This is a genomic window from Dactylosporangium sp. NPDC049140 (assembly GCF_040648435.1).
Genome location: NZ_JBEZDS010000002.1, coordinates 126,869 through 181,363 on the forward strand (window position 1 = coordinate 126,869; position 54,495 = coordinate 181,363).

General features: G+C 73.1%; 39 protein-coding genes and 1 pseudogene (1 of these 40 running past the window's edge). 24 read left to right on the forward strand and 16 right to left on the reverse strand.

Annotated elements, in window-relative coordinates:
* Positions 1 to 133 carry the start of an aldehyde dehydrogenase family protein gene (locus AB0B76_RS04300; RefSeq protein ID WP_360369110.1) on the reverse strand. Its footprint begins 1,373 nt before the window's first position, so only the first 133 of its 1,506 coding nucleotides appear in the window; it begins with the start codon at positions 131 to 133; its stop codon lies off the left edge, out of view.
* A gap of 118 nt (positions 134 to 251) precedes the next feature.
* Here AB0B76_RS04300 and AB0B76_RS04305 point away from each other — a divergent pair, with 118 nt between their 5' ends.
* Entirely contained in the window at positions 252 to 1,082 is an 831-nt protein-coding gene (locus AB0B76_RS04305; protein WP_360369113.1) for an alpha/beta hydrolase, read from the forward strand.
* Here AB0B76_RS04305 and AB0B76_RS04310 read toward each other — a convergent pair.
* Genes AB0B76_RS04310 through AB0B76_RS04320 form a run of 3 tightly spaced genes read right to left on the reverse strand, consistent with a single transcriptional unit; the run spans position 1,079 to position 2,727 of the window.
* On the reverse strand, positions 1,079 to 1,780 hold the full coding sequence (locus AB0B76_RS04310; protein WP_360369116.1) for an SDR family NAD(P)-dependent oxidoreductase: 702 nt from the start codon (positions 1,778 to 1,780) through the stop codon (positions 1,079 to 1,081). The genes AB0B76_RS04305 and AB0B76_RS04310 overlap by 4 nt on opposite strands.
* Before the next feature lie 30 nt (positions 1,781 to 1,810).
* Entirely contained in the window at positions 1,811 to 2,314 is a 504-nt protein-coding gene (locus AB0B76_RS04315) for a MarR family winged helix-turn-helix transcriptional regulator (RefSeq protein WP_360369119.1), read from the reverse strand.
* A 56-nt stretch (positions 2,315 to 2,370) separates the two neighbouring features.
* A complete protein-coding gene (locus tag AB0B76_RS04320; protein ID WP_360369122.1) occupies positions 2,371 to 2,727 on the reverse strand; it encodes a DoxX family protein in 357 nt (118 codons plus the stop codon).
* Between the two features lie 88 nt (positions 2,728 to 2,815).
* On the opposite strand from AB0B76_RS04320, the gene AB0B76_RS04325 reads away from it, so the two are divergent.
* The 6 genes from AB0B76_RS04325 to AB0B76_RS04350 all read left to right on the forward strand — a co-directional run bounded on the left by AB0B76_RS04325 (position 2,816) and on the right by AB0B76_RS04350 (position 7,890).
* Positions 2,816 to 3,223 carry a hypothetical protein gene (locus AB0B76_RS04325; RefSeq protein WP_360369125.1) on the forward strand — a complete coding sequence of 136 codons (408 nt, stop codon included), beginning with the start codon at positions 2,816 to 2,818 and terminating at the stop codon, positions 3,221 to 3,223.
* Between the two features lie 55 nt (positions 3,224 to 3,278).
* Positions 3,279 to 4,274 carry an alpha/beta hydrolase gene (locus tag AB0B76_RS04330; RefSeq protein ID WP_360369128.1) on the forward strand — a complete coding sequence of 332 codons (996 nt, stop codon included), beginning with the start codon at positions 3,279 to 3,281 and terminating at the stop codon, positions 4,272 to 4,274.
* A gap of 42 nt (positions 4,275 to 4,316) precedes the next feature.
* Entirely contained in the window at positions 4,317 to 4,817 is a 501-nt protein-coding gene (locus AB0B76_RS04335; protein WP_360369131.1) for a DUF456 domain-containing protein, read from the forward strand.
* A gap of 69 nt (positions 4,818 to 4,886) precedes the next feature.
* Positions 4,887 to 5,657 carry a maleylpyruvate isomerase family mycothiol-dependent enzyme gene (locus AB0B76_RS04340; protein ID WP_360369134.1) on the forward strand — a complete coding sequence of 257 codons (771 nt, stop codon included), beginning with the start codon at positions 4,887 to 4,889 and terminating at the stop codon, positions 5,655 to 5,657.
* Positions 5,658 to 5,749: 92 nt separating this feature from the next.
* The gene (locus AB0B76_RS04345; protein WP_360369137.1) at positions 5,750 to 7,537 is read left to right on the forward strand and encodes a 3-hydroxybutyryl-CoA dehydrogenase; all 1,788 of its coding nucleotides are present in this window, start codon (positions 5,750 to 5,752) and stop codon (positions 7,535 to 7,537) included.
* A 23-nt stretch (positions 7,538 to 7,560) separates the two neighbouring features.
* Positions 7,561 to 7,890, forward strand: a complete 330-nt coding sequence (locus tag AB0B76_RS04350; protein ID WP_360369140.1) for a hypothetical protein — start codon at positions 7,561 to 7,563, stop codon at positions 7,888 to 7,890.
* Positions 7,891 to 7,894: 4 nt separating this feature from the next.
* Here AB0B76_RS04350 and AB0B76_RS04355 read toward each other — a convergent pair whose 3' ends face one another.
* Positions 7,895 to 9,013 carry a glycosyltransferase gene (locus AB0B76_RS04355; protein WP_360369143.1) on the reverse strand — a complete coding sequence of 373 codons (1,119 nt, stop codon included), beginning with the start codon at positions 9,011 to 9,013 and terminating at the stop codon, positions 7,895 to 7,897.
* 781 nt (positions 9,014 to 9,794) lie between these two features.
* Here AB0B76_RS04355 and AB0B76_RS04360 point away from each other — a divergent pair.
* Positions 9,795 to 11,285: a sugar transferase gene (locus tag AB0B76_RS04360; RefSeq protein ID WP_360369146.1), complete on the forward strand. Its 1,491-nt coding sequence runs from the start codon at positions 9,795 to 9,797 to the stop codon at positions 11,283 to 11,285.
* Positions 11,286 to 11,334: 49 nt separating this feature from the next.
* Here AB0B76_RS04360 and AB0B76_RS04365 read toward each other — a convergent pair whose 3' ends face one another.
* From AB0B76_RS04365 to mce, 6 genes are all read right to left on the reverse strand, one after another.
* The gene (locus AB0B76_RS04365; RefSeq protein ID WP_360369149.1) at positions 11,335 to 12,183 is read right to left on the reverse strand and encodes a glycosyltransferase; all 849 of its coding nucleotides are present in this window, start codon (positions 12,181 to 12,183) and stop codon (positions 11,335 to 11,337) included.
* A gap of 42 nt (positions 12,184 to 12,225) precedes the next feature.
* Positions 12,226 to 13,419, reverse strand: a complete 1,194-nt coding sequence (locus AB0B76_RS04370) for a class I SAM-dependent methyltransferase (RefSeq protein WP_360369152.1) — start codon at positions 13,417 to 13,419, stop codon at positions 12,226 to 12,228.
* Positions 13,420 to 13,588: 169 nt separating this feature from the next.
* Complete coding sequence (locus AB0B76_RS04375; protein WP_360369155.1) at positions 13,589 to 15,619, reverse strand: hypothetical protein; 2,031 nt, start codon at positions 15,617 to 15,619, stop codon at positions 13,589 to 13,591.
* 125 nt (positions 15,620 to 15,744) lie between these two features.
* On the reverse strand, positions 15,745 to 16,986 hold the full coding sequence (locus AB0B76_RS04380; protein WP_360369158.1) for a cell division protein DivIVA: 1,242 nt from the start codon (positions 16,984 to 16,986) through the stop codon (positions 15,745 to 15,747).
* Positions 16,987 to 17,186: 200 nt separating this feature from the next.
* On the reverse strand, positions 17,187 to 18,536 hold the full coding sequence (ccrA, locus tag AB0B76_RS04385) for a crotonyl-CoA carboxylase/reductase (protein ID WP_360369161.1): 1,350 nt from the start codon (positions 18,534 to 18,536) through the stop codon (positions 17,187 to 17,189).
* Positions 18,537 to 18,624: 88 nt separating this feature from the next.
* The gene (mce, locus tag AB0B76_RS04390; protein WP_360369164.1) at positions 18,625 to 19,092 is read right to left on the reverse strand and encodes a methylmalonyl-CoA epimerase; all 468 of its coding nucleotides are present in this window, start codon (positions 19,090 to 19,092) and stop codon (positions 18,625 to 18,627) included.
* 74 nt (positions 19,093 to 19,166) lie between these two features.
* On the opposite strand from mce, the gene AB0B76_RS04395 reads away from it, so the two are divergent.
* The 5 genes from AB0B76_RS04395 to AB0B76_RS04415 all read left to right on the forward strand — a co-directional run bounded on the left by AB0B76_RS04395 (position 19,167) and on the right by AB0B76_RS04415 (position 25,925).
* Positions 19,167 to 20,354, forward strand: coding sequence for an acetyl-CoA C-acetyltransferase (locus AB0B76_RS04395; RefSeq protein ID WP_360369167.1), 1,188 nt, complete (start codon positions 19,167 to 19,169; stop codon positions 20,352 to 20,354).
* Positions 20,351 to 21,313 (forward strand): methylmalonyl Co-A mutase-associated GTPase MeaB, encoded by a 963-nt coding sequence (gene meaB / locus AB0B76_RS04400; protein WP_360369170.1) that lies wholly within the window; start codon positions 20,351 to 20,353, stop codon positions 21,311 to 21,313. The genes AB0B76_RS04395 and meaB overlap by 4 nt, the downstream gene beginning before the upstream one ends.
* A gap of 63 nt (positions 21,314 to 21,376) precedes the next feature.
* Positions 21,377 to 24,424 carry an FtsX-like permease family protein gene (locus AB0B76_RS04405; protein ID WP_360369172.1) on the forward strand — a complete coding sequence of 1,016 codons (3,048 nt, stop codon included), beginning with the start codon at positions 21,377 to 21,379 and terminating at the stop codon, positions 24,422 to 24,424.
* Entirely contained in the window at positions 24,421 to 25,275 is an 855-nt protein-coding gene (locus AB0B76_RS04410; protein WP_360369175.1) for an ATP-binding cassette domain-containing protein, read from the forward strand. The genes AB0B76_RS04405 and AB0B76_RS04410 overlap by 4 nt, the downstream gene beginning before the upstream one ends.
* Positions 25,272 to 25,925, forward strand: a complete 654-nt coding sequence (locus tag AB0B76_RS04415) for an ATP-binding cassette domain-containing protein (RefSeq protein ID WP_360369178.1) — start codon at positions 25,272 to 25,274, stop codon at positions 25,923 to 25,925. Before AB0B76_RS04410 ends, AB0B76_RS04415 begins: the two co-directional genes overlap by 4 nt.
* A 43-nt stretch (positions 25,926 to 25,968) precedes the next feature.
* Here AB0B76_RS04415 and AB0B76_RS04420 read toward each other — a convergent pair whose 3' ends face one another.
* The gene (locus AB0B76_RS04420) at positions 25,969 to 27,519 is read right to left on the reverse strand and encodes a hypothetical protein (protein ID WP_360369181.1); all 1,551 of its coding nucleotides are present in this window, start codon (positions 27,517 to 27,519) and stop codon (positions 25,969 to 25,971) included.
* Between the two features lie 142 nt (positions 27,520 to 27,661).
* Between AB0B76_RS04420 and AB0B76_RS04425 the strand changes: the two genes are divergently transcribed.
* The 8 genes and pseudogenes from AB0B76_RS04425 to AB0B76_RS04460 form a co-directional block, all read left to right on the forward strand.
* Complete coding sequence (locus AB0B76_RS04425) at positions 27,662 to 28,852, forward strand: hypothetical protein (RefSeq protein WP_360369184.1); 1,191 nt, start codon at positions 27,662 to 27,664, stop codon at positions 28,850 to 28,852.
* Between the two features lie 53 nt (positions 28,853 to 28,905).
* Positions 28,906 to 29,544, forward strand: a complete 639-nt coding sequence (locus AB0B76_RS04430; protein WP_360369187.1) for an Asp23/Gls24 family envelope stress response protein — start codon at positions 28,906 to 28,908, stop codon at positions 29,542 to 29,544.
* Positions 29,545 to 29,620: 76 nt separating this feature from the next.
* The gene (locus AB0B76_RS04435) at positions 29,621 to 31,345 is read left to right on the forward strand and encodes a methylmalonyl-CoA mutase family protein (RefSeq protein WP_360369190.1); all 1,725 of its coding nucleotides are present in this window, start codon (positions 29,621 to 29,623) and stop codon (positions 31,343 to 31,345) included.
* A 93-nt stretch (positions 31,346 to 31,438) separates the two neighbouring features.
* A complete protein-coding gene (locus tag AB0B76_RS04440; RefSeq protein ID WP_360369193.1) occupies positions 31,439 to 34,411 on the forward strand; it encodes an FtsX-like permease family protein in 2,973 nt (990 codons plus the stop codon).
* A 263-nt stretch (positions 34,412 to 34,674) separates the two neighbouring features.
* A complete protein-coding gene (locus AB0B76_RS04445; RefSeq protein ID WP_360369196.1) occupies positions 34,675 to 37,701 on the forward strand; it encodes an FtsX-like permease family protein in 3,027 nt (1,008 codons plus the stop codon).
* A 28-nt stretch (positions 37,702 to 37,729) separates the two neighbouring features.
* On the forward strand, positions 37,730 to 38,584 hold the full coding sequence (locus AB0B76_RS04450; protein WP_360369199.1) for an ATP-binding cassette domain-containing protein: 855 nt from the start codon (positions 37,730 to 37,732) through the stop codon (positions 38,582 to 38,584).
* A 22-nt stretch (positions 38,585 to 38,606) separates the two neighbouring features.
* On the forward strand, positions 38,607 to 39,506 hold the full coding sequence (locus AB0B76_RS04455) for a tetratricopeptide repeat protein (RefSeq protein WP_360369202.1): 900 nt from the start codon (positions 38,607 to 38,609) through the stop codon (positions 39,504 to 39,506).
* A gap of 11 nt (positions 39,507 to 39,517) precedes the next feature.
* A pseudogene (locus AB0B76_RS04460) lies at positions 39,518 to 40,420 on the forward strand (arginase family protein); the annotation flags it as partial.
* 1,351 nt (positions 40,421 to 41,771) lie between these two features.
* Here AB0B76_RS04460 and AB0B76_RS04465 read toward each other — a convergent pair.
* Positions 41,772 to 43,661: a penicillin-binding transpeptidase domain-containing protein gene (locus AB0B76_RS04465; protein ID WP_360369205.1), complete on the reverse strand. Its 1,890-nt coding sequence runs from the start codon at positions 43,659 to 43,661 to the stop codon at positions 41,772 to 41,774.
* A 214-nt stretch (positions 43,662 to 43,875) separates the two neighbouring features.
* On the opposite strand from AB0B76_RS04465, the gene AB0B76_RS04470 reads away from it, so the two are divergent.
* Complete coding sequence (locus AB0B76_RS04470; RefSeq protein WP_360369208.1) at positions 43,876 to 48,735, forward strand: NAD-glutamate dehydrogenase; 4,860 nt, start codon at positions 43,876 to 43,878, stop codon at positions 48,733 to 48,735.
* Positions 48,736 to 48,837: 102 nt separating this feature from the next.
* Here the strand turns inward: AB0B76_RS04470 and AB0B76_RS04475 are convergent, their stop codons facing one another.
* Positions 48,838 to 50,289 carry a glycoside hydrolase family 3 N-terminal domain-containing protein gene (locus AB0B76_RS04475; protein WP_360369211.1) on the reverse strand — a complete coding sequence of 484 codons (1,452 nt, stop codon included), beginning with the start codon at positions 50,287 to 50,289 and terminating at the stop codon, positions 48,838 to 48,840.
* Between the two features lie 195 nt (positions 50,290 to 50,484).
* Between AB0B76_RS04475 and AB0B76_RS04480 the strand changes: the two genes are divergently transcribed.
* Complete coding sequence (locus tag AB0B76_RS04480; protein WP_360369214.1) at positions 50,485 to 51,657, forward strand: ROK family transcriptional regulator; 1,173 nt, start codon at positions 50,485 to 50,487, stop codon at positions 51,655 to 51,657.
* A 19-nt stretch (positions 51,658 to 51,676) separates the two neighbouring features.
* Here the strand turns inward: AB0B76_RS04480 and AB0B76_RS04485 are convergent, their stop codons facing one another.
* Positions 51,677 to 52,660: an ABC transporter permease subunit gene (locus tag AB0B76_RS04485; RefSeq protein WP_360369217.1), complete on the reverse strand. Its 984-nt coding sequence runs from the start codon at positions 52,658 to 52,660 to the stop codon at positions 51,677 to 51,679.
* Positions 52,657 to 53,625: an ATP-binding cassette domain-containing protein gene (locus AB0B76_RS04490; protein WP_360369220.1), complete on the reverse strand. Its 969-nt coding sequence runs from the start codon at positions 53,623 to 53,625 to the stop codon at positions 52,657 to 52,659. Before AB0B76_RS04490 ends, AB0B76_RS04485 begins: the two co-directional genes overlap by 4 nt.
* Before the next feature lie 79 nt (positions 53,626 to 53,704).
* Between AB0B76_RS04490 and AB0B76_RS04495 the strand changes: the two genes are divergently transcribed.
* On the forward strand, positions 53,705 to 54,487 hold the full coding sequence (locus AB0B76_RS04495) for an ABC transporter ATP-binding protein (protein WP_360369223.1): 783 nt from the start codon (positions 53,705 to 53,707) through the stop codon (positions 54,485 to 54,487).
* The last annotated feature ends 8 nt before the right edge of the window (positions 54,488 to 54,495 follow it).

A 54,495-nucleotide genomic window follows, 5' to 3' on the forward strand; every position in this document is an offset into this window, starting at 1 on the left:
GCGCCACCGCGTCGGTGAGAGAATCGGCGGAGGCGACCGGAAAGCGGCCGACCTCCTCGCCCGTGGCGGGGTTGGTCGAGATCAGCGAGCCCTCGTCGATGGCGGGGACGCCGGGCGTTCGCGTGGCGGTCATGGCGCGAGTGTAAACCCGGAAATTACTCACGAGTAGGCCCTGAGTGGTCGGCCGTCCGACGTCGAGAACCGGTGCCCGGCCCCGACCGCTGGGTACAACGACCCCAGGAGGAGCCCACATGGAACCCGTGAAGAGCGATCGGCTGGACGTCCCCGGCGCAACCCTCTACTACGAGGTCCGCGGCAGCGGCCCGGTACTGCTGCTGATCTGCGGCGGCATCTACGACGCCGACGGCTTCGCGGCCCTCGCCGACGAGCTGGCGGCCGAGCGCACCGTCGTCACCTACGACCGGCGCGGCAACTCGCGCAGCTTGCTCGACGGGCCACCGGCCCTGATCATCATGGAGGAGCAGGCGGACGACGCGTACCGCGTGCTCGGCGCCGTCGGGGTGACCGAGGACGAGCCGGCCGACGTGTTCGGCAACAGCTCGGGCGCGGTGATCGCGCTGGAGCTCGCGACCCGGTACCCCGGGATGGTCCACACGGTGATCGCGCACGAGCCGCCGGTGTTCGAGCTGCTGCCCGACTTCGACCACTGGCGCACCGTCATGGCCCAGGTCGGGGAGGCGTACCACGACGGCGGCACCGGCCCCGCGATGGAGGTCTTCCGCGCGGCCATGAACATGCACGGCGACGACAACACGCCGAGCACCCCGCCCTCGCCCGAATTCGGCGCCCGGATGATGGCGAACATGGACTTCTTCGTGGCGTACGAGGTGCCGCCGGTCTCCGAGTACGTGCCCGACCTCGACGGCCTGCGCTCCCTTCCGGTGCGGATCGTGCCGGCCGTCGGCGCGACGAGCGCGGGGGAGCCGCCCAACCGGGCCGCCCGCGAGCTCGGCGCGCGCCTGGAGACCGCCGTCGTGGAGTTCCCCGGGGGGCACGGTGGTTTCGGCGACGCCGAGCCGTTCGCGACGCGGCTGCGTGAGGTCCTGGACGAGACCGACTAGGCGGCGTGTTCCTTGAGGATCCGCTCGGCCACGGCGAGGGGGTCGGCGAGCCGGCCCTCCGCCGGGGCGTCGACCCAGCGCTGCCGCCCGGGGAAGTAGGCCCCCGTCCCGGCCACGCGCCGGATGTTCTCCTGCATCCCGGTGTCCATCTGGCCGGGGTCGACGTTCACGATGCTGATCCGCTCCTCGTCGCGCACCTGTGAGGCGACGACGTCGAAGAAGGTCTCGCCGGCCGCCTTCGTGGTGCAGTACAGCGCCCAGCCGTCGATGATCCGGTGCGCCGCGCCCGAGGAGATGAACAGCACCCGCACGCGTGCGTCGGACGGGGCCGCGCGCAGGAACGTGTTGGTGAGCACGACCGGGGCGGTGAGGTTGACCGCGATGGCGTTGGTGATCGCCTCGGTGGTGAGCCGGCCGACGGCGCCGATGGGCTCCACGACGGCGGCGTTGTGGATGAGTACCACCTCGTCGGCATCGCGCAGGAAACCGCGCAGGGTGTCGTAGTCCGGAAGCCAGTGCGCGTCGGCGATGTCGGTCGAGAACAGCGTGACATCCCCGGGCCGCTCGTCGCGCAGCAGCTGTTGCTGCTGGCTGAAGTGCCGCCCGACGGCGAGGACCCGGTCACCGCGCGCGCTTGACGCATCGAAGAGGGCGGCCCCCAGGCCGCGGGATACCCCGGTGATCACGACGGCACGCATGCGGTCACTCTATTCCTGTCGCTGGCGCATTTACATGGCCCGTGCGCCGGGGACCGGTGGTCCCTTCGGCGCACCCGGGCACGAGTCGCCGAGCTTCGCCGCGACCGCGCCGAGCGCCTCGGCCAGAGCCCGGGTCTGGGCCTCGTCGAGGTGGTCGAAGATGAGCCGGCGTACGTCGGCCACGTGGGCCGGGGCGACCTGCTCGGCGAAGTCGCGGCCGGCGTCGGTGACCCGCGCGATGCTGACCCGCCCGTCGCAGGCGTCGCCGGAGATCTCGACGTAGCCGAGGTCGACGAGCTTGCGCATGCGGTGGCTCAGCCGGCTGGCCGACATGTTCATCTGCCCCGCTAGGTCGGACAGGCGCAGCCCCTCGCCGGCGTCGCTGAGCGCGGCCAGCAGACCGTACTCGACGTGGACCAGGCCGTGCGGGCGGAAGGTGCGCTCGAGCTCCGGGAACCCCACGAGCACGACGGCCAGCAGCGACATCCAAGCGCGCCGCTCGGTGTCGTCCAGCCATCGTGGCTCGTCCGTCATGGGTTCCATGGTGCCCGGATCTTGCACGGATGGGCCAGCGACGCGTCCGGCAATCGTCAGAACCGGCCGACCGCGATGATCACGGCGAGTGCGCCCAGCACCACGTTGAAGGCGATCATGGGGTACTCCTTGGCGCGCGCGTGATCGACGATCGCCAGGAGCATGATGAGCGCGAGCCCGACGGCGGCGAGCGGGGTCAGGATCGTCGCGATGCCGGTGGCCCAGGGCAGGATGAGCCCGAGCCCGCCGAGGATCTCCATCACGCCGATGAGCCGGACCGTGTTCGTGCTGTACCGCTTGACCCAGGTCATGTTCTCGGCCAGCTTCTCGACGGGCTGCGACGCCTTCATCGCGCCCGCGCCGAGGAACGCCGCGCCGAGCAGCCCTTGCAGCACCCACAGGAAGATGTTCACGGCCGCAGCATACTTGAAGCATCAAGTTTCTCGCTATCCCCGCCGCCGGGTGATGGGGGTTCATCCCTCCGGCGCCCACCGTGTGCGCATGGAGACGTTGCAGCAGAGGGACTCCCGCTGGGTCACCGGGTTCGCCGCGTTCGGCGGGAGCATGATGCTCGTCATCGGCATCTTCCAGATCGTCGTGGGGCTCACGGCGATCTTCGAGCGGACGTTCTACATCCTGGCCGACAGCTACCTCTTCGGCTTCAGCGTTGTGGGCTGGGGCTGGGTCCATCTCGCCCTCGGCGTGCTCGTCGCGGCCGGCGGCCTGGCGGTGCTCGCCGGGCAGATGTGGGGGCGGGTGCTCGGCATCGTGCTGGCTTCGCTGAGCGCGATCGCCAACTTCCTGTTCCTGCCGTACTACCCGCTGTGGTCGATGCTCATCATCGCCGCCGACGTCGCGGTCATCTGGGCGCTGACGCGGTATGGCCGTGAGGAGGCCGTTCTGCGGTAGCAGTGTGTGGGCCGGCCACATGTGACCGGCCCCGGCCCGGTGCGACCATGCGGTGATGCACGTCACGACCCAGGGCCCGGAGACCGGCCCGCCCGTCCTGCTCATCCACGGCAACTGCTCCTCGTCGGGGTACTGGGAGCCTCTCGTGCGCCACTTGCCGCCGCACTGGCGGCTGGCGCGGCCGGACCTGCGCGGCTACGGCAAGAGCCCCGCGCCCGGCATCGACGCGACCCGGGGGCTGCGCGACTTCGCCGACGACGTGGCGCCGCTGCTGGCCGAGCTCGCCGGCGGGTCGGGCCGGGTCACCGTGGTCGGGCACTCGATGGGTGGCGGGGTGGCGATGCAGCTGCTGCTGGACCACCCGGAGCACATCGGCGCCCTCGTGCTGGAGGCGCCGGTCTCGCCCTTCGGCTTCGGGGGCACCCGCGACCTGGAGGGCACGCCGACCACACCGGACTTCGCGGGGTCGGGGGGCGCCTCGGCGAACCCCGACTTCGTCCGGCTGCTGGCCGCCCAGGACCGCGGCACGGACGAGCAGGCCAGCCCCCGCAACGTGCTGCGTGCGTTCTACGCCGCGCCCGGGTTCGACTTCGGGGCCGACGAGGAGCTGCTGCTCGACACCATGCTGTCCACGGCCGTCGGCGAAGGGCAATACCCCGGCGACGGTACCGCGAGCGACAGCTGGCCCGGCCTGGGCCCCGGTACCAAGGGCGTGCTCAACACCATGTCGCCGCGCTGGCTGAACCTGTCCGGGATCGCCGGCCTCGCCGTGAAGCCGCCGATCACCTGGGTCCGCGGCGACCAGGACGCGATCGTCTCCGACGCCTCGCTCTTCGACCTGGCCCAGCTGGGCAAGCTCGGCCTCGTGCCCGGCTGGCCGGGCGAGGACGAGTGCCCGCCCCAGCCGATGGTCGGGCAGACCCGCGCGGTGCTGGAGCGCTACGGGCCGTACCGGGAGATCGTCTGGGCCGGCGTCGGGCACAGCCCGCACGTCGAGCGCCCGGAGGACTTCGCCGCGGTCCTGCGGGAGCTCGTACCGCAGAGCGACTGACTCTGGATGCGCCCGGCCGCCGCGTGCTGCACAGTGTTCGGTGTGGATGCGACCGACACGGGCGGCCTGATCTCCGTCATCACCCCGATCTGCGTGGTCCTCGGCCTCCTCGGGGTGCTCGTGCCCATGCTGCCGGGCCTGCTGTTGTGCTGGGCGGGCGTGGCGGCGTGGGCCGTGTTCGGCGGGCACGGGGCGACCGGGTGGGCGGTGGGGATCGCCGCCACGGCGGTGCTCGCGCTGGGGCTCGTCGCCAAGTACCTCGTCCCCGGCCGCAACCTCAAGCGCGCCGGAGTGTCCAACCTGACCCTGTTCCTGGGCGGCGTCGGCGGCATCATCGGCTTCTTCGTGATCCCGGTCGTGGGCCTGGTGATCGGCTTCGTGCTGGCGATCTTCCTCGTCGAGCTGGCCCGCCACAGCGACTCGCGGCAGGCCTGGCAGTCCACGAAGCACGCGCTGAAGGCCGCGGGCCTGGCGATGCTCATCGAGCTGGCGACGGGCCTGATCATCGCGGCCATCTGGCTCGCCGGGGTCTTCATCGCCTGACCCCTGGTTGCCCCCTCGCCGATCCGCTACCCGACCGAAAATGTCGTACCCGTGTGGCACTGTGTCGGGATGGAGATCGGTCGGCACATCGACGCCTTGGAGCGCGCCGGGCTGGATCTCGTCGACGCCGCGGAGAAGGCGGGCTTCGACGCCCCGGTGCCCACCTGCCCCGAGTGGACGGTCCGTGAACTGCTCCAGCACGTCGGCTACGTCCACCGCTGGGCCGCCGCCTATGTCCGCGACGGGCGCACCCGCATCCTGACCGACGACGAGGAGGCGGACGCGGTCGGTCCCTTCCCGGAGGACCCGGCCCTGGTCGACTGGTTCCAGGCCGGCCACACCGCGCTCGTCGACCTCCTGCGCGCCGCCCCGGCCGACACCGCCTGCTGGCACTTCCTGCCCGCCGGCTCCCCGCTCGGCTTCTGGGCCCGCCGCCAGGCCCACGAGACGACGATCCACCGGGCCGATCTGCAGGGCGCCGTCGGCGACATCGCCGGCGTGGAGGCCGACCTGGGCCTCGACGGCATCGACGAGCTGCTGATGGGCTTCTACGGCTCCCGCGGCGGCCGCCTGCGCAGCGAGAAGCCGTGCACGCTGTCGGTCCATGCGCTGGACGGCGCCGCCGCGGACGGGCCCCACGAGTGGACGGTCACGATGACGCCCCAGGGCGCGACAATCGTGCGGGGCGCCACGGCGCCGGCGGACTGCTCGCTGCGCGGCCCGGCGAGCGCGCTGTACCTGGCCCTGTGGAACCGCCGCGCCACGCGCGACCTCGACGTGCAGGGCGACGAGTCGGTGCTCTCGGTCTGGCGCGACCGCGCGACGATCCGCTGGACCTGAGACAGCGGGATATGCCACAGGAGGTCGGATCGACGGTGCCCGGCATGGGAGACTCGCCCAGGAACTGAAGGGTCGTTAGGGAGGCGGGCTACATGGGGCGCGAGTTTGCATCCGTCGGGGTGGTCGGGCTCGGAACCATGGGGGCCGGCATCGTCGAGGTCTTCGCCCGCAACGGGATCGACGTCCTGGCCGTCGAGGTCGGCGACGAGGCGCTCCGGCGGGGGCGGGAGACGCTGCACGGCAGCGTCGACCGGGCCGTGCGCAAGGGCAAGCTCTCCGAGGACGAGCGTGCCGCGCTGCTGAGCCGGGTCACCTTCGCGGTCGGGCTGCCGGCGCTGGGCGACGTGGACCTGGTCATCGAGGCCGTGCCCGAGCAGCTCGAGCTCAAGCAGCGTATCTTCGCCGAGCTCGACAAGGTCTGCCGGCCGGGCGCCATCCTCGCCACCAACACCTCCAGCCTCTCCGTCACCGAGATCTCGGTCGCCACGAGCCGGCCCGACCGGGTCGTGGGCATGCACTTCTTCAACCCGGCGCCGATCATGAAGCTCGTCGAGGTCGTGCGCACCGTCGTCACCGCCGACGACGTGGTCGCCGACATCGAGGCGCTGTGCGCGCGGCTGGGCAAGGTGGACGTCACCATCGGCGACCGGGCCGGGTTCATCGCCAACGCGCTGCTGTTCGGCTACCTCAACCAGGCGGTCTCGCTGCTCGAGGCCAAGTACGCCACCCGCGAGGACCTCGACGCGGCCATGCGGCTCGGCTGCGGGCTGCCCATGGGTCCGCTCGCGCTCATGGATCTCATCGGGCTCGACACCGCCTACGAGATCCTCGACACCATGTACCGCCGCGGCGGCCGCGACCGCCGCCACGCCCCCGTGCCGCTCATCAAGCAGATGGTCACGGCCGGGCTGCTCGGGCGGAAGTCGGGCCGGGGCTTCTACACGTACGAGAAGCCGGGCTCGCCCGTCGTCGTGCCCGACGAGGCCACCCCCGCCGCCGGCGGCGAGAAGACCGCGGCGGTGCCGGCGGTCGCGAAGGTAGGCGTCGTCGGCTCCGGCACCATGGCCACCGGCATCATCGAGGTCTTCGCGCGCGCCGGGCTCGAGGTCGTCTCCGTGACCCGCGGCGCCGAGCAGTCGGGCCGCACCTTCGAGACGCTCAAGACGTCGCTGAACAAGGCGGTCGTGCGCGGCCGGCTCGACGAGGCCGGGCGGGACGCGGCGCTGGGCCGGGTCACCTGGTCGGCGACGATCGAGCACCTGGCCGACGTCGACCTCGTCGTCGAGGCGGTCGTGGAGGAGCTGTCGGTCAAGAAGGCGCTCTTCGCCTCGCTCGACGAGATCTGCAAGCCCGGCGTCGTGCTCGCGACCACCACGTCGAGCCTGCCGGTGATCGAGCTCGCGGTGGCCACCGAACGCCCCGCCGACGTGGTCGGGCTGCACTTCTTCAACCCGGCGCCGGTGATGGGCCTGGTCGAGGTGGTGCGCACGATCCGCACCTCCGACGCGACAGTCGCCGCCGCCACCGCGCTGTGCCGGGCCGTGGACAAGCACGCGGTCGTGTGCGCCGACCGCTCCGGGTTCGTCGTCAACGCGCTGCTGTTCCCGTACCTCAACGACGCCGTCAAGATGGTCGAGGCGTCGTACTCGACCGCCGACGACATCGACCACGCGATGAAGCTGGGCTGCGGCTACCCGATGGGCCCGTTCGAGCTGCTCGACGTCGTCGGGCTCGACGTGGCCCTGGCGATCCAGCGGGAGCTGTACCTCGAGCTGCGCGAGCCCGGCTTCGCCCCCGCCCCGCTCCTGGAGCATCTGGTCACGGCCGGCTACCTGGGCCGCAAGGTGGCCCGGGGATTCCGCGACTATTCGAAGCGGTAGTTCCCGCCGGATAGGCTGAATGCGTGTCCCCCCGGCGCAACCACCCCAAGCGCGACGACGCACCGCCGCCGATCGACCTCGACCGGATCAAGCGGGGCGTCGGCGCCGTGCAGCAGTGGAGCGACGGGGAGTGGCAGGTGCGCAACATCCCGGCGGGCGGGGCGACGAAGGCGTACCGCTGCCCGGGTTGTGACCAGGAGATCGGCCAGGGCGTGCCGCATCTGGTGGCCTGGCCCGCGGACGAGCGCGGCGACCTGACCGACCGCCGGCACTGGCACACCGGCTGCTGGCGCGCCCGCGACCGGCGCGGCCCGAACGTCCAGCGCAGCCGCAGCGCGCCGCGGTACGGCTGAGGGGCTAACGGTCGGGGCGGGACAGGTCGCGGCGCACCAGCGACGACGGCGGGCGGCCCTGGATCGGGACGAACGGCATCGGCTCCGCGGCCGACAGCCAGGAGTCGCGGCGGCGCCAGATCGACAGCCACGGCTCGCCGGTCGCCGAGCGCACGAGCGCCGCCGCGCTCAGGATCAGCCCCGCGGCCCGCGCCCGGGCGGGCGGGAGGTGCCGGTGCGCGAAGGCCATCCGCTCCGTCAGCAGCGCCGTGCTCACCAGGCGGGGCGGCGGGCGCTCGGGGTCCAGTGCCGAGTGCCGTCCGGCCGGGCGATCCGGGGCGATGGCGGCCATCTGCGCGTCGGGCACGAGGACCGGGCGGGCGCCGAGGGCTCGTGCGCGTACCGACAGATCCGCCGTGGGCATCCGCTCGTCGAACCCGCCCAGCCGCTGCCACAGCTCGCGCTCGATGAGCAGCATCCGGGGCGTCACGGCCGGCACCTCGCCGCCGATCGCGCGGTCCAGCCGCGGCAGCCGCTCGGGATCGTAGGGCAGCCCGGCGGCCAGGCAGGCGGTGCCGAGCAGCGACGGCGGCCCCTCCACGGTGCGCCCGTCGTCGATGCGGTCGCGGCCGGCGTACGGCGTGCGCCCGAGGGCGAGCAGGCCGGAGAGCGGCGAGCGCCCGGCCTCCACGCGGTCGCGGGCCGGCAACGGCAGGCGGGCGAGGACGGGCGCGAGGCGGGCGGTGAGCGGCGCGCGGCCGGGGGAGACCCGCTCGCGCAGGGTCCGGCCGGTGTACAGCCGGTCGTCGGGGTGTGAACCCGCGTACTCGACGAGCGTCCGCACCGTGTCGTCGATCGGCTGCAGGCCGGGGTCGAGGAAGAGCAGCCAGGGCGCGCGGGCGCGCGCGGCGCCGAGGTTGAGCGCGACGGGCGCCGGCAGCGGCTCGTCGCGGCGGATCAGCGCGACCGCGCGGAAGGCGTGGCGCACCGCGGCCGCGGTGTTGTCGGTGGAGCCGTTGTCCACCACGATCATTTCGGCCGGGACCTCGGTGCCCGTCCGCAGCGCGGCCAGCCCCTTGAGCAGAACCTCGCGGGCGTTGTGCGCGACGGTGATGATGCTGAGGACCGGTGCTGGCTGACTCACTAGCGGCTCCCACGGCGCGGTTGAAGCTTCCCGGATAGTACCGGCGGCGGGGGTGAATTAGCCGAAAGTACCGGGGGAAGTCCGCCGACAGGCCGGGTGAGAACCCGGCGGGCAGGCCGTGCGAGCTGCTAAAACGATCATTCTGGACACAAACCTGGCTCGGGTCCGCCTGCCGTCGTGCCGGTGGGCGCTGCTACTCTCGCCTCAGCGGTGCGGAAAATCTGCCCGGCTATTTGTGCTCATGCGTTGAAACATTCCTTGCGCCATTGCGTTCGGCGGCCGGATCGGGCGACAACCGGTATACAAGGATGCGAGCAAAGGGCGGAAGTGGTCCGAGGTGGCGGCTTGATGGTGACGCTCCGTTTGTTTACAACGAATGTAAGGACGGTCGAACGGACGGTGATCACGCGTTTCGCCTGGTCATGGGCTTGGCTGCATCGGCCATCGTCGCTGCATGGATCTTTAAGTCCGGCATAGCCGGTCATTAAGGCGACGCAGCGTGATTGCCCGGAGTTCGCCGGCCCTGGACGCGGAGCGGGCTTCCCGCACGCTCTCCGTCTTGTCCTTTTTTCCCTTATTCGTGGACGGTTCGGGCAAAGGTGCAGCACCCACGGTGTCAATAGCACCTTCAGCCACGTCGGGAATGCGGCACGACGGTACCGTCTATGGGACTTCCTCGGTACCTTACGCCAGGGTCGGTCGCGCATGGGTTGTCGCGGCGGGCGGACGCCACCACAACCTTCGATTAGTGGATCTGTGCTGGTACGCAAAGGGGGTTGGGATGGTCATGGCGGATTCGGCCACGGTCGAGACCGCGGTGATGGCGGCGTTCCCTGGGGTCCAGCGCCGGCGCCTCCGGTCGACCGGGCGTAATCTGCTGGTCGCCTTCCTCGGCGACGCGCTGGCGGTCACGATCACCATCACGATCGTCGTACTGTTCATGGCCGCCGATCTGATGGGCGGGGCGTTCGTGGCGCCCGGCGAGGGCGTGCCACCCGCCTCCTCCGTCACCGCGTTCGGTCTGTTCTGGCTGCTGCTGCTCGCCGGCAGCCGGATGTATGACCGCTGGTTCCTGGAGAACCACACGGGGATGATCTACCGGAGCCTGCGCGCCGCCGTCGTCGCGGTCGCGATCCTCGCCCCGGTCTGCGTGCTCTTCGACATGCTGTACCTGCTCAAGCCCATCATCGTCGCGGTACCCGTCGCCGTCGCCCTGACCATCGCCGGCCGCTACACCACGCTCGCGGTGCTGCGGACCGTGCAGCGGGAGTACGTCCGCCAGCGCACCCTGGTCATCGGGCCGGCCGACTCGGTCGTCACCCTGCTCACGGCGCTGCGCCGCGACCGTTCCTACGGTCTGCGGGTCGCCGGCGCCTGCATCACCGACCTCGACCACGCGCGCAAGATCACCGCTCACTCCATCCCGGTGTACGGCGACCTCAAGGACGTCGCCGGCACCGCCCTCGGCGCCGGGTGTACCGCGGTGCTGGTGGCGCTGCCGCTGGAGATGGACCCGTACAAGATGCGCCGCCTGGCCTGGGAGCTCTCGGACAACGACATCGAGCTGCTGGTCGCCCCGGCCCTGCCCGAGGTCGCCCCCGAGCGCGTGGCCGTGCTGCCCAGCGGCGGGGGCCCGCTGCTGCACGTGCGCGCGCCCGTCCTCACCGGCCCGCAGCGTGCGGCCAAGAACGTGCTCGACCGGCTGCTGGCCGCGATCCTGCTGATCCTGGCCGGACCGTTCATGATCGTGATGGCCATCATGATCCGCGCCACAAGCCCGGGGCCGGCCCTGTTCCGCCAGCCGCGTGCCGGGATCAACGGCAAGGAGTTCACCTGCTTCAAGTTCCGCACCATGGTCAAGGATGCGGACAAGCTGCGGCAGAACATCGAGCACCTCAACCAGCACACCGAGGGCCTGCTGTTCAAGATGAAGCGGGACCCGCGGGTGACCAAGGTCGGCTCGATCCTGCGCCGCACCTCGCTGGACGAGCTGCCGCAGCTGCTCAACGTCATCAACGGCACGATGTCGATGGTCGGCCCCCGCCCGCCGCTGATGTCGGAGGTCGCCGCCTACGACGAGGACGTACGCCGCCGGCTGCTGGTCAAGCCGGGCATGACCGGGCTGTGGCAGGTCAGCGGCCGCTCGGAGCTGTCCTGGCAGGAGTCGGTGCGGCTCGACCTCAACTACGTCGACAACTGGTCGCCGCTGCTCGACCTGCGCATCCTCGCCCGCACGGCGAACGCGGTGATCCGCGGGACCGGCGCCTACTGATCTCTTGCGTGCGACGAAGGCCCCCGGCGCGCCGGGGGCCTTCGTCGTGTCAGTCCGTGCTGAGTGCCGACCGGGTGCTGAGGTCGCTGCCCCAGCCGGCCCGGTCGCGGCGCACCCGGCTGAGCGTGCGGTCCAGGACCAGCACGCTCAGGTAGCAGGCGGCGTCGACCGGGCTCACCTCGCGGCGGCGGAGCAGGGCGGCGAGGGAGCCCAGGCCGGGCCCGCCCTCGGCGTGGGCCCGCTGGAGGCCGGCGAGCTGGCGGTTGCCGCGGCGCACGCGGACGCGGCGGTTCAGGTGGGCCTTGACGGTGCGGGCCGGGCGCACCAGCGACCGGGCCTCGGCCACCACCACCCGCTCGTCCGGGCCGAAGCTGGCGTGCACCCAGCCGTCGTCGGCGATCACGTCCGGCATCGGGAAGACCCGGGCGTGGCCCGCCTCGGTGAGCACGTAGACGCCGACCCCGGCGAGCGCGCGCATCGGCGCGATGAGCCGGTCGTGCACGCGGTGCACGCGCCGCACGAGCCGGCCGACCCGGGCCAGGTCGAGCTCGGGCACCGGGGCGCAGGCCAGCACGCCCGGCCGTTCGCAGGCGCGCACCAGGGCCCGGACGGAGTCGGCGGTCAGCTCGACGTCGGCATCGAGGTAGATCCGGGGGAAGGTCCGGCAGGCCTCGTCGCCGAGGCGCAGCGCCGGCACCTTACCGGGGATCGAGGTCTCCAGCACCCGCACCCCGGCCTCGGCCGCGACCTCGGCCGTGCGGTCGCCGCACGCGTTCGCCACGACGATGACGTCGAACTCGCCGGGCGCGGTGCCCTCCAGCAGCCGGCGCAGGTTGGCCCCGATGACCGCGGCCTCGTTGTGGGCGGGAACGACGATGCTGACCAGCGGACCCGTCACCGGACCACCTCTCGTACGGGAGTGCACCAGTGGCCGCCCGGGTCAGGCGACGAGGATCTCCGCGGCGACGCCGAGCTCTGTGAGGGCCTTGGCGATCTCCTCGTGGTACGCCGCATTGGTGATGACGACCGCCTTGGGCTGCAGGGCGGTCAGCGACGACGGCGGGTCGACGCGGTGCCCGGTGACCGGCAGGAACCGTCCCCACTTGCGCGGGTTGAGGTCGACCACGCCGGCCAGGGCGAGGTCGCGGTCGGCGAGGGTGAGCAGCTGCACGCCCCGCGATCCGGCCCCCCACAGCACCGGCCGGGCGCCCTCGGCGTCCAGCCGCGCGATGGTGGACCGCCAGCGCTCGCGCTCGGCGTGGTGCCGGTCGGCGAAGCCCGCCAGCGTGGCGAGCTGCTTGTCGCGCGCCCGCAGCGACGGGAGCTCGCCGGTGTGCGCGACGTGCCCGCCCGCGCGCGGGCGGTTCGCCGAGACCTCGATGTAGCGGTACATGCCGGAGAACAGCGTCCCGGTCGACTCGACGGTCCAGCCGGCGCGGCCGAAGAGGATCGCCAGGGAGTAGGCGCTGAAGTACGACACCTGCGGGTAGGCGACCTCCCAGCCGGCCGAGGCCAGCTCGTGGGCCGCGTCGGGCACCTCGACGTAGCCGAAGACCTCGCGCCCGCCGGCCTGCTCGCGCAGGTCGACCAGGAACTCGTGGGGGTCGTCGAGGTGCTGGAACCAGTGCCGCGAGGTGAAGAAGTCGTACGCCGGCAGGCCGCTCCCGCGCGGGGCGAGCACGCTGTGGAACGTGGTGGAGCCCTGCTCGCCCTCCTCGCCGGCGTACCGCGCGTCGTAGCCGACGCCCCGGGCGCCGCCGACGCGGGTCAGCTCCTGCAGGAACTCGCCCTGCCCGCACCCGAGGTCCAGCACGAGCTTGCCGTGCAGGTCGTAGCGCTCGTTGAGGTTCTCGACGAGCTCGGCGGAGAACCGCTGGAACGTGGGGGAGAAGTACCGGCTGGTGTCCATCGCGGTGTCGTAGACCAGCAGGTCCGGGTCGAACGCCACGTTGCGCACGTAGGCGCAGCGCGGGCAGGCGGCCGGCACCATCCGGGCGAGCGGCGCGGCGACCGCGTCGCCGTGCGCCTCCCAGTGCACGCCGCTCTGGACCGGGACGTCGCCGAGGTCGGCGAACGGTACGAGCTTGTCCTCGCCGCAGGCGTCGCAGATTCGGGCGGCCTGTTCCGTGGTCACGCCGTCACCCACCCGGCAGAGACAGTGACGAACACGCACATAGTAAAGCTCCCGAACGATCGTCGACGGGCGGAAGTTTATGGGTCGTCAAACGGCCACGGTGTCGTCTGTCGATTACCTGACTGTGGCGAGCAGCCTAGCGCCGGCGCGCGCGGGGCCGCGGTGAGGGTCAGCGGGTGCCGTTGGCCTCGACGGTGACCTTACCGTTGGTGGGCAGGGCGGCGGTGGCCGCGGTCAGCTCCTCGTCGATCTCGGCCTTGGCCTTGTCGGCCGTGGCCTTCGCCTGGGCCTTGGTCGCGCCGTTGGCGCCGCCACCGTCGGTCGCGTCCGTCGCCTTGGCGGCCTCCGCGGTCTCCGCGGCTTTGGCTACGGTCCGCAGGGCCTCGGCCGTCTCGGCCTTGGCGGCCTCCGTGGCCCTGGCCGCGTTCTTCAAGGCCTCGAGGGCCTCGGCCTTCGCTGTCCTGGTCGCCGTCTTCAGGGCCTCGGCGGCTTCGGCCTGAGCCGCCTGGGCGGCCTCCACCGCGGCCTGGCCGGCGGCGAGCTCGGCCTCCAGCGTGGCCACCTTCGCCTTGAGGGTCTCGGCCTCGGCGGCCGCGGTCCGCAGCGAGTCGGCCTCGGACGCCGTGGCGCGCAGGGTCTCGGCCTCCGCGGCCATGGCGCGCAGGGAGCCGGCCTCGGCCTCCAGGGCGGCGATGCGGGCCTGGAACTGCTCGGCCTCGGTGTCGGCGGCGGCGCGGACCTCGGCGGCCTCGGCCTCCGCGGCGGTGCGGGCGGCCTCGGCGGCCTGCAGGACCTCGCTGGCCCGGGTGGCGGCCTCCGCGCGCAGCGACTCGGCGTGCGTGGCGGCCTCGGCCTTGACGGTCTCGGCGTGGGTCGCGGCCTCGGCCTTGACCGTGTCGGCGTGGGTCGCGGCGTCCGCGCGCAGCGAGTCGGCCTCGGCCGCGGCGGCGGTGCGCAGCGACTCGATCTCGGCCGCGGCGGCCGTGCGCAGGGTCTCGGCCTCCGTGGACGCGGCGGTGCGCAGGGTCTCGGCCTCGGCGGTGGCCGCGGCGCGCTGCTCGGCGAGCTCGGCCTCGTGGGCCGCGCGCAGCCCGCTCAGCTGCTGCTGGAGGGTCTCGCGGTGGGCGGCGACCTCGGTGTCGGCGGCCTGCTTGGCCGTGACGGTGTCGGCCTCGAGCCGGCGGCGGGCCTGCTCGGCCGCCTCGGCGGCGGCGGCCTCGGCCTGGGCGGCGAGGGCGGCCGCGGCCTCCTGGGCCTGCTTGGCGACCGCGGCGGCGTGCTCCTGGGCCTGCCGGGCGACCGCCTCGGCGGCCTCCTGAGCCTTGGCGGCCACGGCCGCGGCGGTCTGCTGGGCCTGGGCGGCGAGCGTGTCGGCCTCGTGCTTGGCCTGGGCGGCGACGGTGGCGGCCTGCTCCTGCGCCTGGGCGACGAGGGCGGCGGCGTGGGACTTGGCCCCCGCGGTCTCCTGCTCGGCGGCGGCGCGCACGGTGTGGGCGTGCTGGTCGGCCTCGGCCTTGACGGCGGCGGAGTGCTGCTCGGCGGCGGTGCGCACCTGGTGGGCGTGGGCCTCGGCCTGGGCGCGGGCCTGTTCGAGCTGGGCGGTGGTGACCTGGGTGACGCGCTGGGCCTCGGCGTGGGCGGCGGCCATGATCTGCTCGGCCTCGCCGCGGGCGTGGGCCGAGCGCTCCTCGACGGCGCGGCTCTCGGCGTCCAGCGCCGAACGGCGGTGGAAGATCGAGCGCTCCTCCTCCGCGCGGCGGGCGGCGAGGGCGAGCTCGAAGTCCTCGTTGGCCTTGGCGGCGCGGTTGCGGGCCTCGGCGAGCAGGCGCTCGGCCTCGCCCCGCAGGCCGGCGATCTCCTGCACGGCGCTGGCGCGGATGTCGGCGGCCTGGTCCTCGGCGAGCCCGAGGATCTGCTCGACGCGCGGGCCGAGGTGGCGGAAGGAGAGCACCTCGCCGCGGCCGGGTGCGTGCCGCCGCAGCTCCGCCAGCTCCATCTGGAGATCCTGCACCTGGGAGGCGAGGGCCTGGACCTGCCCCCAGACCTCCTCGTTCTCCAGCTTCAGCGCGGCGATCTCGTTCTCGGACTGCGTCCAGTACTTTTCGACCTGTTCGCGCCGGTACCCGCGGATCGCCGTTTCGAAGTCTGGCTCCGAGGACACCCCTGTGCCCGAGTTGAAGAGGTCGCCGCCGTCTGACATAACACCCATCCTCACACGCAACGTCCCGCCACGCGCAATTACACACTGCGCGTGACGGGACGTGCGATCGAACTCCCCGTGAATTAACTTCGAGAACTGGCTGCGACCGCCCCGACCCGGTTCGGTCAGGCGGTGACCTTCTCGCCGTCGCCGGACTTGCCCTTCTTGGCGTCGGCTCCACCCTGGGCGGGGGCGACTGACGGCATGATTCCGGCCAGGCCGGACAGCATCTGCCCGAGCTGCGAGGTGACCGCGTCCTTCTGGCGGGTCAGGTCCTCGACCTCGCGACGGGCGCGCTGCGTGGTGTCCTCGGCCTCGCCGCGGGCCTCGCTGAGCACCCGGTGGGCCTCGGCGCGGGCCTCGTTGACGGTCTTGTCGGAGAGGTTCTTCGCCTTGTCGATGGTCTCGGCGGCGGCCCGCTCGGACTCGACGCGGCGGGTCTCCGCGCGCTGCTCGATCTCCTTGGCCCGGTCCTCGGCCGCCCGGGCGCGCCCCTCGGCCTCGGTGACCAGCTTCTGGGTGGCGGCGACGGCGGAGGCGTGGCGCGCGGACTCGTCGCGCTCGGCCTTCTCCTGACGCTCGGCGATCTCCAGCGCGAGGGACTGCAGGTCCTTGTCGCGCTTGTCGCGGGCGTCGGTGAGCAGCTTGGTCGCCTCGGCGCGCTTCTCCTCGGCCTCGCGCGCGGCCTTGGCCCGCAGCTGGGTGATCTCCCGCTCGGCGGTGGCCCGCAGCGTGGCGACCTCGCGCTCGACGGTCGCCTTGAGCTCGGCGACCTCGTGCGCGGTGGCGGTGCGCAGCTGCTTGGTCTCGCGCTCGGCGTCGGCCCGCAGCGTGTCGGCCTCGCGACGCGCCTGCACCCGCACCTCGGCGGCCTCGCGCTCGGCGGCCGTGCGCAGGTTGCCCGCCTCCCGCTCGGCGGTCGCCTTCATCGCGGCCGACTCGGCGCGCGCCTTGTCGGTGATCTCGCGGGCCTCCAGCCGGGCCGCGGAGATGATGCCCTCGGACTCGCGCTTGGCCTCGCCCCGGTGGTCGTTGGCCTGCTCCTCCGCCAGGCGCAGGATCTGCTCGACCCGCGTGCCCAGCCCGGAGAGCGTCGGCCGGTTGTTCTCTTCCAGCTGCTTGTTGGTGTCGCTGAGCTTCTGCTCCATGGTGCCGAGGCGCTGCTCGGCCTGGCGAACCCGGCGCTGGGCCTCGGCGAGGCGGCCCTCGGCCTCTTCGCGGGCCTGACTGGCCTGCTGCAGCTGCGCGTTGAGGCGCTGCAGCTTGCTGTCGACCTGCTGGCGGTCATAACCGCGCAGGACAACACTCAGCTCTTCGTGATCAGAGCCGTTCTGGAAGAAGTCAACCGAGGACTGCTGCTGGGGCATTGCCACATACTTGCAGACCACCCGGGGGAGTTCGCAAGGGTGGAACGGGTATCTTCCGCACGGCCCTCATGGTCATCTTTCCCGGGCCAGGACACGCCGCGTTTTTGTCACGCTTTATGGGCGTGTCGGGTGACCGGAAGGACCGGAACGCGGGGGGTATCAAATCCCACTCGACATCCCCCGCGCCGTTTGCCGGCCCTTCAGCGGTCGCGGAAGCGGTTGATCGCCGGCTCGTGCCGGGCCCGCAGTTCGGGGTCGCGCACCCCGAGGCCCTCGGCCGGGGCCAGGCCCAGGACGCCGACCTTGCCCTGGTGCAAATTGCGGTGCACGTCGTACGCCGCCTGCCCGGTCTGCTCCAGCGGGTACACCCGGGAAAGGGTGGGGTGGATGCGCCCCCGCGCGATCAGGCGGTTGGCCTCCCAGGCCTCGCGGTAGTTCGCGAAATGGGAGCCCACGATGCGCTTGAGGTTCATCCAGAGATACCGGTTGTCGTACTGGTGCATGAACCCCGACGTCGAGGCGCACGTGACGATCGTGCCGCCGCGCCGCGCGACGAACACGCTGACGCCGAACGTCTCGCGCCCGGGGTGCTCGAAGACGATGTCGGGGTCCTCGCCGCCGGTGAGCGCGCGGATCTCGGCGCCGAAGCGCTTCCACTCGTCCGTGTCCTGGTTGTGCTCGTCGCGCCAGAACCGGTACCCGGACCGGTCGATCACGAGCTCGGCGCCCATCGCCCGGCACAGCTCCGCCTTCTGCGGGCTGGAGACAACGCACACGGGCGTCGCGCCGCCGTTGAGCGCGAACTGCACCGCGTAGGAGCCCAGGCCGCCCGAGGCGCCCCAGATGAGCACCGTGTCGCCCTGCTTCATCTGCGCGCCGTGGTGGGAGACGAGCTGGCGGTACGCGGTCGAGTTGACCAGCCCCGGGCAGGCCGCCTCCTCCCAGGACAGGTGCGCGGGCTTCGGCATGAGCTGGTTGGCCTTGACCAGGGCGAGCTCGGCCAGGCCGCCGTAGTTGGTCTCGAAGCCCCAGATGCGCTGCTGCGGGTCGAGCATCGTGTCGTCGTGGCCGGCGGCGTCCTCGAGCTCGACGCTGAGGCAGTGCGCGACGACCTCGTCGCCGGGCTTCCACTTGCTCACCCCGGGCCCGACGCGCAGCACGACGCCGGCCGCGTCGGAGCCGACGACGTGGTACGGCAGGTCGTGACGCTTGGCGAGGGAGTTCAGCCGGCCGTACCGGCGCAGGAACCCGAACGTCGAGACCGGCTCGAAGATCGAGGTCCACACCGTGTTGTAGTTGACCGCGCTGCCCATCACGGCGATCAGCGCCTCGCCCGGCCCGACCTCGGGGGTGGGCACCTCCTGCACGTGCAGGGACTTGCGGGGGTCCTTGTCGCGCGTCTCCAGCCCGTCGAACAGGCCCGCCTCGCCGGCGCGCACCACGACGCCCCGATAGCTGTCCGGCACCGGCAGGCCGGCCACCGCCCGGAGCTGCGCGGCCGGGTCGGCGGCCCCTTCCGCCTGCATGATCGCGTCGAGGATGTGCTGCATCGCTGGCGCTCCTAACCTCCGCAGGAAAGCGTCGCCGCAGGACGCCCTGGGGCGGAGGTTACTGACCGGTAGCTATGGCCGGAACGGGCTAGTGAAAAACTGCACTAGCGGGTTCGACCAGCTCCACCAGCACACCCCCGGCGTCCTTGGGGTGCACGAAGTTGATGCGGGAGCCGGCGGTACCGCGCCGCGGCTGCTCGTACAGCAGCCGCACCCCGCGCTCGCGCAGCTCGGCGCAGGCGGCGTCGACGTCGGTGACGGTGTAGGCCAGCTGCTGCATCCCGGGCCCGCTGCGCTCCAGGAACTTGGCGATCGTCGACTCCGGCGACAGCGGCGCGAGCAGCTGCAGGCAGCCGCCGTCGGGGGTCGGGCCGACGGAGAGCATCGCCTCCCGCACGCCCTGCTCCTCGTTGGTCTCCTCGTGCACGCAGCGCATGCCGAACACCCGGGCGTAGAAGGCGATGGCCTCGTCGAGGTCGGCCACGGCGATGCCCACGTGGTCGATCCGCTGGATGCCGATGGGTGATATATCCAACTTCTGGCCCGAGGTCTCCATGGCGATAGTCTGAACTGAATCCACGTTCAGGTCGCGACGGTGCGATGTGAACCTTCTCTCGGAGGACTCCTGCGATGACTCAGTCGGTGATTGTCAACGGCGCGCGCACGCCGATGGGCCGCCTGCTCGGCGCCCTCAAGGACTTCCCGGCGACGAAGCTCGGCGAGGTCGCGATCCGGGCCGCGCTGGAGCGCTCCGGGGTCGCGCCCGAGCAGGTGCAGTACGTCATCATGGGCCAGGTTCTGCAGGCCGGCGCCGGGCAGATCCCCGCGCGCCAGGCCGCGGTGGGGGCCGGGATCCCCATGCACGTCCCCGCGCTCACGATCAACAAGGTGTGCCTCTCCGGCCTCGACGCCATCGCGCTGGCCGACCAGCTCATCCGCGCGGGCGAGTTCGACATCGTCGTGGCCGGCGGCATGGAGTCGATGACCAACGCGCCGCACCTGCTGGTCGGGCAGCGGCAGGGGTACAAGTACGGCGACGTGGTGATCAAGGACCACATGGCCCTCGACGGCCTCACCGACGCCTACGACCAGGTCTCCATGGGCGAGTCGACCGAGCGGCACGTGGCCCGCCTCGGCATCAGCCGCGAGGCCCAGGACGCGTTCGGCGCGGCCAGCCACCAGCGGGCCGCCGCCGCGCAGAAGAACGGCCACTTCGCCGAGGAGATCGTTGCGGTCGAGATCCCGCAGCGTAAGGGCGAGCCCCTGGTCGTGACCGACGACGAGCAGATCCGGCCCGAGACCACGGCGGAGAGCCTGGCCAAGCTGCGCCCGGCGTTCGCCAAGGACGGCACCATCACCGCCGCGACCTCCTCGCCGATCTCCGACGGCGCCTGCGCCGTGGTCGTGATGAGCAAGGCCAAGGCCGAGGAGCTGGGCCTGGAGTGGCTGGCCGAGATCGGCGCCCACGGCAACGTGGCCGGCCCGGACAACTCGCTGACCAGCCAGCCCTCCAACGCCATCAAGCACGCGCTGGGCAAGGCCGGACTCACCGCGGCCGACCTCGACCTGATCGAGATCAACGAAGCCTTCGCCGCCGTCGGCGTGCAGTCCACCGCCGACCTGGGCGTCGACCCGGCAATCGTCAACGTCAACGGCGGCGCGATCGCGCTGGGCCACCCGATCGGCATGAGCGGCGCCCGCCTCGCCCTCACCCTCGCGCTGGAGCTGCGCCGGCGCGGCGGCGGCCTCGGCGCGGCCGCCCTGTGCGGCGGCGGCGGCCAGGGCGACGCCCTCCTGCTGCGCGTGCCCAAGCGGTGACGATCCGCCGCTCGCGCGACGTGCCGACGCTCGTCGACGCCGCCCGGGAGGGCGACCCGCGGGCCGTGGCGCGCCTGATAAGCCTGGTCGAGGACGGCGACGAGGCGCTGCCGGCCATCGCGGCGGCCCTCGCGCCGCGCACCGGCGCGGCCGCCGTCATCGGGCTGACCGGCTCGCCGGGCGTGGGCAAGTCGACCACGACCAACGAGCTCGTCCGCGCGTTCCGCAAGGCGGGCCGGCGCGTCGGCGTGCTCGCCGTCGACCCGTCGAGCCCGTTCACCGGCGGCGCCATCCTCGGCGACCGGGTGCGCATGCAGGACCACGCCACCGACCCCGGGGTGTACATCCGCTCCATGTCCAGCCGGGGCCACCTGGGCGGGCTGTCCGCGGCCACGCCCCAGGCCGCGCGGGTGCTCGAGGGCGCCGGCTGTGACCCCGTCGTGGTCGAGACCGTCGGCGTCGGCCAGGCCGAGGTCGAGATCGCCGGGCTGGCCGACACCACCGTCGTGCTGCTGGCCCCCGGCATGGGCGACGCGATCCAGGCGGCCAAGGCGGGCGTGCTCGAGATCGCCGACGTGTTCGTGGTGAACAAGGCCGACCGCGACGGCGCCGACGCCACGTACCGGGACATTCAGGGCATGATCGGCCTCGGCGAGCGCGCCGCCGGGCAGTGGCGCCCACGCGTCGTGCGCTGCGTCGCCGCGCGCGGGGAGGGCATCGACGAGCTGGTCGAGGCGATCGAGGCGCACCGTGCGTACCTGCACGACTCCGGCGAGCTCGACACCCGGCGCAGGCGGCGGGCCGAGGCCGAGATCGAGGCGATCGCCCTGGGCACGCTGCGGGCCCGGATGAAGGACGTGCGCCGGGGCGACGCCCTGGCCACGCTGGCCCGCGACGTCGCGGGCGGCCGCACGGACCCCTATGCGGCGGCCGATGCCCTGCTGGCCCAGCTCGGCTAGCGCCTGACCGGACGCTAAGGTCTGCGGGTCAACCACCGCTAGACCAGCACATTGGGGGCTCACGTGACGGCCTGGACCGTCATGTTGCGTGGCATCAGGTACCGGGCCGGCCGGTCGTTCGTGGTCTTTCTCCTCGCCGTGACGGCGACCACGGCGGCCGTGCTCACCCCCGCGTACAGCCGTGCCGCGCAGCAGTCCGTCCTCACCGACGGCCTGTCCGTCGCGTCCACCGACGCGACCGGGCTGACCGTCGGCGCGCAGGGCACGAAAGACAGCGCCGCGTACCTGGACCTGGCCGAGATCCGGCTGGCCACGAACGCGGCCCTCGACCAGGACCAGCTGCTCGCCGACCGGCTCGACCGCCCGGTCGCGGCCATCGACACGGAGGTCACCTACGCCGAGGCCGGCGCCCGCCTCGCCTACCGCCAGGACGTCTGCGGCCAGCTCGAGCTCGCCGGCGCCTGCCCCGACAACCCGGGCGAGGTCGCGGTCAGCCGCCGCACCGCCGACGCGCACCACCTCAAGCCCGGCGACCCGCTCGTCGTGCACCTCGGCCCGGCCGGCGCCGGGCGGGACAAGACCTTCAAGATCACTGGGCTGTACACCCCGAAGGACGCCGACGCCGCGTACTGGGGGCGCACCGCGTACTTCAGCGCCGGCTCCGGCGGCGACGGGGAGCGGGCCGACGCGCTGTTCAGCCTGACCGAGGACGACCTGCGGGCGGAGCCGGCGGCGACGCTGTCGACGCGGCTGGAGTACCCGCTGCGCGCCGGTCGCGTCCGCCTCGACGACGTCGCCGGCCTCCGCGCGAGCCTGCGCACGCTCGCCGACCGGATGCGCGGGCGCGAGCTCGAGGTCACCACCACGCTGCCGTCGGTCCTGCAGGGCATCGACGCGGACCAGGGCGCGATCGCGCGGACGGCGCCCGTCATCGCGGTGCCGCTGCTGCTGTTGTGCTGGTTCGTGCTCTTCCTGCTCGTCGCGTCGCTCACCGAGGAGCGTGGCCCGGAGATCGCGCTGGCCAAGCTGCGCGGCCATCCGGCCGGGCGCGCGGCCCGCTTCGGCCTCGGGGAGGTGCTGCTGCTCACCGCCGCCGCCGTCCCGGTCGGCCTCGTCGCCGGGCTCGGGCTCGTCCAGATCGCCGCGGGGGCGCTGCTCGCCCCCGGGGTGCACGCGGAGCTGCGCTGGCCGGTCCTCGCCGCGGCCGGGATCGCCCTGCTCGCCGGCGTCGTCGCCGCGCTGCTGGCCGCCCGGGCCACGCTCGCCCGCCCGGTGCTCGGCCTGCTGCGCCGCGTGCCCGAGCGCGGCGGCTGGAAGGCCGGGCTCGCCGAGGGCGTCGTCGTCGCCCTCGCCGCGGCCAGCCTGGTCGCCGCCGCCGGCGACCGCACCTCCCCGCTGGCCCTGCTCGCCCCGCCGCTGCTCGCGCTGGTGCTCGGCATCGCCGCGGCCCGCCTGCTCGGGCTGTGGTCGGTGGCCCGGCTGCGGCTGGCCCGCCGGCGCGGCCGGATCGTGCCGCTGCTGTCCGCGGCGCAGCTGTCGCGGCGCCCGGGCGGGCAGCGCCTCGTCGTGGTGGTCACCGTGGCCGTCGCGCTGCTCTCCTTCGCCGCGACCGCCTGGGACGTCGCCGCGCGGGCGCGCGGGGACGCCGCCGAGGACGCGGTCGGGGCGCAGCGGGTCTACACGGTCAACGCCCCGCACCCGGACGCGCTGGAGGCGGCGGTGGCCAAGGCTGACCCCGGCGGGCACGCCATGGCGGTGGTACGAGCCAGCCAGCGCTTCGACAACGCCCCCGTCGAGCTGCTCGGGGTGCAGGCCGACCGGCTCGCCGACGTGGCCGTCTGGCGCGGGCACTCCCGCGAGCAGGTCGGCGCCATCGCCGCGCGCCTGCACCCGGCGGCCGCCGACCCGCTGCGCCTGGGCCGCGAGCTCAGCGCCGAGGTGAGCGTCGACGCGCTGCCGGCCAGGCCCGCGCTGCGCCTGGCCGCGATCGTGGCCGACCCCGGGCAGCCGCCGCGCACCATCACGCTCGGCCCGCTGGCCAAGGGCACGCACAGCTACCACGCGGCGCTCGTGGGCTGCGCCGCCGGGTGCCGGCTCATCGGCCTCGCGGTCGGCCGGGCCGCCGGCGGCAGCGACCCGTTCGCCGTCACCCTCGCCGTGCGCGGCCTGACCAGCGACGGCGGCCCGCTCAGCCCCGCCTTCGACCTCGCCGGGCGCTGGCTGGCCCGGCCGGCCGCGGCCGGCGGGGCGACGGTGACCGTGCACGCGGGCGCGGCCCTGGGCATCGACGTCTCCGGCAGCGACCCGGCCGACGCCGTGGTCGAGCACGTGGACACCCCGGACACGCTGCCGGCGGTGCTCGCCGGCGGCGCGCCGACCGACGACGCCCGGGCCGCCGCGTTCAGGCTGCCCGGCTTCTCGGACCAGCCGCAGCCGTTCACGGTCGCGGACCGCGCCGACAGCCTCCCGCGGGCCGGCCGCCGGGCGGTGATGTTCGACCTCGACTACGCCACCCGCATGGCGGAGCGCACCGCGAGCCTCGCCGACAACGGCAACCTGCGCTACGAGGTGTGGGCCGGGGCCGGCGCGCCGGCGGACCTGGGCGCCCGGCTCGGGGCCCAGGGCGTGCAGGTGCTCGGCACCGAGTCGATCGACGGGTTCACCGACCGGCTCGCCCGGGGCGCCCCCGCGCTCGGGCTCTGGCTCTACCTGCTGGCCGGGGGCGCGGCGATCCTGCTGGCGCTCGGCGTCGTGCTGCTCAGCGCGTACGTCGGGGTGCGGGCCCGCCTCTACGAGCTCGCCGCGCTGCGGGTCGCCGGGGTGCGGGCCGGGCAGCTGCGGCGGGCGTTGTTCCGGGAGTACCGCGCGCTGCTCGGCCTGCCGCTCGTCGTCGGGCTGGCCGCCGGGATCGCCGGTGCGCTGGTCATGCTGCCCGGGATACCGCTCGTGAGCGTCGGGGAGCCGGCCGGCTCGTTCTCCTACGAGCCCGCGTTCGGCGCGCTGCCGGTCGCGCTCGGGCTGACCGTGCTGGGGCTGCTGGTGACCGTGGCACTGGTGCTGCGGCTGCTCGGGCGGGCCACGCCGGCGCGGCTGCGGGACGGTGCCCAGTGACCGGGCTGGCGGTCATGTGCCGCGGGCTGGTGTACATCTATCGGCTGGAGGGGTACGACGTCGTCGCGCTGTCCGGGGTCGACCTGGACATCTCGGCCGGCGAGTCGGTCGCCCTGCTCGGCCCCTCGGGCTCGGGCAAGTCCACGCTGCTGTCGCTGCTGGCCGGGCTCCTGCCGCCGTCGGCCGGGCGGCTCACGGTCGGCGCGCACGACCTCGTGCGGGCCACGGGAGCCGAGCTGCAGGCGATGCGCGCGGCCGACGTCGGGGTGGTGCTGCAGGGGGCCTCGCGCAACCTGCTGCCGTACCTCACCGCCGAGCAGAACATCCGATTCGCCCAGCGGGGAGTGCCCGGCGACCGGCGCCGCGGGCTGCCCGAGCCGCGCGAGGTGCTCGCGACGGTCGGGCTCACCGGGCGCGGACGCAACCGGCAGCGCCCGCAGCGACTCTCTCCTGGTGAGCGCCAGCGGTTGGCGCTCGCCGTGGGGCTGGCCGGACGGCCGGGCCTGCTGCTCGCGGACGAGCCGACCAGCCAGCTCGACACCCGGGCGCGCGACGAGGTGCTCACGGCCCTCGACGCGGTCCGCCGGGCGGGCACGACCGTGGTGGTCGTGACCCACGACCCGGACGTCGGGCGCCGCATGGGCCGGACGGTCACCATCCGCGACGGCCGGGTCGGGGCGGAGGGCCGGCGCGGAGAGGACTACGCGGTCGTGGGTCGCGACGGTACCGTGCATCTGCCGCAGGACGTGCTGCGCATGCTGCCACCGGGAACCCTCGTGGGCGTCGAGCCCCAGCCCGACGGCACCGTGCTGCTGGTCCCGGCTCGAGCCAACGTGGAGGGTGTGCAGTGAAGACACTGACGGTCGATGGGGTCACGGTCGCCTACGAGCGTGACCACCCCGTCCTGCGCGACGTGTCCGTCGTGGTGTCCCCGGGCCAGATCCTGGCCGTGACCGGGCCGTCCGGCGCCGGCAAGACGACGCTGCTGTGGGCGATGGCCGGGCTGCTGCGCCCCGCCGAGGGCGCCGTGACGGTCGACGCGACGCCGCTGCGCGATCGCGACCACGCCGTCGCCGAGCGCGTGGTGCTGATCCCGCAGGACAACGGCCTGGCCGCGATCCTCACCGCGCAGGAGAACATCCAGGTCGCCATGATCGCGGGTGGCGCGCCTCCCGCGGACGCCCGCCGCGCCACCGTCTCCTCGCTGGAGCGCCTCGGCCTCGCCGGCCAGGCCGACCAGCTCGTGGAGGAGCTGTCCGGCGGTCAGCAGCAGCGCACGGCGATCGCGCGGGGCCTGGCCCTGCACGGCGACGTGCTGCTCGCCGACGAGGTGACAAGCGAGCTGGACGCGACCAACCGGCAGAAGGTGATGGAGCTGCTGCAGGAGGAGGCCCGGCGCGGGGCGGCGGTGGTCTTCGCGACCCATGACCCGGAGGCGGCGGCCGCGTGCGACCGCGAGCTGCACCTCTCGGACGGCGCGGCCCAGCTCGTGCGGGGCTGACCCTCCTCCGTAGGGGCGCGGCCTTTCGGCCGCGCCCTTCCGGTCACTCCGCGAGGGCGGCGCGGAGGCCGGTCAGGTCCGCGGGCGCCTTGCGGCGGGTCTCGCCGAGGCGGCGGACCAGCTCCACCAGGGTCTTGCGCTCCTGTTCCATCCGCTGGTCGGCCCGCTCCCGCGCGTGCCGGATGCTGTCCCGCCGGCCGCCCGCCTCCATGCGGCCGGCGAAGATGCCACGGACCCCGACGAACGCGAAGACCAGCGCCACGAGCACGAGCACGACGGCGAACCCGAACGGCACCGCGACCGCCGCGGCGAGCAGCAGGACGGCGGCGGCGAACCAGGCATAGCGCTGCCACGCCTTCGACGGTCCTTCGGGGAAACGCGCTTCGATCGCCCGTTGCAGCCCGTCGACGTCGGCGGGCACCGGCCCGTTGGCCCGGACGCGAACCGACTGCCGCTCGACGACGACCGTCTGCTCCTGCGGGTCGGGCACGTCGGTCTCCGCGCACAGCGCCTCGCCGACCGCGAGCAGGCGGTCCCGCAGCACCCGCCGGGCCAGCGCGCGCGGCCCCGGCGCCTCTCCGAACGCGTCCGCCACCAGCAGCGTCAGCGGCAGCCCCACCGGATCGTCCCAGCGTCTGGCCGGGGTGAGCTCGCGATCGTCGATCACCGCCCGCAGTTCCTTGATCCGCCGCAGCGTCGCCGACTCCTCGTCGCTGCCCTCGTCCACGAGGCCGGGCAGCAGTGCCTCCAGCGCCGCCCGGCTCCCGGCGCCTTCCTCCGGGGCGGCCGCCGGGTCGGTCGACCCGGCCCAGTCCCGCAGGGCGGCGAGGCGGGACCCCGCGGTCAGGGCGGCGACGGCGCCGCGGTCCGAGGCGGACGTCAGGCCCGTCACCGGTACCGTCGCCGGCAGGTCCTGGGTCCGGTCCGTGAGCCAGCGGTCGAGCGCCGCGCGCCGCTCGTCGTCGAGGCCGGTGACCAGGGCGGTCAGCCGCGCGGCGACGAGCTCCCGGGCCGTGTCGCCGAGGTGGCCGTCGGCGGCGGCCGTCCAGACCGCGCGCTCGGCCGCGGTGAGCTGGGTGTCGGCCGCGAGCTCGGGCAGGGCCTCGCCCACCCACCGGACGTCGGCGGCGGCGCCCGACATGACGAGCAGCAGCGCGGTCCGTTGAAGGTCGCGCCCGGCGGCGCGGTCGAGGTCGGCGGAGGGGTCGTCGCCCCGGCTGAGGGCGGCCAGGGCGGACGCGGCGGGGGACAGCCAGTACCCGTCGACGTCGGCCAGGGTGGCGGGCAGGGCCGGGGCGGCGCCGGCCCGGAAGGCCAGGACCTGACGCATCCGGTACCGGGCGCGGGCGGCCTCGTCGAAGCCGGCGAGATCGGCCCGCAGGTCACTGAGCTCGACGAACGCGTCGAAGGACCGGATCAGGCGGCTGAGGCGCTGCTCCAGGGAGCCCTGCAGCCGGGACAGCTGCGAGCGCAGCGCCCGGCTCTCGGCGCGCTGGCCGTCGAGCGAGGACTCGATCTCGCGGATCGCCCGCTGCTGCTTGTAGTCCTGCCAGCTGTCGCTGACGAGCCAGTCCTGGAACGCGCTGTCGGACACCGGGAAGGACCTCCAGTCGATCGATCTCTCCGGCACGGTACCGATGTCGCGCCAATCCGGCAGGGCCGGCCGGGTCCGACTTTTCCCGACAAACGGCGACGTATATGGTTAGACGTCTATGTTTGCTACGGGGAGGTCCGGCATGAGGAAACGTCTGTTGGTGGCCGCTGCGATCGTGGCCGCCGGGGTCGGGGTCGTCGCGGTGCCCGAGGCACAGGCCGCGGCCGGGCCCGTCGCGCTGCCCGCGGGCCAGTACACGCTCGCCGCCGACTACCACCGCTACGACGCGCTCAACGATGCGCTCGCGGGCACGCTCGGCACCGCGGCCGTGCACACCGTCATGGACAACGCCAACCACGACCGGACCGGGATCACCGACTCGCTCGGGATCGCCGGCTTCCAGACCGGGTTCCGGTTCGACAGCGGCGACAACAGCGACTGTGCCAACTATCCGCAGGGCATCACCACCAGCCGCGACGCGGTCGGGACGGCCGGCGGCGGCAACTACGACGGGCATCAGCTCGTGCTCGTGAGCTGGTACACCAAGGACGGCTGCGACGGGGACTCCGCACGCAGCCGGATCACGCTCGTCGACTGGGACGCCACCTACCCGAACAAGTACCGGAAGATCCTGCTCGTCGAGGCCACCGGGACCGCGGCCGCGCCCAGCTTCAAGGACGTGAAGGTCCACGCCGGCGGGGTGTCGTGGTACGGGGACCATTTGTACGTGGCCGACACCGGGCACGGGCTGCGGGTGTTCGACCTGCGCAAGATCCTCGAGACGGACACCGGGGGCACCGCGGACCAGATCGGGCGGCAGGCCGACGGGGCGACGTACTACGCGCACAACTACGCGTACGTGCTGCCGCAGGTCGGAACCGTCACCGCGGCGACCACGTCGGGCACGGCGCTCGCCTGGTCGACCGTCTCGCTCGACCGGGTCGACCGGTCGCTGGTGATGACGGAGTACACCTGCTCGTCCGGCTGCACCGACTACCCGAACCGGGCGCCGCGGGCGGTGCGGTTCCCGTTCGCCGCCGGCGGGACCACGTTCGCCGCGGCCACGACCGCCTCGCAGGCGCTGCAGCTGCCCTGGTACAAGCTCAACGGGGTGGCCTCGCACAACAGGCGCTGGTGGTTCAACTCGTCCGGGTCCAAACAGCTGTACTACTGGACGCCCGCCGACGGCGCCCACACCTACGCGTGGGTGAGCGGCGGGGAGAGCATCAGCTACTGGGAGGACGCGACCGGACCGGACCTGCTCTGGTCGCTGCAGGAGATTGTCGGGCACCGCAATGTCTTCGCTGTGACTCAAGCGACCTACGGGGCCTGATTCGGGAGTACATTGCTCCCGTTTTCCAGACCGGGGACGATGGGGAGAGCGACATGAGCCAGACCGACATTGACGACCCCGACCTGACCGGCGACGCGCTCGCCACGGTCGAGCCGGCCTCCGCGATCGTTCCGGCCCAGGCCGGGGCGCCGGAGCAGGAGCACTCGCGCTTCGACGAGGCGGCCGAGAAGGTCACCACGTTCGCGTCCGGGGCGGCGGACCGGGTGGGCGACTTCGCGGCGAGCACGGCGGCCGCGTCCGGGCGCGTGGCGTCGCAGGTCGTCGACCGGCTGCGCAACAACGCGGAGCTGGCCGCCGACCGCGGTACCACCACCATCGCCGACGAGGTGGTGGAGAAGATCGCCGGGATCGCCGCGCGGCAGGTCGAGGGCGTGTACGACCTCGGCGGCGACGTCGCCCGGGTGTTCGCGTCGGTGCGCGACCGCATCGGGCTCGGCGACGACGAGCGGGAGAACGGCAACCGGGGCGTCACCGTGCGCCTGGAGGGGCGCAACGCCACGGTGCGCGTCACGCTCGTGATCGAGTACGGCTACGTGGTGTACTCGGTGGCCGAGAAGGTGCGCACGCAGGTCATCGGCTCGGTCGAGAACCTGCTGGGCCTCGAGGTGACCGCGGTCGACATCGTCGTGGACGACGTGTACGTCGCGGAGCAGGAGAAGGCGGCCGCTTAGCGCCATCGCTGAGGCCCGCACCGGGAAAGGAGCGGGCCTTAGCGATCGTTCAGGTGGGGCCGCTAGCATCATGGTTATGGACGCCCACGAGATCGCCGACGGGCGCGCCCGCTGGCAGCGCCGCTACGACGAGGCCCGCAAGCGCGACGCCGACTTCACCACGCTGTCCGGCTCGCCGGTCGAGCCGGTGTACGGCCCGCCCGAGGGCGCCGACCTGCCCGGCTTCGAGCGTATCGGCTGGCCCGGCGAGTACCCGTACACCCGCGGCCTGCACGCGACCGGGTACCGCGGGCGGACGTGGACCATCCGCCAGTTCTCCGGGTTCGGCAACGCGCAGCAGACCAACGCGCGGTACAAGATGCTGCTCGGCGCGGGCGGCGGCGGCCTCTCGGTGGCCTTCGACATGCCGACGCTGATGGGCCGCGACTCCGACGAGCCGCAGTCGCTGGGCGAGGTCGGGCACTGTGGCGTCGCGATCGACTCCGCCGCCGACATGGATGTGCTCTTCGACGGCATCCCGCTGGCCGACGTGACCACGAGCATGACCATCTCCGGGCCGGCGGTGCCGGTGTTCTGCATGTACCTGGTGGCGGCCGAGCGGCAGGGGGCCGACCTCTCGCGGCTGGACGGCACGCTGCAGACGGACATCTTCAAGGAGTACATCGCGCAGAAGGAGTGGCTCTTCCCGCCCGAGCCGCACCTGCGCCTCATCGGCGACCTCATGGAGTACACCAACCGGCACATCCCGCGGTACAAGCCGCTGTCGGTGTCCGGGTACCACATCCGCGAGGCCGGGTCGACCGCCGCGCAGGAGCTCGCGTTCACGCTCGCCGACGGCTTCGGCTACGTCGAGCTGGGCCAGTCCCGCGGGCTGGACGTCAACACGTTCGCGCCCGGGCTGAGCTTCTTCTTCGACGCGCACATCGACTTCTTCGAGGAGATCGCCAAGTTCCGCGCGGCCCGGCGCATCTGGGCCCGGTGGCTGCGCGACGTCTACGGCGCCACCAGCGAGAAGGCGCTCTGGCTGCGCTTCCACACGCAGACCGCGGGCGTGTCGCTGACGGCGCAGCAGCCGTACAACAACGTCGTGCGCACCGCCGTCGAGGCGCTCTCGGCCGTGCTCGGCGGCACCAACTCGCTGCACACCAACGCGCTGGACGAGACCCTCGCGCTGCCGACCGACGAGGCGGCCGAGATCGCCCTGCGCACCCAGCAGGTGCTCATGGAGGAGACCGGCATCACCAACGTCGCCGACCCGCTCGGCGGTTCCTGGTACGTCGAGGCGCTCACCGACCGCATCGAGGCCGAGGCGGAGGCGATCTTCGCCCGCATCCGCGACATGGGCCGCAGCCAGGCGACACAGGCCCCGTCGGCGGAGGCGCAGCCGGTCGGCGCCGGGTCCGGCTCGATCACCGCCGGCATCCTGCGCGGGATAGAGGACGGCTGGTTCATGTCCGAGATCGCCGACTCCGCCTTCGCCTACCAGCAGGCGGTCGAGAAGGGCGACAAGCGCGTCGTCGGGGTCAACGTGCACACCGGCTCACTCACCCGCGACCTGGACATCATGCGCGTCTCCCACGAGGTCGAGGTGGAGCAGAAGAAGCTCCTGACCGAGCGGCGCGCGCAGCGCGACAACGCCCTCGTTAAGGAGCGGCTGGAGCGCATGGTGGCGGCGGCCCGCGGCGGGGAGAACATGATCCCGTCGATGCTGGACGCGGCCCGGGCCGAGGCGACGCTGGGCGAGATCTGCGGCGCGCTGAAGGAGGAGTGGGGCATCTACCGCGAGCCCGCGCGGTTCTAGCGATCTCCCGTTACCCAACCGCAATACAAGACCGCAACCGGTACCGTCCCCCGCTGGTCTGTTTACGAACGACCTTGACCACGGGGAGGGGCCTTGCTGGCACTCGTGCTCGCAGCGCTGCGGGCCCGGCGCGTCCAGGCGCTGACGTTGGTGCTGCTCAGCACCCTTGCCGGCGCAGCTGCGGCGGCCGCGCCCTGGTACGTGCTGGCGTCGACGGAACGGATCGCCACGCGGCACGTGGACAACGCGCCGATCCAGGAACGGTCCCTGGAGACCATCGGCGAGGGCCCCGTCGAGGGTGGCTCGGTCGAGGCGCAGATCGCCGCCCAGGCCGAGCTGACCCAGCGCATCGTGGGGCTGTCGGGCTTCGTGACGTACACCGAGGCGTTCCTCGACGGCACGCCCAGCACCGGCAGTTCGCAGGGGACCAAGGGCGGCGGCACCGACGCGCGCAACACCGACTCCCCGCTCGCCGTGCGCACCGACGTCTGCTCGCACGCGACGTTCGAGGGCCGCTGCCCGTCGGCCGCCGACGAGGTCGCGGTGAGCTACCGCACCGCCCGGTGGCTGCGGGTCAAGGCCGGCGACACGCTGGCCTACGGCGCGGTGACGCTGACCAAGCCGCTGCAGCTCAAGGTCGTCGGCGTGTACCGCCCCGACGACCCCGCCGCCCCGTTCTGGAGCAGCAACGCCGACCTCGTCGCGCAGGCCCTGCCGACCAGCGCCCCGCCGGAGATGACCGAGCCGGTCGACGACGCGCTGCTGGCCGCGCCCGCGCTGTTCGACAAGAGCCTGTCCGGCGTCACCATCCGCACGATCGTCGACATGGTCGCGCAGCCGCGGCTGCTCGTCGACAACGCACCCGGGGACGTCACCGACCGGCTGGCCGGGGCGACCGTCGAGGCGGGCAACAACCGGCTGACGCTCAACACCCAGCTGCCCGAGACCATCGGCAAGGTCGAGCGCGACCGGCAGCTGGTGTCCCTGGGCGTGCCGGTCGGCGCCTTCCAGCTGCTCATCCTGTGCTGGTTCGCGCTGTACCTCGCGGTCAAGTACACCGGCGAGGAGCGGCGCCCCGACGTCGGCCTGGTGAAGCTGCGCGGCGCCACCCGCCTGCGCACGTGGGCCCTCGTCAGCGGGCAGAGCGCCCTGCCGATGCTGGCCGGCGCGCTGCTCGGGCTGCCCATCGGCTACGCCGCCGCCACCGCCGTCAACGGGACCATCAACGACACCCGGGTCAACGCGCTCGCGTTCGGGCTGTCGGTCGGCGCGGTCGTCGTGGCCGTGCTCGGCGCCCTGCTCGCCGCGCTGCTGGCCGAGCGCCGCTCGCTCTCCTCCAGCGTCTCCGACCTGCTGCGCCAGGCCTCCGCCCGCAACCGCGTCTGGCGCGACCTGTTCGACCTCGTGCTCGTCGTGCTCGCGGTCGTCGCCGTCTACCAGGTCAAGCACCGCGCCGCGGGCGACGCGGCCGGTCTCGCGCTGCTGGCGCCCGGGCTCGCCGCGCTGGCCTTCGCGCTCGTCGCCGCGCGGCTGATCACGTTCACCGCGGGCCGGATGGTCGAGGGGGCGCTGCGCCACGGCCATCCCGGCCGCGCGCTCACCGCCATCTACCTCGCCCGCCGCCCCGGCGTGCACCGGCTCGCCGCGCTCATGATCGCGACGGTCGCGCTGCTGTGCACGTCGGCGCTGACCTGGAACGCCGGGCGCAGCGCGGGCGAGACCCGGGCCCAGCTCGAGGTCGGCGCGGACAAGGTGCTCACGGTGCGGGCCGAGAACCGCCTCGCGCTGCTCAACGCCGTGCGGGCGACCGACCCGGACGGCAAGTTCGCGATGGCCGCGGTCGCCTCGGTGATCTCCAACAACGACCGGGTGCTGCTCGTGGACAGCCCGCGGCTGGCCGCGGTGGCGACCTGGCGGCCCGAGTACGGGCCGAGCGCCGCCCAGACCGCGGCCCTGCTGCACCCGGCCGCCCCGGCGCCGGTGAGCATGACCGGCGGGGAGCTGACGGCCGACATCACGACCCACTTCGCGACCGAGGAAGCCGGCCGGGTGGTGTACCTCGACGCCGTCTTCGGCAACGCGAAGGGCGAGCGGATCGCCGGCCGGTTCGGCCCGCTCGCCGAGGGCCGGACGACCCTGAAGGCCCCGGTGCCCGGCTGCGAGAGCCCGCCCGGCTGCCGGCTCAGCTCGCTGCAGATCGTGCAGAGCACGCAGGAGCAGAAGATCTTCTTCGCCGCCCGGCCCGGCCCCGACATCGTCGTGCACGGCCTGACCGCGGGCGGCCAGGCGGTGCTGAGCAAGGAACTGCTCGCCGACCGGACGCGCTGGCGCCTCGGCGTCAACGGCAACCCGCCCAACCTCATCGTCACCCCGGTCGCCGACGGGCTGCGCCTGACCGTCGCGCCGGTGCGCAGCAGCGGGGTGAGCGACCCGGGCGTGTACCCGCTCGACACCCCGGCCCCGCTGCCCAGCGTGCGGGCCACCCGGTTGCAGCCGCGGCTGGTGGGTGACCAGCGGGTCAGCTACGGCTCGGTGTCGATCTCGGAGGACGTCGCCGCGACCGCGCGGGCGCTGCCCCGGCTCGGCACCCGCGGCGTGCTCATCGACCTCGAGTACGCCGACCGGCTCGGGGCCGACTTCGGCGCGGGGGAGTCGCTGCAGGTGTGGCTCAACGCGAGCGCCCCGGCGAACATCACGCAGCTGCTGCAGGACCGGGGCCTGATCGTGCTCGGTGAGGAGACGATCGACGGCACCGCCGACCGGTACGCCTCCTTCGGCCCGCCGCTCACCCTGCAGTTCATGCTGCTGTCCGGGATCGTCGGCTTCGCCCTGGCCATCGGGGCCGCGACCGTCGTCGGCGCCGTCGAGCGCCGCCCGCGGGCCCGGGAGCTGGGCGCGCTGCGGTCCCAAGGCGCATCGGCCGGCCTGATAAGACGCGTCGGTATAGAGGGGTACCTCGTGCTGGCCATCTCCTCGCTGGTGTTCGGGCTGATACTGGCCGCGGTCATCCGGGCCTACATCGGCGACGTCCTGCCCTACTTCGCCGACGGTTGGAGCGCGCCGTGAGTGGTCCGGAGCGGAGCGGAGGGGCCGCTCACCATGGGCTCAGTGTTGACTCGCGGCGGTGCCGGAGCGAAGCGGAGGTGCCGTCGTGAGTGGTCCGGAGCGGAGCGGAGGGGCCGCTCACCATGGGCTCAGTGTTGACTCGCGGCGGTGCCGGAGCGAAGCGGAGGTGCCGTCGTGAGTGGTCCGGAGCGGAGCGGAGGGGCCGCTCACCATGGGCTCAGTGTTGACTCGCGGCGGTGCCGGAGCGAAGCGGAGGTGCCGTCGTGATCGGGCTGGCCCTTGCGATGGTGCGGGCTCGGCCCGGGCAGGCCCTCACCGCGTTCCTGCTGGCCGTGTTCGCGATGGCGGCGGCCGTCAGTGCCCCGGTGTACTCCACGACCGCCGACCGCGCCGTGGTGCACAGCCAGGTCGCGGCGGCGCCCACGAGCGAGCGCGTCGTGCAGGCGCGGCGCACCTCGCCCTCGCCCCAGGACCACGAGTTCGAGAACCTGCTGCCGCAGCTGTTCAACGGCGGCGGCTTCGCGAGCGTGTTCAGCACCGAGTACGACATCATGATCGTCCCGGACGACCTGAAGATCGAGCCGATCGCGCCGCGGTTCGTCTACCGCGACGACGTCTGTGCCCACGTGCGCATCACGGCCGGCCGGTGCTTCATCAGCGAGACCGAGGTCATCCTCAGCACCGCGCAGGTGCAGCAGCTCGGAGTGCACATCGGCGACGTGCTGCAGGCCGCCTACGCCAAGACGGACCCGAAGGGCGGCGACTTCTTCGAGGCCGGCAAGCGCGCCCAGCTCACCCTGGTCGGCTCGTACGACCCGATCAACAAGGCCGAGCAGTACTGGTCCGACCTCGACTACTTCAACCCGCGCGCCAGCGCCCGCTTCACGACCGAGCCCGCCCTCGCCGGCCGGCTGACCCTGGAGGCGATGGAGCACGGCCCGGAGAAGCAGGCCCTCGACGTCGTCATCGACGACTCGGCGATCACCCGCGAGTCGCTGGACGGCATCAGCGCCCAGGTGCAGGCCGGCAAGGGCAAGCTCGAGGCGCTGCCCGGCCACGCGGTCGTCAGCACCGGCCTGCCGGCCCTGCTCACGCGCATCGACGGCGACCGCAGCCTGGTGGCCCAGGTCGTTCCGGTGGCGGCGGTACCGCTGGTGCTGCTGTGCTGGTTCGTGCTGTTCATCGCCGTGGCCTCGGCGACCCAGGAGCGGCGGCGCGAGCTCGGCCTGTTCTCCCTGCGCGGCCTCACCGCCCCGCGGCGCTGGTGGCTCGCGGCCGGCGAGAGCATCGTGCCGATCCTGGGCGGCGCCGTCGCCGGCTTCTTCCTCGGCCACTACCTCGTCCGATTCGCCGCCTGGGCGCTGCTGAGCACCTCCTCGGACGTGCCGATCTCGGCCGGGCTGAACTGGTGGGCGGGCGTATCCCTCGGCGGCGCGCTGCTGGCCGCCCTGCTCGCCCAGCGCGCCGAGCTGGCCAAGCGGACCGTCGACCTGCTGCGCAACGTGCCCAGCCGGCTGTCGCGCTGGAGCGCGCCGGTCTTCGAGGTCGTAGTCGTGGTGCTGGCCGCCGTCTCGGTGGTCCAGCTGCGGCGGGGCGGCAGCGGACTGACCGGTTTCGCGCTCGTCGCCCCGTCGGCCGTGGTGATCGCCGTCGCCCTGGTCGCGGCCCGCCTCGTGCTGCCCATCGCCGAGCGCATCGGGCGCCGCGCCTCCCGCCGCGGGCGGATCGGGCCGATGCTGGCCGCCTACGCGCTCTCCCGCCGGCCCGGCACCCAGCGCATCCTCGCCCTCTTCGTCGTCGCGATCGGCCTGCTGGTCTTCTCCGCGACCGCGGCCGGCGCGTCCGCCGACGCCCGGGACCACCGCGCCCGGGTCCAGCTCGGCGCGTCGCGGGTGCTCACCGTCGACCCGCTCACCCGCGCCGCGCTGCTGTCGAAGGTCCGCGCCGTCGACCCCCACGGGCAGTTCGCCATGGCGACCGCGATGCTGCCGCCCGCCGAGGACGGCACGCCGCCGGTGCTGGCCGTAGACAGCCAGGCGCTCGCGGCCACCGCGCTGTGGGACGACTCGCGGATCTCCGCGGCCGAGGCGGCCACGCTGCTGCACCCGCCGCTCGGACGCGACCCGATCCAGGTCGACAACAAGGAGATCTCGCTCGACGTCACCATCGACAAGCTCGTCGACGCGTTCCGGGTGCACTGGGTCGCGGTCGTGGTGCCCGAGGACGGGTCCGACGTCGGCCGCGTCGACCTGGGCGCGGTGACCACCGGCCGCAAGACGTACGTGCGCAACCTGCCGATGTGCGTGAACGGCTGCCGGCTCGCGGCGCTGGAGCTCGAGCAGCCCGAGGAGCGCGGCTTCGACGCCACCGTCGTGCTGCACAGCCTCAGCCAGCACGGCAAGGCCATCGTCGACGAGGCGGGCTTCGCGCAGACCGACAGCTGGCGGGTGCCGGACACGCCGGGGCCGAAGCTGCTCGTGCCGACGCTCACCGGGCAGCAGGACGGGCTGCGGGCCGAGATCTCCAACTACAAGGGCGCCGACACCGCGATGCGGGTCATGCCGACCGACGTGCCCAACCCGCTGCCCCTCATCGCGGCCCGCACCGCCGGGTTCGGCGACCACATCACCGGCCTGGACGGGGCGCTGCAGCCGACCCAGCTCGCCGGCGAGGTCGAGACGGTGCCGCGGCTCGGCTACGGGGGCGGGATCGTCGACCTGGACTACGCCGAGCGGCTCTCGACGGACGGGGGCGACGCGCGGTACCCGCAGATCTTCCTCGGCCCGAAGGCGCCCGCGGACGTCGTGGACCAGCTGCGCAAGCAGGGCCTGACGATCAGCCTCGACCGGCCGCTCGGCCCGGTGCGCGACGCGCTCGACGAGCAGGGGCCGGCCATCGCGCTGCGCTTCCACGAGATGGCCGGGGTGCTGGCGGTGATCCTCGCCGTCGGCGCGCTGTGGCTGGTCGCGAGCCTCGACCGGCAGCGCCGCCGCGGGGAGCTGCGCGCGCTGCGCGCGCAGGGCGTCTCGCGCCGGGACGCGTCCGCCAGCGGCTACCTCGCCCTGGTCGGCACCGCGGTCCTGCTCGCCCCGTTCGCGGCACTGGCCAGCTGGCTGCTGGTGCGCGAGTATCTTCCGGTGTTCAGCGACGACGCCCAGGGCTTCAAGGCCGCATACTGGCCGTCGCCGATGCCCGTCATCGTCGCGTGGGCGGCCGCCGCGGTGGTGCTCGCCGCGGCCGCGGTCGTCGCCGGGGCCAGGCTGCGTGCGGCCGCGACAACGAAGCGCTGAGGGACCACAGCGAGGGAATGGGGACGCGATGAACGGATTGGCGGTCGCCTGCCGGCGGGTCGTGCACATCTACCGGGCCGAGGCGGGCGACGTCGTCGCGCTGGCCGGGGTCGACCTGTCGATCGGGCCGGGCGAGACGCTGGCCCTGGTCGGGCCCTCGGGCTCCGGCAAGTCGACGCTCATCGCGCTGCTCGCCGGGCTCATGCGGCCGTCGGCCGGCCGGGTCAACATCGGCACGTACGACATGGGCAAGCTCTCCGACGGCGAGATCGCCCGGCTGCGCGGGACCGAGATCGGCGTGGTGCTGCAGGGCGCGGCGCGCAACCTGCTGCCGTACGCCTCGCTGCACCGCAACATCTGGCTGGCCCAGCGGCGGGCGGCGCGCACCGAGGGCATCAAGCTCGACGACCCGGACCGCATCCTCGACCTGGTCGGCCTGCCCGGGCTCGGCCGCGCCCGCATCGACGAGCTCGCCCCCGGCGCCCGGCAGCGCGCGGCGCTCGCCGTCGGCATCGCGGCCGGCCCCGGCCTGCTGCTCGTCGACGAGCCCACCAGCCAGCTCGACACGCACGGCCGCGACGAGGTCCTGGAGGCCCTCGAGACCGTCAACCGCGAGCGCAACACCACGATCGTCGTCGTCACCCACGACGGGGACGTCGGCACCCGGCTCGGGCGCGCCGTGACCATCCGCGACGGCCGGGTCGGCGCCGAGGGGCGCGACGGGCAGGACTTCGCGGTGGTGGCGGGCGACGGCACGGTACAGCTGCCACCGGAGGTTCTCGGCGACTTCCCGCCGGGGACGCTCTTCACCGTCGAGCACATCGACGGGTCCGTCACACTGGTTGCGGGTGGATCCGACCGATCACTTGCGGCAGAGCACTAGGGCCACGTGTAAAACTAGGGCCATGACGGACCCACGCCAGTCTCAGTCGATCTTCACCCGCGGGGCGGTGGACCTCGGCGCCCTGGCCGCCCGCAATACCGCGGCCACGGCGCAGCGGTCCGCCCCCGAGGCCGCCGCGGGAGTCCCCGGCGGCGCCAACGTGATCGAGGTCACGGAGGCGAGTTTCCAGCAGGACGTCATCCAGCGCTCGCTGACGGTGCCGGTCGTCGTCGACTTCTACGTCGCCGGCAGCGCGCCCGACCAGCAGTTCTCGCCGCTGCTGACCCAGCTCGCGGCCGAGGGCGGCGGCACCTGGACGCTCGCCCGCGTCGACATCGAGACGAGCCCACGCCTCGCGCAGATGTTCCGCATCCAGAACATCCCGTTCGTCGTGGCCATCGTCGGCGGTCAGCCGGTCGACGCCTTCAACCAGGCGCTGCCCGAGCCGCACCTGCGCCAGTGGATCGACGCGGTGCTCAAGGCGGCCGGCGTCGAGGTCGAGCAGCCCGAGGACCCGCGCCTGCTCGACGCGGACGACGCCATGGCCGACGGCGACCTCGACGCCGCCGAGGCCGCCTACCGCAAGATCCTCGACGAGACTCCGAACGACGTCGTCGCCGAGTCCGGGCTCGCCCAGGTGGGGCTGCTGCGCCGCACCGACGGCATCGACCTGGCCGGCGTGCTCGCCGCGGCCCAGGCCGCCCCCGACGACCTGGACGCGCAGATGCTCGCGGCCGACGTCGAGGTGCTCACCGGCGAGGCCGACAAGGGGTACACGCGCCTCGTCGGACTCATCCGCCGCACGGCGGGCGACGAGCGCGAGGCCGTGCGCAAGCACCTCCTCTCGCTGTTCACCGTCGCCGGCCCCGACGACCCCGCGGTCGCCAAGGCCCGCCGGGCACTGGCGAGCGCGCTGTTCTGACGGCGGCCGCCATGCGCCGCATCGCCGTCGTCGACGCGCCGAGCAACCTGGGGTTACGGCCACCGACCGCATCCTCGGTGCCCGGCTGCGCCAAGGCGCCCGGCGCGCTGCGCGACCACAACCTGCTGGCCCGCCTGGGTGCGCGCGACGCCGGCTGCATCACCCCGCCGCGGTACGACCCGGCGGGGTGGCAGCCCGGCGACGGCGTGGCCCAATCGGCCGAGATCGCCACGTTCGTCAAGCGCCTCGCCGACCGCATCGGCTCGATCCTCGGCGCCGGCGACTTCCCGCTCGTGCTCGGCGGGGACTGCTCGATCCTGCTCGGCGCCGGCCTGGCCATGCGCCGCTACCAGAACGAGGCCGGCGGGCGCATCGGGCTGGTCTACGTCGACGGGCACTCCGACTTCCGCCACGAGGGCAACGCCTCCTACGTGGGCGCCGCGGCGGGCGAGGCGCTGGCCCTCGCGACCGGCCGCGGCCAGGCGAACCTCGCCTCGATCGAGCAGCGCCGGCCGTACTTCCGCGACGTCGACGTAGCGCTGCTGGGCATCCGCACCCACGACGAGTACCGCCTCGACCTGCAGGCCGCCGGGATCGTCGCCCGCGCCGTGCCGGAGCTGCGCTCGGACGGGGCCGCCCGGTCCGCGCAGTGGGCCCGCGACCAGCTGCGCGACTGCGCCGGCTTCTGGGTGCACGTCGACGTGGACGTACTCGACCCGGCCGTGATGCCGGCGGTGGACGCCCCGGACGTCGGCGGAATCGCGTACCGCGAGCTGGAGATCCTGCTCAGCGGGCTCATCGCCGACCCGCGCTGCCTGGGCGCGCAGGTCACGGTGTTCGACCCGGACTACGACCCGGACGGGCAGTACGCGGCGGAGGTCGCCGACGTGCTCGTGGCCGGGCTGGAGCCGCTCATCACGTCGTCGGCCCTCGTGGCGGCCTCGCCGGACCCAGTCATCTCGGCGCCGCCGTTCGCCGACCCGGTGTCGGCGCCGCCGGTCTCCGCCCCGCCGCTGGCGACACCCCGGCCGCCGGCGTCGCTGCCGCCGCTGCGGCCGTCGCCGGAGGGGCATTCGCCCTTGACGCCGGAGGAGCTGCTGTCCGGCGGGTCGTCGCTCGCCGACTGGGGCACCTTCGCCACGCCGACGTCACCCGCCGCCGCGCCGACGTCACCCGCCGCCGCGCCGACGTCACCCGCCGCCGCGCCGACTTCTCCGGCCGCCGCGCCGACGTCACCCGCCGCGCCGACGTCCCCGGCCGCCGTGCCGACTTCTCCGGCCGCGCCGACGTCACCGGCCGCCGTGCCGACGTCCCCGACCGCCGTGCCGACTTCTCCGGCCGCGCCGACGTCCCCGGCCGCCGCGCCGACGTCACCCGCCGCCGGGCCGACCTTCCCGGCCGCCCCGGTTTCGGCCGCCACCCCGACTTCACCTGCCGCTCCGATCCCGGCCGCGGCGCCGGCTTCGCCCGCCGTGTCGTGGCCCGCCGATTTCGGCTTGCCCGCTGCACCCGCCGGGTCTGTTCCGGTTGAGCCCGGCGCCGGCTTGAGCGCTGTTCCGGTGTTCGCATCCCCATCACCCGACGTCGCCACCTCCTCGTCCGACATTTCCGACATTTCCGAAATGTTGAGCGATGGGGCGGACCTGCGAGGGGAAGTGGAGGACGATCGCCGTCGCGGAGACGCGGATGGCCTCGGTGCGGGCGTAAACGGCGGCCGTCGCGAAGATGAGGACGGCGGAGTCCGCACGGGCGTGGATGGTGGCCTCCGCGGAGACGTGGACGGTGGTTTCCGCGCGGGCGTAAACGGCGGCCACCGCGAACATGAGGGCGTGGACGGTGGCCCCCGCGGAGACGTGGACGGTGGCCTTCGTGGAGACGTGGACGGCTGGGACGAGTGGCCCGCGGACGAGGAGCGCGCCGCCGTGCTCCGGGCCGACCCGGCGGATGAGCAGCCCGGCGACGCGGGTGGCGACCAGGGCGATCCGGCGGCGGACAAGCCGGCCTGGCTGCTCGGGCGGTACAGCCGCTCCGCGTCCCTGTCGCTCGACTCGCTGCCCCGGGACTCGCTCGGGCCCGGCGGGCTCAAGCGCGGCGGCGGCAACGGCCCGTTCGTGCCCGCCCAGGCCGCCCGGCGCGGCGCCGACGACTCGCCCGAGTCGCCGCTGACCGATGTCGTGCCCGCCGCGCGTACGCCCGTCGAGGAAGAAGAGCCCGCAGGCTGAGCGACGGCCGGGCCCCGACGGGGAGCCCGGCCGCCGCGCCAGGTCAGCCGACCGTCTGGAAGAACTTGCCGGCGATCGGGACGGCCGCCGCGGTCGAGGCGCCGCCGTTCTCGACGAACACGCAGAAGGCGATGTCGCCGCGGTAGCCCATGAACCACGAGTGGGTGTGGGCGGGATCGTTGTCGTACTCGGCGGTGCCCGTCTTGCCCCGCAGGTCGCCCGGGAGGTTCTTGAGCTGGCTCGCGGTGCCCTCGGTGACCACCTCGCGCATCATCTGCCGCAGGGCGTCCACGGAGGCCTGGTTGAGCTGCGGGCCGTCGGCCGCGGGGCTCTTCGGGGCCGGCTCCAGCACGAGCTGCGGCTGCTTCCACTGCCCGCGCGCGATGCCCGCCGCCGCGGCCGCCATGATGACCGGCGAGACGAGGTTGGTGCCCTGGCCGAACGCGGCCGCCGCCTGCTCGGCCTTCGAGCCGTTCACCGAGATCTTGCCGCTGAACACGTCGGTGCCGAGGTCCCACTGGACGCCCAGGCCCAGCGACTGGGCGGTCTTGCCCAGGCCGTCGGGGGCGATCTGGGGCGCGAGCGAGGCGAACGCCGTGTTGCAGGACTTCGAGAAGTCGGTGCGCAGCGGTACGTTGCCGAGCTCCTCGTCGTGGGAGTTCTTGAACGTGCGGCCGTCGACCGTGAGCGTCTTCGGGCAGGCCACGACCGACTCGCCGGTCATGCCCTTGTCCAGCACCGCGAGCGCGGTGACCGCCTTGAGCATCGAGCCGGGCGGGGTCTGGCCGACGAGCGCGAAGTTGTTCGCGGCCGCGCCGGGGCCGTTGGCGACCGCGACGATCTTGTTATCGCTGATGCGGATCGCCACCAGGGCCGAGCGCCGCGTCTCGCCCGCGAGGGCCTGCTCCGCCGCGTTCTGCATGTTGACGTCGAGGGTGAGCTTCACCGAGGTCCCGGTGGTGGGGTCGGAGGCGAAGAACTCCTTGTCGGGCGTGCCCTGCGGCATGGAGACGATCACCTTGACGCCGGGCTTGCCCTGCAGGTCGCCGTCGTACTTCTGCTGCAGCCCGGCCAGCCCGACCACGTCCCCGACCTGGTACTTGCCGGGGTTCTTGTCCATGATCTCCTTCGTCACCTCGCCGGTCGTGCCCAGCAGGGCGCGGGCGAACTGCGCGGAGGGGGCCAGGGCCTGCGTCGAGTTGCGGGTGATCACGCCCGGCGTCGAGTTCAGCTTGTTCGCGATCGGGTCGAAGACCTCCTTGCGCAGCGTCACGATCTGCACGAAGGCGTCGGGCGCGGCCTTCTTCACCTTGTCCGGCAGGCCCGACACGTCGACGTCGACCTTCGCCTGCTTGAACGCGTCTGTCAGATTCTTGACCACGATGTTGATGTCGGTGATCGAGCGCGGCTGGACACCGATCGTCACGACCGGCTTACTGCTCACGATCGGCTGGCCGGCGCCGTCGAGGATGCTGCCGCGCGTGCCCGCCGTCTTGCGGACCGCCAGCTTGTCGGTCGGCTCGAGCTTGGGGTTGATGGTCTTCGCGTCGAAGACGACCGTCCACTGCTTGTCGACCCGCTTGGCGTCGACCGTCGTGTCGTACTCCCACGTCGAGTCGGCGACCGGCCACGCCACGTGCACGACGGCGCTGCTGTTGTCGTCCTTGACCACCGGCGCGCCCTTGAGAGTGAGCTTCGGCGGGTGGGCCGCGAGGTCGCCGGCGACCGTCGTCCACAGCTTCTGCGCCGCGTCGCCGGAGAGGGCTTTACCGTCCTGACCCAAGAACTTCAGGCCCCCGATGTTGCCCTGCTCCCAGGCCCCCAGGAAGGTCTTGAGCGAGTCGTCCGGCGGCTTGCTGGAGCACGCGGGCAGCGTGCCGAGCAGCGCCACGGCGGCGACGAGAGCGGTGACACGACGGATCGAAACGGCCATGTGGGCGATTCTGCGCTATGAAAGCACGGTTCTGCACGCCCCAAGATCGCATAAGTAGGACAATTCTGTACGCCGAGCTCTGGTTGATCGGGTACACGACGATGGTGAACCGGGCTGAGGCATACCCCGCGAAGAGTCTTAGGCTGAGGGCGGACAACCCACAACGTGGTGGGCGAGGGGAGAACAACCGATGAATCGGCCTGGGGCAACCCCGGTGAAGGACGACGCGCGCGACTTACGCGGCGCGCGGACCCCCGAAGCGGTGGTCGAAGACGACGAGCTGGAGCAGTCAGTGCCCAACGCGGAGCATCTGGTCGCGGAGGCGGTCGTACTGGCCACCGCGCAGGATTCCGATCCCGAACTGGTCGCGGCCTACTGGCGCCTGGTTCCCGACGAAGAGCTGGCGTCCTGCAACGTCGCCAAGATGGTCGAGGCCACCCACTCGCATCTGGAGCTGGCGCAGCAGCGCCTGCCGGGCGAGCTGAAGCTGCGCCTCGGGCTGAGCGTCACCGGCGGCACCTCGGTGGAGATGGTCACCGACGACATGCCGTTCCTGGTCGACTCGGTCACGAGCGCGCTGTCCTCGCGCAACATCGACGTCAACCTGCTCGTGCACCCGCTCGTGGTGGTGCACCGGGCCCCGCTGGGGGCGCTGGAAGCGGTCCGCGTCGGGGTCGAGCCCGAGGACGCGGCGGCCGGCGACATGGTCGAGAGCTGGATCCGCATCGAGGTCGACCGCATCCGCGACGAGGCCGAGCTCGAGGAGCTGCGCACCGACCTGGCCCGCGTCCTCAACGACGTGCGGGAGGCGGTCGAGGACTGGCCGAAGATGCGCACCCAGGCGCTGGCCCTGGCCGACGAGCTCGGATCCGCGCAGCTGCCGGTGCCGGACAAGGACATCACCGACTCGGTCGAGCTGCTGCGCTGGCTCGTCGACGACCATTTCACGTTCCTGGGCTTCCGGCAGTACAAGCTGATCCGCGGCGACGACGGCGAGGAACTGCTGCAGGCGGTCCTGGGCAGCGGCCTGGGCATCCTGCGCGGCGACCAGGTGCAGCCCCGCGTGCTCGCCTCCATGACCGCGGAGGCCTACGCCAAGGCGCTGGAGAAGCGACTGCTGATCATCACCAAGGCCAACTCCCGGGCCACCGTGCACCGCTCGGCCTACCTGGACTACATCGGCTTCAAGATGTTCGACGCCGACGGCAACGTGATCGGCGAGCGGCGCTTCCTCGGGCTGTTCTCCTCCTCGGCGTACCGCACCAGCGTCCGCGACCTCCCCGTCGTCAAGCGCAAGGTCGCCGAGGTGGTCGAGCGCTCCGGCCTGTCGCCGCGCTCGCACTCGGGCAAGGACCTCATGGAGACGCTCGAGACGTACCCCCGCGACGAGCTCTTCCAGATCGGCACCGACGAGCTCTACAAGGCCGTCATGGGCGTGCTGCGCCTGGCCGGCCGTCGCCAGCTGCGGGTGTTCCTGCGCCGGGACGCGTACGGCCGGTTCATCTCCTGCCTGGTCTACCTGCCCCGCGACCGGTTCACCACGGCCAACCGGCTGCGCATCCAGCAGATCCTGCTCGCCGAGCTCAACGGCGTCGGGGTGGACTACACCACCCGGGTCAGCGAGTCGAAGTTCGCGCGCGTGCACTTCATCGTGCGCACCGAGCCCGGCAACCCGCCCGGCTGGGTCGACGTCGACGACCTGACCGAGCGCCTGTCCGAGGCGACCCGGCTCTGGGACGACGACTTCCGGCTGGTGCTGGAGCGCAAGCTCAACGACGAGCACCAGGCCAAGGTGCTGTACCAGCGCTACGGCGGGGCGATCTCGGACACCTACAAGGACGAGCACACGCCCTACGAGGCGGTCAAGGACGTCGCCAAGCTGGAGCTGCTCGACGAGCCGGGCCAGCTCGTCATGCACGTGTACCGCCGCCGCCAGGACGAGTCCGACATCCGCTTCAAGGTCTTCCGCTACGGCGAGCCGATGATCCTCTCGGCCGTGCTGCCGGTGCTGCACTCCCTCGGCGTGCGGGTCACCGACGAGCGGCCCTACGAGGTCGTGCGGGCCGACGGGACGATCTACCTGTACGACTTCGGCCTCCAGCTGCCCCCGGACTCCCGGAACATCGCCGACGTGCGCCCGCACCTGGAGAACGCGTTCTCGGCCACCTGGCGCGGCGAGGCCGAGGTCGACAGCTTCAACAGCCTCGTGCTCAAGGCCGGCCTGACCTGGCGCGAGGTCGTGGTGCTGCGGGCCTACGCGAAGTACCTCCGCCAGGCCGGCACGGTCTTCTCCCAGGACTACATGGAGACGACGCTGCTGGCGTACCCGGCCATCGCCTCCAAGCTCGTCGCGCTCTTCGGGGCCCGGTTCGACCCGCGCCTGCAGCTGTCCGAGGCCACGCGCACGGTGCAGTCCAAGGAGCTCGTCGCCGCGATCAACGCCGACCTGGACGAGGTCACCAGCCTCGACCAGGACCGGATCATGCGCTCCTTCCTGCACCTGATCCAGGCGACCCTGCGCACGTCGTTCTTCCAGCGCGGCGACGGCGGGCGGCCGAAGTCGTACACCGCGTTCAAGCTCGACCCGCAGTCGATCCCGGACCTGCCGGCGCCCCGGCCGCGGTTCGAGATCTTCGTGTACTCGCCCCGCTTCGAGGGCGTACACCTGCGCTTCGGCTCCGTGGCCCGCGGCGGGCTGCGCTGGTCCGACCGGCGCGAGGACTTCCGCACCGAGATCCTCGGCCTGGTCAAGGCCCAGACGGTGAAGAACGCCGTCATCGTGCCGACCGGCGCCAAGGGCGGGTTCGTGCTCAAGCAGGTGCCGGGCGACCGCGACGAGGCCGTGGCCTGCTACCAGCTGTTCATCTCGGCCCTGCTCGACGTCACCGACAACCTCGACGGCGGCAAGGTCGTGGCGCCGCCGGACGTGGTGCGCCACGACCCCGACGACCCGTACCTCGTCGTCGCGGCCGACAAGGGCACCGCGACGTTCTCCGACATCGCCAACGAGATCTCGATGCGGTACGGCTTCTGGCTCGGCGACGCCTTCGCCTCGGGCGGGTCGGCCGGGTACGACCACAAGAAGATGGGCATCACCGCCAAGGGCGCCTGGGAGTCGGTCAAGCGGCACTTCCGCGAGCTCGACCTCGACACCCAGGCCACCGAGTTCACCGTGGTCGGCGTCGGCGACATGTCCGGCGACGTGTTCGGCAACGGGATGCTGCTCTCGCCGCACATCCGCCTGGTCGCCGCGTTCGACCACCGGCACATCTTCATCGACCCCGCACCCGACGCGGCCGCCTCCTTCGCCGAGCGGCAGCGCATGTTCGAGCTCCCGCGCTCGTCGTGGGACGACTACGACAGATCGGTCATTTCGCCGGGCGGTGGCGTCTTCTCGCGGACGGCCAAGTCGATCGTGCTGTCCGACGAGGCCCGCGAGGTGCTCGGGATCACCGTGCCCGGGCCGCTCGCGCCGAACGACGTCATGCACGCGATCCTCGCCGCGCCCGTCGACCTGTTCTGGAACGGCGGCATCGGTACCTACGTCAAGGCGACCGGCGAGTCCCACGCCGACGTCGGCGACAAGGCCAACGACTACGTCCGCGTCAACGGCCGTGAGCTGCGCGCGAAGGTCGTCGGCGAGGGCGGCAACCTGGGCCTGACCCAGCGGGGCCGTATCGAGTACGCGCTCAACGGCGGCCGCATCGCGACGGACTTCATCGACAACTCGGCGGGCGTCGACTGCTCCGACCACGAGGTCAACATCAAGATCCTGCTCGACCGCGCGGTCGCCGCGGGCGACCTGGAGCCGGCCGATCGCAACCCGCTGCTGGCCGAGATGACCGACGAGGTCGGCGAGCTGGTCCTGCGCGACAACTACGACCAGGCCACGGCGCTGGGCAACGCCCGGGCGCAGTCGCGCTCGCTGCTGCCGGTGCACAAGCGGCTCATCGCCGACCTGGAGCACCGCGGCCAGCTCGACCGCACGCTGGAGGGGCTGCCCAGCGACGAGCAGCTCGACGAGCGCGCCGCCACCGGGGTCGGGCTCACCTCGCCCGAGTTCGCGGTCCTGCTCTCGTACGTCAAGATCGTGCTGGAGCACGAGATCCTCGACTCCGACCTGCCGGACGAGGGGTGGACCACCGACGTGCTGCTCGGGTACTTCCCGACCCCGCTGCGCGAGCGCTTCGCCGAGGCGATGGCCGAGCACCCGCTGCGCCGCGAGATCGTCACCACGGCCATCGTCAACGAGGCGGTGAACCGCGGCGGCACGTCGTTCTTCCACCGCGCCTCCGAGGAGACCGGCGCCGGGGCCGCGGACGTCCTGCGCGCCTCCGTGGTGGTCAACGAGGTGTACGGGCTGAGCGAGCTGCGCCGCGCGGTCGAGTCGCTGGACAACCGGATCCCGACGAAGTCGCAGACCGCGGTGTACCTGGAGATGCGCCGCCTGCTCGACCGGGCGGTGCGCTGGCTGGTCTCCAACCGGCGGCTGCCCATCGACGTGCCCGCCGAGATCGCGCGCCTGCGCCCCGGCATCGCCCGGCTGCTGCCGCAGCTGGACACGCTGTTCCGGGGCCGCGAGCGCGAAGCGCTGCACGCCAACGCCGAGGGGCTGCGGGAGCTGGGGCTGCCCGAGGAGATCGCGGACAGCACGACCCGCATCATGTACGGCTTCGGCCTGCTCGACATCGTCGAGGTCGCGTCCACGACCGGCCGCGACGTCAACGAGGTGGCGATGGTCTACTACCTGCTCTCCGAGCGCTTCCGCGTCGACGACCTGCTCTCGCGGATCTCCGACCTGCCGCGCGAGGACCGGTGGCAGACGCTGGCCCGGATGGCGCTGCGCTACGACCTGTACGCCGCGCTGGCCGCCCTCACCGCGGAGGTGCTCAACGCCACCTCGCCGGAGGCGGACACCGAGGCGCGGGTGCACGAGTGGGAGCAGAGCAACGCGACGTCGATCGCGCGGACGCGCAACGCGATCGGGGAGTTCGGGGAGTCGCCGGGGGACCTGGCGGCGCTGTCGGTGCTCCTGCGGCAGATCCGCACGCTGGTGCGGGCCTCGGCCGCGTAGCGGCTACCGGCGTCGGCCAGGCTGGGCGGCCCCCTCTCCGGAGGGGACCGCCCACCTGCTTGTCAGGCCGCGCTCTTGTCAGGCCGCGCTTTGTCGATCGGGTCAGGCGGCCAGGCCCAGCGTCTCCGCGGCCGCGCGGCCGTTGGCGTGGCTCGCGCCCCACGTCGTGATGAACGCGCGGGCGCCCGACGGCCGCCACGACGACGGCCAGCCCATCTCGACCACCGTCACCGCGTGGGTCTCGGCGAGCGTCTCCACCAGCTCGCGGGCGCCCGGGAGGCGGTGCACGTTGCGGCCGACGACCACGATGGGCCGCGCGGCCGCGCGGGCGCGCAGCTGGGCCGGGTCGGCCCGGTCGGCCACGATGCGCACCTGCTCGGTGCCGTTGACGTGCGGGCCGAGGCCCCAGGGCACGCGGCCGGCGGCGATCGACGACTCCGACTCGAGCTGGACGATCAGCGGCGCGGCCGCGCGGTCGTGGGTGCCCTCGATGCGCACGGCGCCCAGGGCCGCGGGGTAGCCCAGGCCCGGCTCCTCGCGGTCGGTGCGGGCGCCGCTGCGCGTCCACGCGGCGAGGTCCGCCACGCGCGCCCCGGCCTCCTCGAGGCGGGCCGGCGGGAGGCGCCCGTCGCCGACCGCGGTCACGATCTCGTCCGCGCACGCGTTGGTGATCTGCTCGTCGATGTCGGCGCCGATGCAGAGCAGGTCGGCCCCCGCGGCCAGGGCCAGGACCGCGCCCTCGGGGATGCCGCCCGCGTACCGCGCCGCGCCCAGCATCTCCAGCGCGTCGGTCACCACGACGCCGGTGAAGCCCAGCTCGCCGCGCAGCAGGTCGACGAGCACCGCGCGGCTGAACGTGGCCGGGGCGTCGCCGGTCAGCGCGGGCACGCGGATGTGCGCGGACATGATCGACTTGGCGCCGGCCTCGATGGCGGCGGCGAAGGGCGGCAGCTCGCGGCCGCGCAGCAGGGCGGCGTCGATGTCCACGGTCGGCAGCTCGCGGTGCGAGTCGGCGAGCGTCGCGCCGTGGCCCGGGAAGTGCTTGGCGCACGCCGCGACGCCCGCACCCTGCAGGCCGAGCACGGCGGCCGCGGTGTGGGTGGCGACGGCGATCGGGTCGGCGCCGAAGCTGCGGGTACCGATGATCGGGTTGTCGTCCGCCGTGTTGACGTCCACGGTCGGCGCGAGGTTGAGGTTGATGCCGAGCGTCTCGAGCTCGGCGCCGATGGTGCGGTACACCCTCCGGGTGACGGCGGGGTCGCCCAGCGCCCCCAGCGCGGCGTTGCCCGGGTAGGGGCTGCCCGCCCGGTGCGCCAGGCGGGTGACGTCGCCGCCCTCCTCGTCGATGGCGATGAGGACGCCCTCGCGCGCGGAGTGCAGGCTCGCGGTAAGTTTCGCGAGCTGCTCGCGCTCGACGATGTTGAAGCCGAAGAGCAAATGCCCGGCCATCCCCTCGGCGAGGAGGTCCACGGCCCACGCGGGGGCCTCCTCCCCGCGGAAGGCGCCCAGCAGCGTGCCCAGGGCCAGCCGGCGGAGTCCGGGATCGGTCGACACGATGTTCCCCCCTCAGCGCGGACGGGGGTGCGGCGGCGGGGCTGCACACTCGTCCGATGCGCTATCCACGATCGTAAGAGCTTCTTGACCGGTTGTGCGTAGGCCGAGTGGTTGGTCCGGCCGTACGCTCTCCGAATAGGTTGCTTGTGGCACGCTAATAGGAAAGTTTCCTAAATACTAGGGGTCTTCGTCACGATGAGTTCCGCCCGACTGCCCGGCACGCCACGGCTGCTGCGCGCCCTCAACGATCGTGCCGCCCTCGAGCTGCTGCTGAGCCGCGGCCCACTCACCCGCGCCCAGCTCGGCGAGCTGACCGGGCTGTCCAAGGTCACCGCGTCGCAGCTGGTCGAGCGCCTGGAGGAGCGCGGGCTCGTGGCCCGCGTGGGCGAGCAGGCCGGCGGGCGGGGCCCGAACGCGCAGATGTACGCGGTGGTACCGGCCACGGCGTACGTCGTCGGCGTCGAGGCCGGCCCCTCGCACGTGGTCGCCGGCGTGGCGGACATCACCGGCAACATCGTCGGGCGCACCGACATCGCGATCGGCGACGGCGACGACCCGGTCAAGGTGGTACACGCCGCGGTAATCGAGGCCGCCTCGGTCGCCGGCGCCCCGCTCGACCGCATCCGGCGCATCGTGCTCGGCACGCCCGGCCTGGTCGACCCCAAGAGCGGCGAGATCACGTTCGCCTGGGACCTGCCGCGCTGGCACCGTGGCCTGCTCACCGCCCTGCGCGAGGACCTCGACCGGCCCGTCATGTTCGAGAACGACGTGAACCTGGCCGCGATCGCCGAGCAGCACTCGGGCGCGGCCGTGGGCGCGCAGGACTTCGTGCTCGTCTGGCTGGACCGCGGCGTCGGTACCGCGGTCGTGCTCGGCGGCCGCCTGCACCGGGGCAGCGCCGGGGCGGCGGGCGAGATCGGGTACCTGCCGGTGGCGGGCACCCAGGTCAGCCGCGACGCGTCGCGCCGCTCGAAGAACGGCTTCCGCACCCTGGTCGACGCCGCGGCCGTGCGCGGGATCGCGAAGACGCACGGCTTCAAGGCCGCCGGCGTGGGCGACGCGGTGCGGGCGGCGATCGCCGCCGGTACCGCGGGCAGCCCCTTCCTGGACGAGCTGGCGCGGCGCATCTCGCTCGGGGTGGCGTCGGTGGGCCTGGTGCTGGACCCGGAGCTCGTCGTGCTCGCGGGCGACGTGGGCAAGGCCGGCGGGGCGGATCTGGCCCAGCGCGTGCAGCACGAGGTGGCGGCGATCGCGGTGGTGTCGCCGCGCGTGGTGTCAACCGAGGTGACGTCGGAGCCGGTGCTGCACGGGGCGATTCTGACGGGCCTGGACGCGGTACGCGAGGAGGTCTTCGGCTCGACGGCGTGAAAGTTTCACGCCGTGGGCGTCAGCGCGCGTCGCGGCGGCGCATGGACAGGAAGGCCGCGGCGGCCACCGCGGCCACCACCGCCGCGATCACCAGGCCGCCCGTCTCCCAGGTGGCCTTGAACGTCGACCTCGCCACGGTGCCGACGCCGCCCTCGTCGGGCAGGACGCCCTTGCGCAGCCAGGCGCGGGCGTAGCTGGAGAGGCGGTACGGCTCGGCGTAGTCGGTGGTCTCCACGACGGTGAAGACCACGGTGCTGCCGAACTCCCACAGGAGCAGGTAGGTGATGCCGACGCCCAGGGCGGCCGACGTGTGGCGGCCGATCGAGGCGACCGAGAAGCCCAGCGCGGTGCCGGCCATGGCCAGGAACACGACGCGCAGCGCGGTGAGCAGCAGGGAGCCGAACTCGCCCCCGGTCATCTGGCTCACGGTGCCGTTGCCCGCGGAGATGGCCAGGAAGGCGCCGGTCCACAGCGTGAGGTACACCAGCGAGACGAGGCCGACACCGGCCAGCGCGGCGAGCAGCTTGGCGCCGAGCACGCGGCCGCGGCGGGGGGCCCACAGCAGCAGGCTCGACATGCCGCCGGAGCTCCACTCGACCCCGACGAACGAGGCGCCCAGCACGAAGCCGGCGAGGGCGAAGAGGACGGCGGCCCCGTAGTACAGCGACGGCCACTGACGGTGGAACGAGAACCCGTAGTCGAGCAGCGAGTCGGCGGTCGGGCGGGGGCCGTAGTCGCAGGCGCGCGGGAGGTCCTCGTTGGGCTCGGCCTGCTCCAGGCCGCTCTGGACGCGGCTGCAGTGCTCGGTGCGCTGGTCCCAGAGCTGGGCCAGCGGCACGGCGCGCTGCTCCGCCTGCGTGACCTCGGCCGGCGTGGGGCTGCTGCCGGTGAGCGTGAAGCCGAAGGTGATGAAGGCCAGCATCCCGCCGACGAGCAGCGCGGTGACGAGCGTGATGCGGCGGCTGAACAGCCGGGACCATTCGGCGGCGAACAGGTGCCTCATGCCGTGTGCTCCCGGGTCGTCCACTCGGAGTCGTCGACGGGGCGGAAGGAGCCGCGCGGGCCGCCGCCGGTGATGGTGAGGAACGCGTCCTCGAGCTGCGCGACCGGGGCGAGCTCGCGGACCCACATGTCGTTGACGCCGAGCGTGTAGGACACCCAGGCCGGCTCGGCGAGGTCGTGCACGACGAGGTGGTCGCCGGCGATGCTCACGTCCGCGCCCGCCTCGGCCAGGATCTGGCCGGCGCGCTCGTGGTCGTCGACGCGGACGCGGTACGCGCCCTTGTCCGCGACCGCGAGCACCTCGGAGACCGGGCCGGCGGCGACCGTACGACCGCGGGAAATAATCGTGACGGAGTCACAGATCTGGGCGATCTCGGCCAGGATGTGGCTGGAGATGACGACCGTCTTGCCCTGCTCGGCGTGGCCGCGCAGCAGGTCGCGCATCTCGCGCACGCCGGCCGGGTCGAGCCCGTTGTTCGGCTCGTCGAGGATGAGCAGGTCGGGGTTCTTCAGCAGTGCCGACGCGACCGCGAGGCGCTGGCGCATGCCGAGGGAGTAGGTCCGCACCATGTCTTCCGACCGGTCGGAGAGCCCGACCTGGTCGAGCACGACCCCGATCCGCTGCTTCGGCACCCCGCCGGCCTTCGCCAGCAGGGAGAGGGTTTTGTACCCGGTGACGTTGCCGAAGAACGCCGGTGCCTCGACGATCGCGCCCACCCGCGGGGCGACCTCGGCCTGGCGCTGCGGCACCGGCTCGCCGAAGATCCGCATGCGCCCGCCGTCGGGGCGCAGGAGCCCGAGCAGGGTCTTGAGCGTCGTGGACTTGCCCGAACCGTTCGGTCCGAGGAACCCGTGGATCTGCCCCGGCTCGACCAGCATGTCGAGCCGGTCGAGCGCGGCCCGCGGCCGTCCGAACACGCTCTGGTACGTCTTGACCAGACCGTCGATTTCCAGTGCGGGTGTCATCGAAGCGCACAATACGGCCTTCGTCACGTCCGTGTAGCCCCGGCAGCGGTCGATATGTGAGGCGTGGTTGGATTGGCATGTGTCAGATGACCTTGTCATCGCCGTGGACAATGCGACGGTCACCCGTAACGGCAACCACCTCATCCGATCGGTGAGCTGGCAGGTCGAGCTGGACGAGCGCTGGGTGATCCTCGGCCCGAACGGGGCCGGCAAGACCACGCTGCTCAACCTGGCCGGCGCGCGGATGCACCCCTCCAGCGGCACGGTCACGGTCCTCGGCGAGCGGCTCGGGCGGACCAACGTCGCCGAGCTCAAGACCCGCGTCGGCTTCTCCTCCAACGCGCTGCGGCTGCCGTTCGAGGAGACCGCGCGCGACGTGGTCCTCACCGCGTCGTGGGCCGTGATCGGGCGCTACCGCGAGGCCTACGACACCATGGACGAGGGCCGCGCCCTGGCGCTGCTCGACCAGCTCGGGGTCGCGCAGCTCGCCGACCGCGTGTACGGCACGCTGTCCGAGGGGGAGCGCAAGCGGGTACAGATCGCGCGGGCCCTCATGACCGACCCGGAGCTGCTGCTGCTGGACGAGCCGTCGGCCGGCCTGGACCTGGGCGCCCGCGAGGACCTGGTGCGCCGCCTCGCCGAGCTGGCCGCCGACCCCGACGCCCCCGCGACCGTGCTCGTCACGCACCACGTGGAGGAGATCCCGCCGGGCTTCACCCACGCCATGCTGATGCGCGACGGCGGCGTGGTGGCGCAGGGCCTCGTGCACGACACGATCACGGCCGAGAACCTGTCGAAGACGTTCGGGCTGCCGCTGACCCTGACGACGGTCGACGGCCGCTTCCACGCGCAGTCGTCCTGAGCGCTGCG

What these genes read in the sequence shown, in the direction of transcription:
- AB0B76_RS04480 (WP_360369214.1), top strand. Translation starts at nt 50,485, where the DNA reads ATGAGTTCCGCCCGACTGCCCGGCACGCCACGGCTGCTGCGCGCCCTC.
- AB0B76_RS04345 (WP_360369137.1), top strand. Translation starts at nt 5,750, where the DNA reads ATGGGGCGCGAGTTTGCATCCGTCGGGGTGGTCGGGCTCGGAACCATG.
- AB0B76_RS04380 (WP_360369158.1), bottom strand. Translation starts at nt 16,986, where the DNA reads ATGCCCCAGCAGCAGTCCTCGGTTGACTTCTTCCAGAACGGCTCTGAT.
- AB0B76_RS04340 (WP_360369134.1), top strand. Translation starts at nt 4,887, where the DNA reads ATGGAGATCGGTCGGCACATCGACGCCTTGGAGCGCGCCGGGCTGGAT.
- AB0B76_RS04375 (WP_360369155.1), bottom strand. Translation starts at nt 15,619, where the DNA reads ATGTCAGACGGCGGCGACCTCTTCAACTCGGGCACAGGGGTGTCCTCG.
- AB0B76_RS04485 (WP_360369217.1), bottom strand. Translation starts at nt 52,660, where the DNA reads ATGAGGCACCTGTTCGCCGCCGAATGGTCCCGGCTGTTCAGCCGCCGC.
- AB0B76_RS04305 (WP_360369113.1), top strand. Translation starts at nt 252, where the DNA reads ATGGAACCCGTGAAGAGCGATCGGCTGGACGTCCCCGGCGCAACCCTC.
- AB0B76_RS04315 (WP_360369119.1), bottom strand. Translation starts at nt 2,314, where the DNA reads ATGACGGACGAGCCACGATGGCTGGACGACACCGAGCGGCGCGCTTGG.
- AB0B76_RS04310 (WP_360369116.1), bottom strand. Translation starts at nt 1,780, where the DNA reads ATGCGTGCCGTCGTGATCACCGGGGTATCCCGCGGCCTGGGGGCCGCC.
- AB0B76_RS04490 (WP_360369220.1), bottom strand. Translation starts at nt 53,625, where the DNA reads ATGACACCCGCACTGGAAATCGACGGTCTGGTCAAGACGTACCAGAGC.
- AB0B76_RS04330 (WP_360369128.1), top strand. Translation starts at nt 3,279, where the DNA reads ATGCACGTCACGACCCAGGGCCCGGAGACCGGCCCGCCCGTCCTGCTC.
- AB0B76_RS04465 (WP_360369205.1), bottom strand. Translation starts at nt 43,661, where the DNA reads ATGGCCGTTTCGATCCGTCGTGTCACCGCTCTCGTCGCCGCCGTGGCG.
- AB0B76_RS04430 (WP_360369187.1), top strand. Translation starts at nt 28,906, where the DNA reads ATGAGCCAGACCGACATTGACGACCCCGACCTGACCGGCGACGCGCTC.
- AB0B76_RS04435 (WP_360369190.1), top strand. Translation starts at nt 29,621, where the DNA reads ATGGACGCCCACGAGATCGCCGACGGGCGCGCCCGCTGGCAGCGCCGC.
- AB0B76_RS04455 (WP_360369202.1), top strand. Translation starts at nt 38,607, where the DNA reads ATGACGGACCCACGCCAGTCTCAGTCGATCTTCACCCGCGGGGCGGTG.
- AB0B76_RS04360 (WP_360369146.1), top strand. Translation starts at nt 9,795, where the DNA reads ATGGTCATGGCGGATTCGGCCACGGTCGAGACCGCGGTGATGGCGGCG.
- AB0B76_RS04395 (WP_360369167.1), top strand. Translation starts at nt 19,167, where the DNA reads ATGACTCAGTCGGTGATTGTCAACGGCGCGCGCACGCCGATGGGCCGC.
- AB0B76_RS04425 (WP_360369184.1), top strand. Translation starts at nt 27,662, where the DNA reads ATGAGGAAACGTCTGTTGGTGGCCGCTGCGATCGTGGCCGCCGGGGTC.
- AB0B76_RS04325 (WP_360369125.1), top strand. Translation starts at nt 2,816, where the DNA reads ATGGAGACGTTGCAGCAGAGGGACTCCCGCTGGGTCACCGGGTTCGCC.
- AB0B76_RS04450 (WP_360369199.1), top strand. Translation starts at nt 37,730, where the DNA reads ATGAACGGATTGGCGGTCGCCTGCCGGCGGGTCGTGCACATCTACCGG.
- mce (WP_360369164.1), bottom strand. Translation starts at nt 19,092, where the DNA reads ATGGAGACCTCGGGCCAGAAGTTGGATATATCACCCATCGGCATCCAG.
- ccrA (WP_360369161.1), bottom strand. Translation starts at nt 18,536, where the DNA reads ATGCAGCACATCCTCGACGCGATCATGCAGGCGGAAGGGGCCGCCGAC.